Genomic DNA, 56,869 nt, shown 5'->3' on the forward strand with positions numbered 1-56,869 from the left:
CCCCATTCCCCATTCCCCAACCTCACCTGCCCCTACCGCACAGGTCCTAGAATCGCCACAACGTTTCCCCGGAGCAGCCAGATGATTCGCGAGATTATCCGCATGGGCGACAAACGCCTGCTGCGCGTGGCGCCACCGGTGACCAACCTGGGCAGCGCCGAGCTGCGCACGCTGGTGGCCGACATGTTCGAGACCATGGACGATGCGCGCGGCGTCGGCCTGGCCGCACCGCAGATCGCAGTGGATCTGCAGCTGATGGTGTTCGGCTTCGAAGCCAGCGATCGCTATCCCGAGGCGCCGGCGGTACCGCGCACCGCATTGGCCAATGCACAGATCGAACCACTGTCGGAGGAGATGGAAAACGGCTGGGAGGGCTGTCTGTCCATTCCCGGCCTGCGTGCCGTCATTCCGCGCTATCGCGTCATTCGCTACCGTGGCTTCGCGCCGGACGGCAGCCCGATCGAACGCGAGGCCGAAGGCTTCCACGCACGCGTGGTGCAGCACGAATACGACCATCTGGTCGGCCGCCTGTACCCCTCGCGGATCGAGAACTTCGCCACCTTCGGTTTCGAGGACGTGCTGTCCTACGACCTGTGATCGCACCGCGGCATCGCATATGACAAGGGCGCCTTGCGGCGCCCTTGTCGTACTTACTTGAGCGCCTTGAAGCGCAGACGCTTGGGACCGGCGTCATCGCCCATGCGGCGGCGCTTGTCTTCTTCGTACTCGCGGTAGTTGCCCTGGAAGAACTCCACGTGCGACTCGCCTTCGAACGACAGGATGTGCGTGGCGATGCGATCCAGGAACCAGCGATCATGCGAGATCACGAAGGTATTGCCCGGGAACTCCAGCAATGCATCTTCCAGCGCACGCAGCGTTTCGATGTCCAGGTCGTTGGACGGTTCGTCGAGCAGCAGCACGTTGCCGCCCTGCAGCAGTGTCTTGGCCATGTGCAGACGACCGCGCTCACCACCGGAGAGCGAGCCGACCATCTTCTGCTGGTCCTGGCCCTTGAAGTTGAAGCGGCCGATGTAGGCGCGCGACTGGATCTCCACGCCGTTGATGTTGAGGATGTCCAGGCCGCCTGCGATTTCCTGGAACACGTTGTGGTTGCCCTCCAGCGCATCGCGGCTCTGGTCCACGTACGACAGCTGCACGGTCGGGCCCATCACGATCTCGCCGGAATCGGGTTTTTCCTGGCCGGTGATCATCTTGAACAGGGTCGACTTACCGGCACCGTTGGGGCCGATGATGCCGACGATGGCGCCAGGCGGCACGATCATCGACAGGTTGTCGATCAGCAGGCGGTCGCCGAACTTCTTGGACACGTTCTTGAACTCCATCACCGAGTTGCCCAGGCGCTCGCCCGGCGGGATGAAGATTTCATTGGTTTCGTTGCGGCGCTGGTAATCCACCGACTGCAGCTCTTCCAGGCGGGCCAGACGCGCCTTGCCCTTGGTGCGCCCGCCCTTGGCATTCTGGCGCGACCATTCCAGTTCCTTCTGGATCGCCTTCTGGCGTGACTTTTCCTGGTTGTCTTCCTGCTTGAGGCGCTCGTCCTTCTGGGTCAGCCAGTCGGTGTAGTTGCCCTTCCATGGAATGCCGCGGCCGCGGTCCAGCTCCAGGATCCACTCGGCGGCGTTGTCGAGGAAGTAGCGATCATGCGTGACCGCCACCACGGTGCCGGTGTAGCGCGCCAGGAACTGTTCCAGCCACTCCACCGACTCGGCGTCCAGGTGGTTGGTCGGTTCGTCCAGCAGCAGCATGTCCGGCTTCTGCAGCAGCAGGCGGCACAGCGCCACGCGGCGCTTTTCACCACCGGACAGCTTGCCGACGATGGCGTCCCACGGCGGCAGGCGCAGCGCATCGGCGGCCACGTCCAGCTGGTTCTCCAGGGTGTGCGCGTCACCGGCGGCCAGGATCGCCTCCAGGCGTTCCTGTTCCTTGGCCAGCGCGTCGAAATCGGCGCCTTCCTCGGCATAGGCCAGGTACACCGCATCCAGCGCGGCCTGTGCCTGCAGCACGTCGCCCACGCCTTCCTCGACCGCTTCGCGCACGGTGTGCTCGGGGTTGAGCTGCGGCTCCTGCGCCAGGTAGCCGACCTTGATGCCGGCCTGCGGACGGGCTTCGCCCTCGAAATCGGTATCCACGCCGGCCATGATCTTCAGCACCGTGGACTTGCCGGCGCCGTTCAGGCCCAGCAGGCCGATCTTGGCGCCCGGGAAAAAGCTCAGCGAGATGTCCTTGATGATCTGCCGCTTGGGCGGGACCACCTTGCTGACGCGGTTCATGGTGTAGATGTATTGCGACATGGGTGCTCCGTGGACGCAGGCAGCCCACCGGCCGGGGCCGGAGGCAGCGGAAAAGGGATTGCGCCGATTATACGGGCAAGCGGCCTGGCTCGCGGCGGCGATGCGGCAGCTAAACGGCAGCTTACCTGTCACCTGAATGGGCGTTTTCGTAATCGATTCCAGCAAGAATGCGTTAAGGCGATTGGCGTATTAATGAAATTGCGACATCGCAGACAGGAGCAATCCCATGAACCGCAAACGCATCGTGACTGTTGTGCTTTCCTCCATCTTGGCGCTGGGCTTCGCCGCACCGGCCGCATTTGCCGGGGATTGGGACCGCGACGACCGCCGTGGGCATGACCACGGCCACCGCGATCATCGCGGCGACTGGCGCAATGACCGCCGGGATGACCGCCGCGCAGACCGCCGCGAGTGGCGCCAGGACCGCCGTTACTACAGCAATGGCTACCGCGAGGGCTATCGCGACGCGCGCTATCAGGACCGTCGCTACGACCGCAATCGGGTCTATGTCTACGATCGCCCCAACTACTACCGCGCCGGTCCGCCGCCGCGCCCGTACTGGGCCCGCGGTCAGCGCTACCACGGCCCGGTCTACGTGATCAACGACTACGACCGCTACAACCTGCGCCGCCCGCCGTATGGCTACCGTTGGCAGCGCGACAACACCGGCAATCTGCTGCTTGTGGCCATTGCAACCGGTGTGATCGCCGACCTGGTGCTCAACAACTAAGTTCAGCAGTGGCCTGGCCGGCCTGACCCGGCAAGCGGGCAGGGCCTTACACGAGGGCGCACTCCGGTGCGCCCTTGTCGTTCAAGGGCCGGGCGCGCCAAGGCCCGCGTGGCCCGCGCCGGCGCCGCAATTGGTCACCTGTCCACGCGGGGGCTTACAATCGGCGCCCCTACTGGCAACAGCTGCCCCGGAGCTCTGCATGTTCTCGCGCGACGTCCGACTGGAAACCTACGACCCCGAACTGGCCCAGGCCATCGCTGCCGAAGCCGGCCGCCAGGAGGATCACGTCGAGCTGATCGCCAGCGAAAACTACTGCAGCCCGCTGGTGATGGAAGCCCAGGGCAGCCAGTTGACCAACAAGTACGCCGAGGGCTATCCGGGCAAGCGCTACTACGGCGGTTGCGAGTTCGTCGACATTGCCGAGCAGCTGGCGATCGAGCGCATCAAGCAGGTGTTCGGCGCCGACTATGCGAATGTGCAGCCGCATAGCGGCTCGCAGGCCAACCAGGCGGTGTATCTGGCGTTGCTGCAGCCGGGCGACACCATCCTGGGCATGAGCCTGGCCCACGGCGGTCACCTGACCCACGGCGCCAAGGTCAATGTCTCCGGCAAGCTGTTCAACGCGGTGCAGTACGGTGTCAACGAGCAGGGCCTGATCGATTACGACGAGGTCCAGCGCCTGGCCACCGAGCACACGCCGAAGATGGTCGTGGCCGGCTTCTCGGCGTATTCGCAGAAGATCGACTGGGCGCGCTTCCGCGCCATCGCCGACAGCGTCGGTGCGTATCTGTTCGTGGACATGGCGCATGTGGCCGGCCTGGTCGCCGCCGGTGTGTATCCGAGCCCGCTGGAGCATGCGCACGTGGTCACCTCGACCACCCACAAGACCCTGCGCGGCCCGCGTGGCGGCATCATCGTGGCCAAGGGCGCGAGTGAGGAGCTGCAGAAGAAGCTGCAGTCGATCGTGTTCCCCGGCATCCAGGGCGGCCCGCTGATGCACGTGATCGCGGCCAAGGCGGTGGCGTTCAAGGAAGCACTGGAGCCGGACTTCAAGACCTACCAGCAGCAGGTGGTCAAGAACGCGCAGGCGATGGCCAACACGCTGATCGCGCGCGGCTACAAGATCGTGTCCGGCGGCACCGAGAATCACCTGATGCTGGTGGACATGATCGGCCGCGACGTTTCCGGCAAGGACGCCGAAGCCGCGCTCGGCAAGGCGCACATCACCGTCAACAAGAACTCGGTGCCCAACGACCCGCGCTCGCCGTTCGTCACCTCCGGCCTGCGCCTGGGCACCCCGGCGATCACCACCCGCGGTTACCTGGAGCAGGACAGCATCGACCTGGCCAACTGGATCGCCGATGTGCTCGACGCCCCCAGCGACGAAGCGGTGCTGGCCAAGGTCCGCGACGCGGTGACGGCGCAGTGCAAAAAGTATCCGGTGTATGGCTGAGACGGGAATGGGGAATAGGGAGACGAGAATGGTAAAAGCAACGCTGCGATAGCTGTGCCGTTCCGATTCCCTATTCCCCTCTCCCTATTCCCGGACGCCTGATGCACTGCCCCTTTTGCCAGCACAACGACACCCGCGTGATCGATTCGCGCGTGTCCGAAGACGGCACGACAATTCGTCGGCGCCGTGAGTGCGAGGCGTGCGGCGAGCGTTTCAGCACCCTGGAAACGATCGAACTCAAGCTGCCGACCGTGGTCAAGAGTGATGGCGGGCGCGAGGCCTTCGACGCGCGCAAGCTGCGCACCAGTTTCGACCGCGCGCTGCAAAAGCGCCCGGTGTCCGAAGAACAGATCGAAGCGGCGGTGCGCGCGGTGGTGCATCAGTTGCGCATGTCCGGCGAGCGCGAGGTCGGCTCGCTGCGGGTGGGCGAGTACGTGATGGTCGAGCTGCGCAAGCTCGATCATGTGGGCTATGTACGCTTTGCCTCGGTGTACCGCAGCTTCCAGGACGTTGCCGATTTCCGCGAGGAAATCGAAAAGCTCGAGCGCGAACTGCCGGTCGGCATCGAGCAACTGCCGCTGCTGGAAGCGGCGCTGGAACGCGCCGGCAAGCCCGGCAAGCGGTGAGCGCGATGCGCATCGCCTGCGTGGCCGACACGCCGGAGCTGTTGCCCGCCCTCGCGCAGGCGCATCTGCAGGCCTTCGGCAGCCTGTTGCCGGACTGGAATTTCGATGAGGCCTTGCGCGAGTTGCGCAGCCACAGCCGCGACGGCGTGATCCCGACCACCTGGGTTGCGCTCGATCAGGCACAGTGGCTCGGGTCGGTCAGCCTGCTGGAAAACGACGATGCGCGTATTCGCCAGTGGTCGCCCTGGCTGGCGTCGCTGTACGTGCAGCCGCAGGCGCGTGGGCAGGGCATCGGCGAGGCGCTGGTGACGCACTGCGTGCAGGCCGCCGCGCGCATGGGCGTGCCGGCCTTGTATCTGTATTGCCAGCCAGCACTGGCGCCGTACTACCAGCGGCTGGGCTGGCATACGCATGCAGAGTTACTGCTGGGGCCGATGCAGATCGTGGTGATGCAGATCGCGCCGGTGCTGCAGTGCGCGTGACGGCCGACGATCATCGCTGGATGGCCCAGGCATTGCGTCTGGCCGAGCGCGGTGCCTACACCACGCGCCCCAATCCGATGGTTGGCTGCGTGATCGTGCGCGATGGCGTGTGCGTGGGCGAAGGTTTTCATCAACGTGCCGGCGGCCCGCATGCGGAAGTGTTCGCGCTGCGCGCAGCCGGTGCGCTGGCGCGGGGCGCCACCGCCTACGTCACGCTGGAGCCGTGCGCGCACTACGGACGCACGCCGCCCTGTGCCCTGGCCTTGATCGATGCCGGAGTGGCGCGTGTGGTCGCGGCGATGGCCGACCCGTTTCCGCAGGTCAACGGTGGCGGGTTCGCGTTGCTGCGCGAGGCCGGGATCGAGGTGCTCAGCGGGGTCCTGCAGGCACAGGCGCGCGCGCTCAACCGGGGCTTCCTGTCGCGGGTGGAGCGCGGGCGGCCGTGGCTGCGGGTCAAGCTCGGCGCCAGCCTGGATGGGCGGACTGCGCTGGCCAGCGGTGAATCCAAGTGGATCACCGGCGCCGATGCACGCGCGGATGTGCAGCGCTGGCGTGCGCGTGCCGGCGCGATCCTCACTGGCGCCGGTACGGTGCTGGCCGACGACCCATCGATGACGGTGCGGCTGGGCGATGACACGCCGTTCGTGCCGCCGCTGCGCGTGGTGCTCGACGCCGGGTTGCGGACGTTGGCATGCAACACCATTCGCCAGGGCGAGGCGCCCACGTTGTATCTGCATGGCGAGGATGTGGCCGCGCCGTCGCTGGACGATGCGCAGTTCATTGCGATGCCGTTGCATGCCGGCCGTTTCGAGCTGGGTGCCGTGTTGGCCCTGCTTGCCGAGCGCGGCATCAACGAGGTGCATGTGGAAGCCGGTGCAACAGTGAGCGGTGCGCTGCTGCAAGCCGGGCTGGTCGACGAATTGCTGGTCTACGTGGCGCCGGTACTGCTGGGCGATACCGCCAGGCCGCTGCTGGCCGGGCTAGACATCGAGACGATGGCACAGCGCGCTGCGTTGCAGCTGCTGGATGTGCGCCAGCTGGGGCAGGATCTGCGTCTGCGTTATGCGCCGGTTGTTGCCGGATGAGCACTGCACCGCTTGCCCGATGCCGCGCGGGCGTGTGGTTGCGCGCATGAAAAAGGCCCCGCATGCGGGGCCTTCGTGCATCTGCGACGCGCCGATCAGAAGCTTGCGCGCACGCCCACCTTGTACTGGTTGGCGTTGTCGACGAACTGCGCTTCGGCAACCAGGCCCCAGGTGCGGGTGAAGTTGACCTGGCCACCCAGGGTGCCGACGAACTCGCCTTCGTCCACGTCGCTGCCGTCGATGTAGCCGGCCTTGATCCAGGCTTCGGTGCGCGGCGAGGGCTTGCCGCGCAGGCCCAGGTTGGCAAAGCCCAGGCTGGTCGAGTCGGACGCGTTGTCGATCGAGCGACCGCGCAGGCGCAGGTCGGATTCGATCTTGGTGCGCAGCACGCTGATGTCGGCGGTGAACTCGACGCGCTCGGTCATTTCCTGGCGGTAGCCGATACCCAGCGTAGCCTGCTGCAGGGTGCCGTCGATCACGAAGCCGCTGCCGAGGTTGTAATCCTTGGTGGCACGTTCGTAGCTGGCCAGCAGGTAGGCCGGCTGGGCAATCTGCCAGGAACCGCGGATGTAGCCACCGTCGATATCGTCGGACGCGTCGTTGACGTTGATTTCGGTCCGGTTCCAGCCGCCTTCGACGTAGGAATAGCTCAGGCCTTCGGCCGATGCGGCAAACGGTGCGGCGGCCAGCAGGGCAGCCAGGATCAGGGTGTTACGCATTGGATGTCTCTCTCCGAATTGATGTCCGTGTCTCCGTCCCGTTGCGGGAGGGAAAAAGCGACTTCTCCCGTCGCGGCGGGTAAATTAACAGATCCTTCACAATCCTGGCTATGGGGGATTTCCCCACATGACGCAGTGTCCTGCCAGCCGTCGCTGACGCTCAGCCATCGCGCCGATGGGCCCTGTTAGACTTTGCGCACCGGTTCGCCGGTACTCACGAACGTCTTCAGGGCGGGGTGCGATTCCCCACCGGCGGTAGGCATGCGCAAGCATGCGAGCCCGCGAGCGCTTGCACATCGGAGTTGAGCGGATCCACGCGAAACCCGCTGCGCAAGGTCAGCAGATCCGGTGCGATGCCGGGGCCGACGGTATAGTCCGGATGAAAGAAGACGGCCAACGCGCAGCCTCGCGGCTGTGCGCGCGCCTGTTTGCCTTGTGGCGTTTTTCGCTCAACTCCTGCGAGAAACGACTATGTCCCTGCCTCACCCGTCGCGCTGCGTCGCGATCTTCCACCGCACCGCGTGCGCTCCGTTGTCGTCAACGACGGGGGCATGCTGATGTTTACCGGAATCATTGAAGGCGTCGGCCACCTGGCAGCGCGCCAGCCGCAAGGCGGCGATGTGCGTTTCACCTTCGCCACCGGCAACCTGCCATTCGACGCGGTGCAACTGGGCGAGAGCATCGCGGTCAACGGCGTGTGCCTGACCGTGATTGCGTTCGATGCCGGCAGCTTCCAGGCCGATGCGTCCACCGAAACCCTGTCGCTGACCACCTTGGGCAGCTTGCCGGAAGGCGCGCTGCTGAATCTGGAGCGTGCGATGCGCCCGACCGACCGCCTCGGCGGGCATCTGGTCAGCGGCCATGTCGATGGCCTGGGCCAGGTGCAGTCGGTGCATGGCGATGCACGGGCGCAGCGCTGGCGGTTTGCCGCCCCGTCGTCGGTATTGCGCTATGTCGCCAAGAAGGGCTCGATCTGCGTGGACGGAGTCAGCCTGACCGTCAACGAAGTGGACGAGGACGGCTTCGAGGTCGCGTTGATTCCGCACACGGTGGCCAACACCGCGTTTGCGCGGACGGCGGTCGGCGCGGCAGTGAATCTGGAGATCGATCTGGTGGCGCGCTACGTCGAACGCCTGCTCGGCACGCGGGGTGCGGCATGAATTTCGCACCCGTTCCGGAACTGATCGAGGAACTGCGCGCAGGCCGCATGGTGGTGATCGTCGATGACGAAGACCGCGAGAACGAAGGCGACCTGATCATGGCCGCCGAGCTGGTCAAGCCGTCGGACATCAACTTCATGGTGACCCACGCGCGCGGGCTGGTGTGCCTGTCGCTGACCCGCGAGCGCTGCGCGCAGCTGGGCCTGGCGCCGATGGTGCGCAACAACACCGCGCAGTTCCAGACCAACTTCACCGTCAGCATCGAGGCGGCCGAAGGCGTGACCACCGGCATCTCCGCCTACGACCGTGCGCACACGGTACGCACCGCGGTGCGGCCGGATGCCAGGCCGCAAGACCTGAGCCAGCCTGGGCATATCTTCCCGCTGATCTCCCAGCCCGGCGGGGTGCTGACCCGCGCCGGCCACACCGAAGCGGCCAGCGACCTGCCGATGCTGGCCGGGCTGGAACCGGCCGGCGTGCTGGTGGAAGTGCTCAACCCGGACGGCAGCATGGCGCGGCGCCCGCAGCTGGAAGTGTTCGCGCGCGAGCACGGGCTGAAGATGGGTTCGATCGCCGACCTGATCGCCTACCGCCTGGCCAACGAGCACACCGTCGAGCGTGTGGACGCGCGCGAGATCAGCACCGAATTCGGCCCGTTCACGCTGGTGACCTACCGCGACCGCATCGCGCACGACCTGCATTTTGCGCTGGTGCGCGGCACGCCCGATCCGGCCACCCCGACGCTGGTGCGCGTGCAGGTGGAAAACCCGCTGGCCGATCTGCTGCACTGGCAGCGCGACGACTTTGGCGTGGCCGCCACCGATGCCTTGCGTGCGATCGCCGCCGAAGGGCAGGGCGTGATGGTGGTGCTGTCGGCGCCGCGCGACAGCGAATCCCTGCTGGCGCGGCTGCGCCAGCAACCGGAAGCGGCCACCAACGCCAAGGACGTCAGCCAGTGGCGGCGTAATGGCGCCGGCGCGCAGATCCTGGCCGAGCTGGGCCTGGGCAAGCTGCGCGTGCTGGGCACGCCGCGCCGTCAGGTGGGCCTGGCCGGGTTCGGGCTGGAGGTGGTGGAGTACCTGGAATGCCATCCCGGCGAAGGCGTGCGTGCGGTGCCGGTCGCCGCGCTGCCCTGACGCAGGGCCGGCGGCCTGGAGTCGGCGCTCCGGTCGTTGCCACACGCGCCGCTGGAACCGTGTCGGTCGAGCGGTTCCTGCGGTGGTTGCGCAACGACCACGCTGGCCTGCGGTTGCGCCAGCCGGTGCTGCGCGCCCGCACACCGCCTGCTGCAGACATGGCCGGGCCTGCTTCGGCGCCCCGGCCGGCACCCATCGGCCGGGCCGGGCCCCGGCAGCTGTTAAACTTGCCGCCCCCTCGAGTTGCCGACCCGCATGACCCACTACGAAGGCGATCTCCGCCCCACTACCGCGCGCTTTGCGATCATCGCCAGCCGCTGGAATGCCCGCATCACCGACGCGCTGGTCACCGGTGCGCGCCAGAGCCTGGCCGGCAACGGCATCGGCGAGGACGCCATCGACGTGGTCCGCGTGCCGGGCGCCTGGGAAATTCCGATCGCGGCCAACCGCCTGGGACAATCCGGCCAGCATGCGGCGATCATCGCGCTGGGCTGCGTGATCCGCGGCGACACCCGCCACTACGAACACGTGGCCGACCTCTGCGCCGAAGGCCTGATGAGCGTGCAGTTGCAGACCGGCGTGCCGGTGCTCAACGGCGTGCTGGCGGTCGAGCGCGTGGAAGATGCCGAGGCGCGTGCCGGCGGCAGCCATGGCAACAAGGGCGAGGAATGCGCGCTTGCGGCATTGGAACTGGTCAATTTGATGGAGTTGTTGCCATGAGCAAGTCCGGTGGACATGCCCGCCACGTCCGTCGCGACGGCATCGATCCGGTGCTGCGTTCGCGCGCGCGCCGGCGCGCCTTGCAGGCGGTGTATGCCTGGCAGATTTCCGGCGGGTTCGCCAAGCAGGTGATATCCCAGTTTGCGCACGAGCAGGCGCACGAAGTGGCCGATCTGGCCTATTTCGAAAACCTGGTCGAAGGCGTGCTGACCAACCGCGCCGAGCTGGATACCGCGCTGACCCCGTATCTGGATCGCGGCGTGGAAGAGGTCGACGCGATCGAACGTGCGGTGCTGCGCCTGGCGGCCTATGAACTGCTGTATCGCCAGGACGTGCCGTACCGCGTGGTCATCAACGAAGCGATCGAAACCGCCAAGCGCTTCGGCTCCGAGCACGGCCACACCTACGTCAACGGCGTGCTGGATCGCGCCTCGGTGGAGTGGCGCAAGGTGGAGTCGGGCACCGGCGGCGCCTGAGGCGCCGCGGGATTGGGCATTTGGGAATGGGGAATCGTAAGAGCACCGTTTCCGATATCTCCTGACGCGCTTATGCGATTCCCGATTCCCTTCTCCCGATTCCCGTCCCCATGCCCGAATTCGATCTAATTGCCCGCTTGCGCGCGCGCATTGCGGCGCGTGCGGATGTGCCGTTGGGCATTGGCGACGATGCGGCGCTGCTGCAGCCGCCGCCGGGCGAGCAGCTGGCGATCACCGCCGATACGCTCAATGCGGGCGTGCATTTCCCGCACGAGACGCGTGCCGAGGATCTGGGCTGGAAGACGCTGGCGGTCAATCTGTCCGATCTGGCCGCGATGAGTGCGCAGCCGCGCTGGTGCACCTTGTCGCTGTCGTTGCCGCACGACGATGCCGACTGGGTCGATGCGTTCGCCGATGGCTTCCTTGCACTGGCCGACGCGCACGACATCGCACTGGTCGGTGGGGACACCACACGCGGGCCGTTGTCGTGCGCGGTGACCGCGATCGGCAGCCTGCCGCCGGGTGCGGCGTTGCGTCGCGATGGGGCGCGTGTGGGCGACGATGTGTGGGTGACCGGTGCGCCGGGCGAGGCGGCCGCGGCCTTGTCGCTGTGGCAGGCTGGCCAGCTGGACGTGACCTGCGCGGCGGCCGATCCGGTGCACGAGCAGTGGCGCGGCCGCCTGCTGCGCCCGCAGCCGCGCGTGCAGGCCGGGCTGCGCCTGCGTGGGCTTGCGCATGCCTGTGTGGATGTCTCCGATGGGTTGCTGGCCGATCTGGGGCATCTGTGCGAACGCAGCGGCGTGGGCGCGCAGCTGGCGCTGACGGCGTTGCCGGCGATGCCGCGCAGCGCCGGGATCAGCGCGCTGCAATGCATCGGCTGGCAACTCGGCGGCGGCGACGACTACGAGCTGTGCTTCACCGCCGCCGTGCAACACCGCGAGGCGGTGCTGCAGGCGATGGACTTCGCCGCAGTCGCCGTGACACGCATTGGCCGGATCGTCGCCACGCCGGGCGTGGTGGTCCACGACGCCGACGGCAAGCCATGGCAGCCGCCGCAGCGCGGGTATCAGCACTTCGTGGGCTGAGCGGTTCGCGCGGGAGGCGTTGCGCGGGCCTGCTGCATTGCAGCCAACCTCTGCGGGTCGGGATCGGCATACGATGGCGCCGGCCGGCTTGCACTTCAGCACGTGTCACGATTGCGGCGCCTACGCTCCGCCTCCCGATTCCCGAATCCCGAATCCCGATTCCCGATTCCCGATTCCCGATTCCCGAATCCCGAATCCCGAATCCCGATTCCCGATTCCCGATTCCCGATTCCCGATTCCCGATTCCCGATTCCCGATTCCCGATTCCCGATTCCCGATTCCCGGCCCTTGAGCCATACCGTACCGTCTGGTACGTTCGCGACGTTCTCCCCCGAACCACGGATGCATGGCAGCTGCCGCTGGGCCATCCCGGCCCGGCCTTGCGTGGGAGAGAACCATGAACAAGCCTTGGATCGGAGGCATCGCCGCACTGGCGTTGCTGGTGGCATCGGCGTCGGCGATGGCGGGCGCTTTCAGCAAGACCTATGAACGCATTCCCGGCTGGGATGGCGCGCCGATGGGCGCGCTGGTCCTGGTGCCGCAGGGGCAGGGCAGCGGGCCGTTTCCGCTGGTCGTGATGCCGGCCAGCTGGTCGTTGCCGAACCTGGAATACCTCGGCCGTGCGACCCAACTGGCCAGCGATGGCTACGTGGTCGTCAGCTATACCTCGCGCGGGTTCTGGGATTCGGCCGGGCAGATCGACATCGCCGGCGTCGACACGGTGGAAGACGTCAGCGCGGTGATCGACTGGGCGCTGGCGCATACACCGGCCAACCCGAACGCGATCGGTGCATCGGGCATCTCGTACGGAGCGGGCATCAGCCTGTTGGCGGCCGGGCGCGATCCGCGCATCAAGGCCGTGGCCGCGCTCAGCGGCTGGGCGGATCTGGAAGCGTCGCTGTATTCCAATCGCACCGTCAGCCAGCAAGGCGTTGGACTCCTGGTCGGTGCCGGCGCGCTGACCGGACGGCCCGGTCCGGATCTGGCGCAGATCAGCACACGGGTTGCCGTTGGCGATTACGACGGCGCAGTGCAGGGCTTCCTGCCGCAGGCCGCGTCGCGCAGCCCGGCAAGCGAGGTGGCTGCGCTCAATGCGCGGGGCACCGCGGTGCTGCTGGGCAATGCCTTCAACGATGGCCTGTTTCCGCCGAATCAGACCATCGCGTTCTTCAACCAGCTGCGCGGGCCCAAGCAATTGCTGCTCAGCCAGGGCGATCACGCCACGGCGGAACTGCCGGGCGCGCTGGGCCTGCCCAACGAGGTCTACACGGCGACCACGCGCTGGTTCGATCGTCATCTCAAGCAGGTGCGTAACGGGGTGGATGCAGAAGCGCCGGTGCGGCTGTCGCCGCGCGCAGGACAGTGGCTGGAGTACGCGGACTGGGCATCGGTGCAGCAGGGCACCACGCGCCTGGGGCTATCCGCACCGGCCGGGTTGCTCAGCCCCACCGGCGGCTTGATCGGCGGTACCGCCAGCGGATGGCAATCGCGCATCGCCACCGATGTGCCGACCTTGGCCGACTCGGGCGTGGTGCTGGTCAGCGGTCTGTTGCAAGGCATCGGCGTGCCGGTCACCACGTCGATTCCGTTGGTCAATCGCATCGGCGCGGCAGTGTGGGTGGGCGCGCCGTCAAGCACGGTACGCCGGCTGGCCGGCAGTCCATCGCTGCGCGTGACCGTGGTGCCCAGTCAGTCGAAGGTGAGCCTGTTCGCGTATCTGTACCGCATGGATGCAGTGGGCGTGGCGCAATTGGTCACGCATGCGCCGTATTCTCTGCGCGGGGCCACGCCGGGCCGCGCAGTGACGCTGGATTGGCCGCTGCAAGCGGCTGCTGCGGAGATTCCGGCAGGGCAGCGCCTGGTGCTGGTGATCGACACGCACGACGCGCGTTATACCGATGCCAGCGATGGCGGCGGCACAGTGACGTTTACCTCGCCGGTGGCAACGCCTTCGGTATTGAATGTGCCGCTGCGGTAACGCTGCGCCGAGCTAATGGCGCGGTGAGTTGTCGGCCGCATACACCCGATCAGGTGTACGCGTGGATCAATCGCCCTTTATTGAATGCGTAACGGCAACCCACCCGGACACGACCGACCTGATCGGCGGGGTGTCCTTTCCGGCGCCGGCAGTGTTGCAGAGCGTCAGGGCGGTTGCCTGGCTGCTGGGATCAGCGGTAGAGCAGTCGATCTGGCGCTTGGCTGCAGGGCCCTTGCCCGCCCACCATCGCGGGACACGCCGCAAGTACGTCCATGTAGGCTCTTACGCGGCATCCATGCCGCGTAAGGTCCCGCGACGGTGGGCGGGCAAGGGCCAGTCGAGATGGTCGGTACGCAAGGTTAAGAGCAGCGCCGGACGCGCCTTGTTCGATCGTGAAGCATCTGCACACCGCCGCATTACAGGCAGCTTTCAGATGAGCGCCGACCCACTGTCTGGTGCGGTGTCCTCGCCGGTTGCAGGACCGTGTGGCGGCATGGATGCCGCCACCGAGCCCCCATGGACGGGTTTACGGCGTGTCCCGCAAGCGGTGAGGACGCCGCGCCTTCGACGCTGCGAGTTTGCTGCAGGGCCCTTGCCCGCCCACCATCGCAGGACACGCCGCAAGTACGTCCATGTAGGCTCCGGCGCGGCATCCATGCCGCTCAGGGTCCCGCGACAGTGAGCGGGCAAGGACCAGTCGAGATGGTCGATACGCAAAGTAAGAGCAGTGCTGGGTGCGCCTTGTTCAATCGTGAAGCATCGGCTCCACGTCTGATGCACACCGCACGAGAGACAGCTTTCAGATGAGCGCCGACCCACTGTCTGGTGCGGTGTCCTCGCCGGTTGCGGGACCGTGTGGCGGCATGGATGCCGCCACCGAGCCCCCATCGACGGGTTTACGGCGTGTCCCGCAAGCGGTGTGGGCACCGCGCACTCGACGCACCAGGTCTTTTGATTGCATCTAACAAGTGATGCCGCGACTCAAGCTGTCAGTTGCGTTTGTGTCGGTCCACGGCGTATCCCGCGAGCAGTGAGGACGCCACCGTCGACCATGTTTTTCATGGCCAAGAATGCATGCGGTCAAGCCGAGAATGTATGCGCTTCGGCCGCAAATGCCACTGCCAGTGCGCCCTTGCCGACGTTGACCATGCCGGTCAGGCTCATCACGCTTTCGAATAGTTCCACGTTGTGTGTCTGGCAGGCGTTCTGCAAGGCGGCGTAACCGGGAAGCGCGTGCAACTCGGCCAGTTCGCCGCCGTAGCCCACGCACACGGTCGGCGTCATCAAGCCCGCGCGGATCCTGCGCACGGCAAAGCCGAACAGCTTCTCTGCCGACGGCTCGAAGCCCTTCAGCTTGGCCACCGGCTCGGTGATGCCGCGGTAGGCGCGCAGCACCGGCTTGATATCCAGCGCGCTGCCGAGCGCGGCGCCGATCAGGCCAACGCTGCGGTCGCCCTTGCTGCGCGCACGCGCGCGCAGGTAGTAGAGATCGCGCGGAATCATGTAGCCATAGGTGTGCTCGGCCAGTTGTTCGAGCCGGCTGCGGATTGCCGCCACGCCCTGACCCCGTTCGCGCAGGCGCACCGCTTCCACTGCCGTGATGCCCTGGCCGGCGAACAGGTTGAGGGTATCGATCACGCGCAGCGCGAATGGCGAGGTGTGGCCGGCGGCCTGCCGGATCGGCTTGTAATCGTTGAGGATCGCGAAGCTTGCCTGCATCGCGTTGTCGAAGATCTGGCTGCGCAGCTTGGAGATGGTCAGGCAGAACACATGGTCGTAGTCGATGACCAGCCGTTGCAGGAACAGGTCGCGAATCTGATTGACCGAAAATGGCGTGGTTTCCGCCTCGTGTCCGCGCTCGGCCACATGCGCCTGCAGAAAGCTCAGCGTCGCTTCCTCATCGCGGTGGTCGGCCAGCACCGCTTCGCCGATGCGTACGCTGATCGGCAACACGATGACGCTGTTGCGTTGAATAAAGTCTTGCGGCAAATCGCAGGCACTGTCCACCACGATTCCGATGCGCATCGTCGCCCCCTCCGGCTGTTGCGTTATCTGTGCTTGCGAACGCTATCGCAAAACCGGAGAGGCGAGTAGAGCTGACAGCTCGGTGCCGGTACGCCGAGGGCCGCGTGGTGGAAGCCTGACTGCCGACAGGCAAGCTCGGCGCGTACGACGCGCCTGGAGCAAGCAGCCGCAGGGCGGCCAGCAGACGGACCACGCCTCATGTGGCTCTGCACCATTCGCGTGCACTGCGCCGTCATGCAGATGACCGATACATGCAGTGACGCTGCCATTTGCACTGCGAACTGCGGATCGGCGCACGCTTCGGCTGTCAGCTAGCGCCCGCTATCGCAGATGACGAGCGAGGCCTGCCGCAATTGCTATAGCTCCCGTCACAACCCCGCTGCTAGGGTCCAACGCGACCGCTGCAAGGCGGCTTCTCGACGCTGCCGCACCGGCATCGCCGCGCTGAACCCACACGGAGAGAGTCGACATGCAAAACAGCCAATCCAGCATCCTTACACAGACCGTCACACAGGCACCGACCACACGGCGGCGCGCATCGCGCTGGTGGAAGGCTGCGCTCGCCGTAGGTCTGGTGGCCCTGGCGCCAGCGGCGCTGGCCGGTCCCTACAAGATCTTTGGCAACCACTACGCGTGGGTCAACAACTTCAATGATCCCAACAACATCATCCAGGGCACGTTCGGCACCGGCAGTACGCCGGAGCTGACCGTCACCTTCAACTTCGCCGACTACAACCTCTACGGCTACCCGGCGATCGTGCGTGGTTGGCACTACGACTGGAATCCGACCACCGACACGCTGTTTCCGCGGCAGATTTCCTCATTGAGCAAGATCCCGCTCAAGTTCACCTACAGCGCGGGCGGCACCAATCTCGCGGGCGACTTTGCCTACGACATCTTCTTCCGCTGGGATACCGCCAAGGGCAACCCGCAGCTGGAAGTGATGATCTGGGGCGACCACAACTCCTGGCCGATCGGCACACTGACTGCCAGCAAGGTGATCACCGCGGGCGGGCGCACCTTCGACCTGTGGGAGGGCTTCAACTCCGGTGCCGGCTATTACGTCTACACCTTCATCCCGACCGGCACCGCCGGGCAGGCCACGCTCAAGACCAGCGGCAGCCTCAACGTGGACGCCAAGCCCTTCCTCAACTGGTTGCAGACCAACCGGTCCAAGGATGGGCGCTACAACAACAGCATGTACCTGCACGCAGTCGAAGCCGGTTTCGAAGTGGTCCGCGGCAACGGCTGGGCCAAGGTCAGCGCGACGCTGGATGCACAGTAAGCACGGCGCCCGTCGGCCGCATGGCTGAGGGTGCAGCTGGTTTGATCACGGCGTGCAGCACACCACGCGCCGGTTCCCGTATCGTATACGCCGGCCTGGCATTCATCGAAGAGAGCCGGCTGCGTGGGAACCAACCAGCTGGCAAGGTGCGCGGCGCATGCAGTGCATGCGTCGCGCTCCGGGTGAGACCATGGTGACCGGGTCGCATGATTTCGCCTGCGCTCTGTTGTTCTGCAACGACATCGGCAAGGGCAATCCGCAGCTGGACGCGATGCGCCGGGGTGCCGGCAATGCGTCGGCGCCGGGCGCTCAATGGCCGCCACGGGACTGCGCTGTATCTACAGCTGGCCAATGCCACGCCGTCTGATATCTACCGCGTACAACATGTGTCGCTGCAACGCTGTGCCGGTCACCTTCGTCTGCGATGCGGATGCACGCGGGAAGATGCTGGGGCATTGCGATGCGGCAGCCGGGCACTGCACTCCTGTGGTTCAGCGCACTGCCGTTGTCGGCGCAGCGTCAGCGCAGGGCGTCGCGCGCCGAGGCGATGGCCGCCATCCACTGCTCGCGTTTGCCGAGCACGAAACGGTGCTCGCCGCCCTCATGCAACTGCAGCGCCAGCGATGTCGGTGCCACCGGCAGCAGGCCGAACAGGCGCGTCCAGCGTGGTTGCATTGTTGCGATCTGGGTCAGGTGCACGGTCAGCGACCGGGTCTGTATGTTGTAGGGGTGCGGCTGGAAATGCAGCGCATCGGCGGTCAGGATCAGTCGCCCGCCGACCGCTTCCAGGCCGCGTTGCAGATTGGCCGGCGCCTGGCGCAACACGACGCGGTCGATCGAGCGCAAGCCGCCGCCTTGAAACAGCGAGCTCACTGTGACGCAGCGGCGGCGCAGCGACGCCGTTGCTGCCGCTGCACAGACAGGACGCCGGTGCTGTCGATCAGTGCCGATGAGGAGAAGACAAACATGCGCTAGGCCCGAAGGAGTGCATCAATGCGGCATTTGCCGCCGGGAAGACGCGGCGACACGGCATGACGCCACATCGCCGATGTATGCCACGCCGCCGCCGACCAGATACATCAGCAGATCGTGCACGGTGGCGGTGTTGCCTAGTGCGATGTAGGCCGCGCTGCCCGGGCGCAGCCCGAGCCGGTCGGCCAGGTGCATCGCCTGCAGCCCTTCGATCAGGCACCCGATCGCGACCGCCAGCACGCTCGCCCAGCGGGGCGATAACGCAAGCACGCCGCGCAACCCGCAATACACCAGGATCACCGCCAGCACATCGCCCAGGCTGCCGCGCACCCAGGGCCCGCCAAGTGTGCCCGCGCCGATCGCCACTTCGATGACAAACACGGCGAGTGCGATCAGCAGGTACACCCAGCGCACGCCTGGTGCCATGCGTGTCATTGTGCGAACAGCGCATGGCCGGGACCGACATGATCGACTGCCGTGATCTGCGCCACGCGGTCGCCGGGCGGATTGCGGTGTTGCTCCCGGTCCGCATCGGAGGTCACCGCGAGGCTGGCGCCCACGTCCTGCACGGTGCTGCGGCTGGGCGAGGCGGGAACCGACGGGTCCTGCCGGTCCCGGCCCGACTGGGCGAGGGCAGCGAATGGCCGCAGCGTCAGCGATGACATCAGGATGCAGCACACACGCATGGGCAATCCTTATGCGGACGATGCCGCCGGCACGCTGCCGGCGGAGAGGGCATGCAGTGTGCCAGCCCACGCGGCAACGGCGGCTGTCGCAATGTGGCGGTATCGCCCCGGCGGCGCGCGCAAACGCGCGCCGCCTGCGCTCACTTCAGATAGGCGCGCGGCAACGCGCCGGCCGCTTGCATGTAACGGTCGCGCAGCTCGGTCTGGCGTGAACGCATCGGCATGTCGCGACCGCCCAGCCAGACCTGCTCGGCATAGTGGGCGACATCCAGCGGGTCGCCTTCCCACAGCACCAGGTCGGCCTGCTTGCCGACCGCGATGCTGCCGATGCGATCGGCCACGCCGAAGATCTCTGCCGGCACCCGGGTCAGGCCGGCCAGGCCCGCTTCCCACGGCAAGCCGTTGGCCACCGCATTGCCGGCCAGCTGGCGCTGTTTGCGTGCGTTGTGCGAGGCATCGCCGCTCTGGGCAAAGCTGACCTCCACGCCGGCCGCGCGCAGACGTGCGGCGTTTTCCAGCGTCGCGCCGATCTGGTCGAAGGTGGACGGCAGGTCCGCCAGCGCGTCCACCAGCACCGGCACGTTGGCCTGCGCCAGTTGCGGTGCGAGCTTCCAGGCCTCGGTGCCGCCGGCAATGGCGATGCGTACCTTTTCGCGCTGCGCCCAACGCAGCAGCTGGCGGATGTCGGCGGCGCGCTCCACCTGCACCACGATGCGGCCTTGCCCGGCCAGGTATTTGGCCAGCACGCTGCGGCCGACCGGGGTCAGCAGCGCGTGCGGCGAATCGGCCGGCACGCGTCCGCGCGCTTCGGCCACCAGTTGGTCGAGCAGCATCCATTGCGCGGCACGCGAGCTGCCGGTCAGATCGGATGCCGCCGCACCGATGCGGATGAACAAGGCATGCGGGCCGACCGGGTCCGGGCTGCCGTCCAGCCGCACCACGCCGCCTTGCCCGGCGATGAAGGCACCGCTGGTGGTCGCACCCAATGCAGTGAAGCCGATGCCTTCCACGCGCGCCACCGGCACCAGCACCGAGTCGGGGTTGTAGGCCAGGGTGACGTCGAATTCCGGGCGCATCGGCTGGTCGCTGAGCTTGACGCCGCTGTCCACGGTGCTGTCTTCGCCGGAGACTTCCTCGACGCCGATCTCGGTGATGCCGCCGAACAAGGCCGGCGTCAGCGGGCGGCCCCTGGCCTCGACCACGCGGCCATCGGTGGGCACGGCCAGGTTGCGGCCGATCGCGCGGATCACCCCGCCCTGCACCAGCACATCGGTATCGCGCAGCGTGCCTTGTGCGGTGGCGGTATGCACGGTGGCGCCACGGATCAGCACCTGCTGGCCGAATGCGGGCAATGCCAGCACTGCCAGGACCATTGCGGAGATCGCGCGCAGACGCGGGCGAACCAGGCTGGCGCGGCTCATCGTGCCACCTCCTGGCCGAGCATGAAGTCCGAGACCGGCTGCAGTGCGCGGTTACGGCGGTCGTAGACCTGCGCGCCGTCGATGTAGACCTGTTCGGCCAGCGCGTAGGAGCTGAAGGGGTTGCCGTTCCACACCACCACATCGCCCATCTTGCCCGGCTCCAGTGCGCCGGTCTGCTGCTCGATGCCCAGCGCCTTGGCGGCGTTGCTGGTGAGCCAGCGGATCGCACGTTCGGGCGGGATCTCCATGCCGCTGCGGCGCGCATTGGCGAGCACCTTGGCCGCTTCCTGGTTCAGGCGCTGGATGCCTTCTTCCGAATCCGAATGCACGATGGCGCAGCTGTTGGCCGGGCGGTCGACCAGCGCGATGTTTTCCTGGATGCCGTCAAAGGCTTCCATCTTGAAGCCCCACCAGTCGGCCCACAGCGCGCCGCAGACGTTGTCCTGCGCCAGCCGGTCGGCCAGCTTGTAGGCTTCCACGCCGTGGTGGAAGGCGGCGATGTGGAAGCCGAATTCCTTGGACAGGTCCAGCATGGTCGCCATCTCGTCGGCGCGGTAGCAGTGGATATGCACGCGGATGTCGCCGTTGATCGCGCCGGCCAGCGTATCGAGCTTGAGATCGCGCTTGCCGCCGGCATCGCCGCTGCTGTCGTTGTCGCCGCCGCGGCTCCACCAGTGGCGCTTCTTTTCGGCCTTCTTCTTCGGTGCGTTCTTCTGCAGGTACTCGGCCGCATCGATGAAGGCGGCGCGGTAGCCGGCCACGTTGCCCATGCGGGTGGCGGGGCCGCCCTTCTCGCCGTACACGCGCTTGGGGTTCTCGCCGCAGGCCATCTTCAGGCCCCAGGGCGCACCGGGAAACTTCATGCCCTGGTAGGTCGTGGAGGCCACGTTCTTGAGGGTGACGCCGCGCCCGCCGATCAGGTTGGCCGAGCCCGGCAGGACCTGCAGCGAGGTGACGCCGCCGGCCAGGGCGGTGCCGAAGCCGGGGTCCTGCGGCCAGATCGAATGCTCGGCCCACACGTTCGGGGTGACCGGTGCGGTCATCTCGTTGCCATCGCTATGCGCGCTGACGCCGGGGCTGGGATACACGCCCAGATGCGAGTGCACGTCGATGATGCCGGGGGTGACCCACTTGCCGGTGCCGTCGATGCGGCGCACATCGGCCGGCGCCTCCACCCCGCGCCCGACCGCAGCCACCTTGCCGTCGCGCAGCAGTACGTCGGCGTCGTCCAGCCGCTGGCCGGTGCCGGTGAGCACCGTGGCGTGCTGGATCAGCACCGGACCGGACGCGAGCGCGTGGTAGGTGCTGGGATAGGGGTCTTGCACGAAACGCGATGCCGCAGACGCAGGCCCGCACAGCAGCGCCGCGCCAAGGGCGGCGAACAGGATGGAACGCATGGATTTCCCCGGTGTAACGAAAACGTCAGCCGCAAACCTAGCGGCCGGCGGCGTGCTTGCCAAGTGCTGCATTGCCGGTGGCGGCGGCCTCATCACATGCGCATGGGCATGCTATGCCGTATTCGTCAGGGGAAACGTCGATGATCGTCAAATCAGAACGCAACAAACAGGCCGATGTGGTGCTGGCTTTCTGGGAGCTGGCCGGCTCGGCCCGCTGGTTCACCCACAACGATGCGTTCGATGCCAACTTCCGCCAGCATTTCAGCGAACAGCACTTTGCGGCGGCGCGTGGCGAGTATGCGCACTGGATGGAACGCGCGGAGGATGCATTGGCCTTGCTGATCCTGCTCGACCAATTCCCGCGCAACGCGTTCCGCGGCAGCGCGCATGCCTACGCCACCGACGGCCTGGCGCTGTCCTGCGCGCGGCAGGCGCTCGCCAGCGGCTTCGATCAGCAGGTCTCGGCGCAGTTGCGGCTGTTTTTCTATCTGCCGTTCGAGCATGCCGAAGACCTGCAGGCGCAGGCGCGTTCGGTGCAGCTGATCACCGCGCTGGACGATGCAGAAACCACGCGCTGGGCGGTGGAGCACCAGCAGATCATCCAGCGCTTCGGACGCTTCCCGCATCGCAATGCGGTGCTGGGGCGTGAAACCACCGCCGAAGAGCAGCGGTTTCTCGACGACGGTGGATTTGCCGGCTGAGGGACGGCGGCTGTGGCCTGCGCGCTTGCACGCTGCTGCGGCTTTCCCGCACTGCGCACGTGCGTCTGGGCAGGCGGATCGGGTGCAGTGATCGATGCGGATCGATCGATGACTCACCTGCGCGCGATGTCGACCGCCGATCGATATCGTGCAGTCACGCCGTGACATCAATGGCTTGGCGCCGCCCATGCGCGGATGACTTGCACGACGACGAGCAGCGTTTTTTCTGGATCCCGCCGGTCATGCAGCGCGGCGCCGATACCGATACGGGCATTGGCCATCGTGCTGCAGCTGATCAACAGCCGCCCATCAAGCCTTCCGAACGCCAGTTGGTGCCTTCGCCCAGCAGCAGATAGAAGCCATAGCTCTCGTAGCCGCTTTCCGACAGCACGAAGTCGAGCGTGCCGTTGCCGTCGATATCGCCGAACTGCAGCAGATGCGTGCGCAGTGGCAGGTCTTCGCAATCGTCGCAGCCGCTGGCCGCGCTGCCCTTGCGGAACTGCCAGCGGCTGCCGTCGTGTTCGAAGATCGCAAGCACCACGAGGACGCCGGTCGGGTTGTCCGGGTTGCCGGTTTTGGTCGGGTGATTGGAGGTCAGCACGGCCACACGTCGCTGCGGCTGCCGGGTGTCGGTAAAGACCTGCAGCGCCGCCAGATCCTGTGCACGATCGGCAGTGAATGCCGTCAACGCCTGGGCCAGCGCCGCAGGCGTGACGCTCTTGCGCAGCTGCGCGGCCTCCCCGACCTGGCGCAACAGCTCGGTCTGTTCGACAGCGGTGGCGTTGCGGGTCGCAAAGCGTTTGCCAGGATTGAGATCCACCGTCGCCAACAACGGCGAATTGGACAGCGTTGCGGTGCCCTTCAAACGCAGCTTTGCGGTGCCGCCGCACATGCTGTTGTCATCGACGGTCAGCGACGCAAGCTGCACGCTGCCGGTGGACACGCCCGCATCGAAGACCTGCAGCGGCTGGCTCAGCAGCGACCTGGGCATGCTGGACTCCTTCGCGACGCCGCGACCCAGCCACACCGGAACGTATTCCAGCGGGTCTTCGGTCGGCTGGCTGTCGTAGGTCTGTACCAGCATGACCGCGCGCGCCGGTTCGGCGGCCTGTGCGGCCAGCGGCAACAGCGCGGCCAGTACGAGAGCGGGCAGGCGGGTGTGCATTGCAGCAAGTCCTTGTGGGTGGCGATCCATGAAAAAAACGGACGCTCCGTGGAGCGCCCGTTTCGGGGTATGCAACGTAGCAAACGCGGCTTAAGAACCTGGCAGGCGATTTTCAGCCGGCTGCTGCCGTCGGGTGTGGACGCCGTGCGGTGACTATCGTGCCTGCGGACTGCATGCAGCTGAAGGGCACCGGCCGTGCCCTCCTGGCAATCCGCCGTCTGGCCTCAGTACTTGGCCACGCCGTTGTCCACTTCGTCCGACCATGCGTCGATGCCGCCAGTGACGTTGTAGACGTTGCTGAAGCCCAGGCCGCGGAAGTGCTCGGCCGCCTGCAGGCTGCGCCCGCCGCGGTGGCACAGGAACGCCAGCGGGGTGTCCTTGGGCAACTGCTCGATGGCGGCGCGCTCGTGCGCATCCAGCGTGCGGAACGGCGCCGCAACCGTGGCCAGGGCGCGTTCGTCGGCCGGGCGCACGTCCACCAGGGTCAGCGTACCGGCCTTCAGGCGGTCGTCGGCATCGCGCACCGACAGCTCCTGCACCGGCTTGGGTGCATTGGGATTGTCGATGGCCAGGCCACGACCACGGATGTCGTCCACCCAGTCGATGGTGATGCCGTCGGCGCGGCGGGCGCTGGCCAGGTCGAACTGCACGCGCAGGCCGTTGGACTCGGCAGCGATGGCGTTCGGGTTGGTCGGCGCCAGCTGGAAGTTGGGCTGGAAGTTGGCATCGATGGCCAGCGTCAGCGAGGCATCCGGCGCATCGGCCAGCGCGCCCTTGAGCATCTCGACCGCGGCCGGGGTGATGGTGATCCTGGGCGGAGTCCGGTCTGGCGCCTGCAGGCCGAGCATGCTGCTCAACTCACCGCTGTCGGCCATCTGCAGGATGATGTCGCTGCCGCCGATCAACTCGCCGTCCACATACAGCTGCGGAATGGTCGGCCAGTCGCCATAGGCCTTGATGCCTTCGCGGATCTCCTGGTCGGCCAGCACGTTGACGTGGGCATAGTCGATGCCCAGGCCGTCCAGCACGCCGACCGCCTTGGCCGAAAAACCGCACTGCGGCATGCCGGGCTGGCCTTTCATGAAGAGCACCACGCGGCTGGATTGCAGCAGCGTATCGATGCGGGAACGCAGGGCGGGATCGAGGGACATGGCAGCACTTCGGTCAGATCGTGGAGTCCGGGCATTCTACGCCGCATGGCATCATGCGGCATGACCACGCTTCAAACGCTGTATCGCATCCCCTCGCACCCCTACCGCTGGGTCGGCCTGCTGGCCCTCTCGCAGGCAGCGGTGGCGCTGCTGTGGTGGCATCTGGGCTGGGTCTGGGGCGTGCCGGCGTTGCTGCTGTCGCATGCGGCGTTCGTGGTGCCGGTGTTCCTGCCGCGCGCGCGTCTGTACGCGCCGGTGCTGGCGCGCCTGCCGGGCCGAGCCCCGCAGGTATGGCTGACCATCGACGACGGCCCCTCCGACGACACCCCGGCGATCCTGAAGCTGCTGGACGCCTTCGACGCCAAGGCCACCTTCTTCGTGGTCGGCGCACGCGCCGAGCAGCGGCCTGAACTGGTGCGCGAGATCGTGCGTCGCGGGCACGGCATCGGCAACCACAGCCATACCCATCCGCAGGCCTGGTTCTGGGCGCTGGGACCGCATCGCATGGCGCAGGAAATCGGCCAGGCGCAGCGCGTGCTGGCCACCATCACCGGGCAGGCGCCACGGCTGTACCGCTCGGTGGTGGGTATGACCAATCCCTTCGTCGCCTCGCCGCTGCGGGCGCACGGACTGACCCGCGTGGCCTGGAGCGCGCGCGGTTTCGACGGGGTGCGTTGCGAGCCGGATGCCACCGTGGCCCGCATCGTGCGCGACCTGCGCCCCGGCGCCATCGTGCTGCTGCACGAAGGCGCCGCGCACGGACACAACCTCACCATCCTGCGCGGCGTACTGGAGGCGATGCACGCGCGCGGCCTGGCCGGGCGGCGTCCGGACTGAGGTCCTGCGGACCGCGTCGCGATGAGGTGACGCGGGTCCACGCAGGGATGATCCATCGTCCGTGTCTGCCGGACCTGCTCCGGTATGGCGCATCGTCTGTAGTGGCGGAGCCGCCCGGAGCCAGCGGCGTCGAAACCCGGCGCTGATCCACGCATGTATTGACAGCGATTTAACGTGGATCGACCATGCGCCCCCCAGCCAGCAAACGGTGCGCGCCTTTCGAGGGCGCTGCCGACGCCAGCCTCAAGCCGTCATCGACGGCCATATCCGCTCTTGAGGCTGACCCCATGTCCCATCGCATCGTCCCTGCGCGCGCGCTTGCGCGTGCGGATCTCCGTTCGCCGCAGCTCCCGCTGGCGTCCTCCCTGCTGGCGCTGGCCTGCGCATGGCCATTGGCGGCTGCGGCGCAATCGAGCACGCGCGACCCGGTCGATTTGGACCGCCTGCAGATCCAGGCCCATCGCGGTGCCGCGACCGAAGGCACCGATTCCTACACTGCCGATGTCGCGCGTAGTTCGACCCGGCTGGAGCTGTCGCTGCGCGAGACGCCGCAGTCGGTGGTGGTGGTGACCCGCCAGCAGATCGTCGACCGCAACCTGCAATCGCTGCAGGACGTCACCGACACCGTCGCCGGCTTCAACTCGCCAACCTGGGACACCGAGCGCACCTACATCAACGCGCGCGGCTTTGAAGTGGACTACTACCGCATCGACGGCATTCCCACCGACTACACCGGCGATGTGCAGCAGAACATGGCGATCTACGACCGGGTGGAAATCGTCCGCGGCGCCAACGGCCTGACCTCCGGTGCGGGCAACCCGGCGGCATCGATCGACCTGGTGCGCAAGCATGCCGACAGCGATGTGTTCACCGGTCGCGTCGATCTGTCGGCAGGGCGCTGGGACCGCTATCGCGGCACGCTCGACCTGCAATCGCCCTTGAACGCCGCCGGCAACGTGCGTGGGCGGGTGGTGGCCAGCTATGAAGACAAGCAATCGTTCCGCGATTACTACAGCAAGCAATCGTCGCTGTTCTACGGCATCGTCGATGCCGATTTCAGCGACGCCACCCGCGGCTATGCCGGCGTCAACAAGCAGCGCAACGACGGCCGCGCGACCACCTGGGGCGGCGTGCCGGCGTACTTCAGCGACGGCAGCCGCACCGACTTTGCACGCTCGGATTCGTTCACGCCGCGCTGGGCGCGCGGCGTGGCCGACACCACCAATGCCTTCGCCGGCCTGACCCATCGCTTCGACAACGGTGCGCAGCTGCACGTGGAGTACTCGCATCAGCGTTTCGAAGCCGATTGGAAGTCGGTGCTGTTCGGCTACTTCGATTACCCGGACCGCGCTACCGGCCTGGGCCTTGCCACCAACTTTGGCGGGCGCTATCCCACACTCACTGCGCAAAACAGCCTGGATGCCTACCTCAGCGTGCCGCTGACCTGGTGGGGCCGCAACCACGAGCTGATCGCCGGTGCCACCTGGATGAACCGCAACGTGCGCAGCTGGTCCAACGAGCCCGAGCCGTCGCAGTCACTGACGGCCGAAAGCGTCTACGCCTGGACCGGCAGCATGGCGCAGCCGCAATGGACGCCGCTGGTGAAGGGCGAAGAACGCGATGTGCGCCAGGTGGCCGCCTACGCCGCCGGCCGTTTCAGCCTGACCGACGCGCTTACCGCCATCGTCGGCGCGCGCGTCACCGACTGGAAGAACACCGACCAACTGGTGCCGGCCAACACCTACGAGCGCCGTGGCCGCACCACGCCGTACGCCGGCCTGATCCTGGATGTGGACGACCACCATTCCCTCTATGCCAGCTATACCGGCATCTTCAAGCCGCAAAACAACCGCGATCGCGGCGGGCGCTATCTCGCCCCGCTGGAAGGCAACAGCTACGAGGTCGGTGCCAAGGGCGAATACCTCGGCGGCCAGCTCAATGCGGCACTGGCGTTGTTCCGGATCGAGCAGGACAACCTGGCGGTGAACGATCCCGGGCAACTGGTGCCGGGCACCACCACTCAGGCCTTCCTCGCGGCGAAGGGCACGGTCAGCCAGGGCGTGGAGTTCCAGCTCGATGGGCAGCTGTCCGAGCAATGGCGGATTGCATTCGGCTTTGCCCAGTTCGATGCCAATGATGCCAGCGGCGTCGATGTCAATCCGACCAGCCCGCGTCGCGAGGCCACCCTGTTCACCAGCTGGCAGACCGGCCCGTGGCGCGTGGGCGGTGGCCTGAGCTGGCAGTCGGCCATCCACGACTTGATGTCCGCGCCACAGGGCGGCACGCAGCGGCTGAGCCAGGGCAGCGTGGTGCTGGCCAACGCAATGGCGCGCTACGACATCAACCAGGCATGGTCGGCGCAGCTCAACGTGCGCAACCTGTTCGACCGCACCTACTACGCCAACATCGTCTACCAGAGCCAGTTGATCTACGGCGACCCGCGCGATGTGGAGCTGACGCTGTCCTGGAAGTTTTGACCTTGCTCCAGACGACAGGCTTTGACGGTATCCATGCCGCTACCGAGCCTCCACGGACGGGTTCACGGCGTGTCCCGTGAGCGATGAGGGCACCGCGCACTCGGCGAACCAGGCATTTGCCTGCATCCAAACGGCGCGGTAACTCGGTGACTTGGTTGTCCCGAAGTGATTGGTCGGCGCGGATAGATCAGGTGTGGAGCGGCTGCTCTGCGACTTCGCTGCAGGGCCCTTGCCCTCCCACCGTCGCGGGACACGCCGCAAGTACGTCCTTGTAGGCTCTTACGCGGCATCCGTGCCGCGTAAGGTCCCGCGACGGTGGGCGGGCAAGGACCCGTCGAGATGGTCGGTGTGCACAGCTTTCAACAAGGCAACCAGCGGATTCTCTGGGGTGGTGGTGCACCGCCCTCGAACAACGTGGCCCAGGATCATCCGCATGACGTCAACAGCGGCTGTCAACACGGCTGCGCGGCCGGTGCCCGTTGCGGCATGTGCTACGCGTACACCCCGGTTTCCGCGTGCCGTCCACATCCGTCCGGCGAACGCGCGTTACGTTTCATCAGCCGTTCTAAATCGAGCCAGGCACGTTGCGCACGGCCTCAGCGCGGCTCGGCCACGATCAGCCAGTTGTTGAACGGGGTGTTGCCGTACAACGGCGCAAAGGTGGCACGTAGACCGGCGGCATCCAGTTGCGCCTGCAGGCTGTCGCGGGTGGGATAGCTGCGCGGCATGCGCTGCATCCAGCCGCTCAGATGCGCCAGCACGTCGGTCACGCGGCTGGTGCGGCCACGGCTGCTGGCATCGCCCAACGCGCTGCGGATCACCAGCTTCGCACCCGGCGTCAGCATCTGCGCCACGCTGCGCAGCAGGCTGGCCTGCATGTCGGCCTGCAGATACTGCAGCACATCCAGAATGGTCACGCTGCCGCGGTGTTGCGGCCAGGCCACGCTCAGGTCGACCACGGCGAACTGCGTAGTGCCCAGTGCCGAGCGCTGCGCGATGTGTTGCGCGCGGCGGATCTTGGACGCGTCCACATCCACCCCGTGATACGCCAGTGCCTGGCCGTCGGCGCGCAACGCGTGCGCGAGCAGGCCCAGCCCACAGCCCAGATCCAGCACCGGCGCAGTGGTGCTGCGCAACTCGGCCAGCACGCCCGGATACAGCGGATCGGTGCGCAGCTTGGCCTGCGTGTAGTAGTAGTCGTAGCGATTGCCCAGCGGATGCGGCGGCAGAAATGCGCGCGCGATTGCCAGCGCCTGCGTGCGGCTCATGGGTTGGGTGGCGGTGCTGTGCAATGTCGTTCCTTGGCAGTGAGGCGTGTTGCGCGGCTAGCTTAGGGCATCGCGCGCTGCAGGCAGTGCCAATACGGTCCAGCGCGCATACATGGCGCAGGAGGGATGCAGGCCATCGTCGACCAGCATGTCGGCAGCAGCGCCGCCATCGCGGCTGGTGGCGGTGATGTCGACAAAGCGTACCGAGCGTGCGGCGCAACGTTCGGCGGCCACGCTGTTGAAGGCGTCGATCTGGGCACCGATCAGCGCCGCATCGCCGCCGTGTGCATGCGCAAACGGGGTCAGCCCCCAGTCCGGAATCGACAGCACGAACACGCGCGGCGCAATACCGCCGGCCAACTCGATTGCACGCAGCAACAACGCATCGAACTGGCTGCGGTACTCGTCCAGCGAGCGCCCGCGGTACTGGTTGTTGACGCCGATCAGCAGGCTCACCAGATCGAACAGCCCCTGCGGCGCAGCGGCTTCCAGACCGGCCTGCAATTCGTCGGTAGTCCAGCCGGTGGTGGCGATGATCTGCGGCGGCGCCACATTCCAGCCGTAGGCACGCAAACCGTCCACCAGTTGCGCCGGCCAGCGCTGCCCGGGGGCGACCCCTTCGCCGATGGTGTAGGAATCGCCGAGCGCCAGATAGCGCAGCGGCGTGCCGGCCACCGCCATCACGCCACGCTGCGCGACTTGAGCGGCACCACCTTGGTCACCGCCTCGGCGCGGCGCGCGAGGGCACGGTCGATGCGTGCGAACACATCGCGCATCACCGCCGCCTCCGGCATCAAGGTCACGCGGAAGTGGTGGCGATAGGGCACGTTGAAGCTGGACCCCGGCACCACCAGCACGCCTTCCTCGTTCATCAGGTCGAGCGCGAATGCGTGGTCGTCGAAGTTGCGCGCGGCCGGCCCGACCACTGCCGGAAATGCATACAGCGCACCGGCCGGCGCCACCAGCGACAGGTGCTCGCTGGCCGCGCAGGCCTCGATCACCGCGCGGCGGGTTTCGTACAGACGGCCGCCCGGCGCACACAGCGCCGAGATGGTGTCGGGCCCGTTGACGGCCGCATCGATGGCGTACTGGCCCGGCACGTTGGCGCACAGCCGCAGCGCGCCGAGCAGGTCCATCGCGTTGCGCAGGTCATTGATGCGCGACTGCTCGCCCGACAACAGCGCCCAGCCCACGCGCCAGCCGCAGGCGCGGTGCACCTTGCTCAGGCCGCTGAAGGTGATGCACGGGTGCGCACCGGCCAGTGGCGCCACCGGCACGAAGGCGGCATCGTCGTAGAGCACCTGGTCGTAGATCTCATCGACCATCAGCAGCAGGTTGTGCTTGCTGGCGATGGCCACGATGCGCTCCAGCAACTCACGCGAATAACTGGCGCCGCTGGGGTTGTTCGGATTGATCAGCACGATGGCGCGGGTGCGCGAGGACACCAGCGTCTCGATCTCCACCGGGTCCGGCTGGAAGCCGTTTTCCGGCGCGCAGCGGTAGTACACCGGACGGCCATCGTTGAGGATGGTGGCGGCCGACCACAGCGGATAGTCGGGCGAGGGCACCAGCACTTCGTCGCCGGGATTGAGCAGCGCACGCAGCGACAGGTCGATCAGCTCGCTGACGCCGTTGCCGACGAAGATGCGGTCCGGATGCGCATCCGGGTGCTGGCGCCGCGCATACGCGGTGGCAATCGCCTCGCGCGCCTCCGGCAGGCCTTGCTGATGGGTGTACGGATCGGTGCGGCCCATGTCGTCGGCGATCGCGCGCTGCAGATGCTCCGGCGCGCGGAACCCGAAGGCACCCGGGTTACCGATATTGAGCTTGATCAGCTTGCGGCCCTGCGCCTCCAGTTCCCGCGCTCGTCGCGCCAGCTCGCCCCGGATTTCGTAGCGGACTTCGGACAGACGCTCGCGGATGGCGAGCGGCTTTTGCGGGGCAGTGGACATGCGACGGGCCGGTTGTAGGCGTGAGGCTTGGCATGGTAGCGGAAATAGGACAGGCGGACATGCTTGCATCGGCAACGATGTCAAGGGGCGCTTCAGGGCCGGCGCAGGGCCGATTGCACAAGCCGCTGCGGCCAGCCAGCTAGAATCGCCCCATGAGCAACGCACCTCCCGATTACCCCACCCTCCAATCCATCGGCTGGCCCTGGCCTGGCCCTGCTGAAGACCCGGCCTGGCAGGCACTGTTCGCCGCGCATCCGCAGGCGCTGCCGGCGCGGGTGGTGGAACAGCACCGCACCGGCTATGTGGTGGCCGATACGCCGGAGGCCGGTCTCAAGGCCGAATCATTGCCGGAGTGGCAGCGGCCGCGGTTTCCCAGCCATGAGCGGGCGTCGGTGGGCGATTGGGTGCTGATGGAAGGCAAGCGCATCGTGGCCTTGCTGCCGCGGCGCACCTCGATCAAGCGTGGCGCGGCCGGCGAGCATTACCACCAGCAGGTGATCGCGGCCAACATCGATACGGTGTTCATCGTGTGCGGGCTGGATGCGGACTTCAATCCGCGCCGCATCGAACGCTATCTGCTGCTGGTCGGCGGCGGCGGTGCCGAGCCGGTGGTGGTGCTGACCAAGGCCGACCAGACAGAATACGCCGAGGACGCATTGGCGGTGCTGGAGGAGCTGGAAGCGCAGAACATCCCGCTGCGCGCGGTCAACGCCAAGGATCCGGACAGCGTGGCGGCGCTGCGACCATGGCTGGGCGATGGCCGTACCGCGGTGCTGGTGGGCTCGTCGGGCGCGGGCAAGTCTACGCTGACCAATACCCTGCTCGGGTCGCAGAAGATGAAGACCAATGCGGTGCGCGAGAACGATTCGCGCGGCCGGCATACCACCACCCACCGCGCGCTGATTCCGTTGCCGTCCGGTGCCTGCCTGATCGACACGCCCGGCATGCGCGAGCTCAAGCCCACCGGCGAAGAGGATCTGGCCGAGGGTGGCTTCTCCGATGTGGAGGCGCTGGCGGCGCAGTGCCGCTTCAACGATTGCGCGCATATCGCCGAGCCCGGTTGTGCGGTGCGTGCGGCGATCGAGGCCGATACGCTGGATCCGGAACGGGTGGCCAACTACATGAAGCTGCGCGTGGAAGTGGCCGCTGCGGCCGAAAAGCTCGCCACGCGCCTGGCGCAGAACAACCGGGGCAAGGGATCGGGCCGGCGGCCCGCCAGCGTCGATCGCACCGGGCGACGCTGAGCATGCCATCGCGCAAGGGCCCGCCGGACATCGTCCACCACGCGGCGCTGGATGCGCGCCTGGTCAAGGCCGTGCGTGGCGTGCGCCTGCTCGCCCTGGCGAGCTGGCCGCGCTCGCTGCAGGAGCCGTTCCTGCAGAGCGTGGCGCGCGGGCAACCGGAGCTGCCGCAGGTGGAGTACCCGGCGCTGGACTTTGGCGACACCCGGCGCGAACTGTCCGCGATCGCCAGGGCGGCCGACCCGCACCATCCGATCGGCGCCTACCTGATCGATTCGACCCATAGCTGGGATCTGGCCGCCGGCCTGCTGGAGTCGCTGGGCACTTCCGCAGTCAGCGATTACTCGGCGCAGCTGTTCGGGGTGCCCGACGACCCAATGCCGGGCAACGGCCCGAGCACGCGCGAGGCGGCGCGGCATTTCATCCAGATCGCGCAGGAGCTGGACCGCGAGCTGCTGGCGCCCGAAGAGCAGGTGCCGGTGTCGGCCACCGCCTTGCGCATGCAACTGCAGAACGATCTGGACGCGTTCTTCGAAGGGCGCGTCATCACCGTCACGCTGGATCCGGATCTGCTGGCCAAGGCGGCCGCAGGTGCACACCGCATCCGCCTGCGCACGGGCGCCACCTTCAGCGATTACGACCGTGCGCAGCTGTTCCATCACGAGGCCCTGGTGCATTCGCTCACCGCGCTCAACGGGCGCGCGCAGCTGCACCTGCCCAGCCTGGGCATTTCCTCGCCGCGCACCACCGCCACGCAGGAAGGCCTGGCGACCTTTGCCGAGCAGATCACCGGCAGCATCGACATCGAACGCATGAAGCGCATCAGCCTGCGCATCGAGGCGATTGCGATGGCGCGCTCGGGCGCGGATTTCATCGAGGTGTTCCGTTACTTCACTGCCGGCGGGCAGAGCGCGGCGGAGAGCTTTTCCTCGGCGCAGCGGGTATTCCGCGGCGTGCCGACCTCCGGCGGCGGCGCCTTCACCAAGGACACGGTGTACCTGCGCGGGCTGGTCGCGGTGCACACGTTCTTCCGGCATGCCTTGCAGCGCGACCAGCTGCAGCTATGCCGCTACCTGTTCGCCGGCAAGATGGCGCTGGGCGATGTGGCGCGCCTTGCGCCCTTGTTCGACAGCGGCGTGCTGGTCGCACCGCGCTGGTTGCCGCCGTGGGTGAGCCGGGTCAGCGGGCTGGCCGGCATGCTGGCGTTTTCGTTGTTCGCCAACCGCATCCGCATGGATCAGCTGCAGCCGCCGGCAATGAATGTCTGACCATCGTTACGCCAGCTTGCGAACAGGCGCCGGGCAGGTGCAAGCGCGCAGCGCGCTGCCGCTAGTCGCACCTCACTCGTGGATGCTGGGCGATGCCGCCGCCCGCCTTGATTGCATCGCCGCCCCACGTGGCGCTGAACCGCATGCGTCGCGCAGACGCGTTCTACACGATGTTGCAACGGGCTGATCCGGACACTGGTTGCCTCGCCCGAGACGGGCCATGACACGAGGCAATGCGATGAAGATCCTGATGGTGCTCACGTCCCACGACCAGCTCGGCGATACCGGCAAGAAGACCGGCTTCTGGCTGGAAGAGTTCGCCGCGCCGTACTACGTGTTCAAGGATGCCGGCGCCGACATCACCCTGGTCTCGCCCAAGGGCGGGCAACCGCCGCTGGATCCCAAGAGCGACGAGCCCGACGCGCAGACCGAAGCGACCAAGCGCTTCAAGCAGGACGCCGACGCGCAAAAGGCCCTGGCAAGTACGCATCGCCTGGCAGACGTGAAGGCTGAGGACTTCGATGCGGTGTTCTACCCGGGCGGCCATGGTCCGTTGTGGGATCTGGCCGAAGACGCGGATTCGATCGCGCTGATCGAAGCGTTCGCCGTGGCCAACAAGCCGCATGGCCTGGTGTGCCACGCACCGGGCGCGCTGCGCCGCGTCAAGGGCAGCGATGGCAAGCCGCTGGTCAGCGGCCGCCGCGTCACCGGCTTCACCAATGGCGAGGAAGAGGGCGTGGGCCTGACCAAGATCGTGCCGTTCCTGGTCGAAGACGTGCTGACCGAGCTCGGCGGCCGCTACGAGAAGGGCGCCGACTGGGGCGTGCACGTGGTCACCGACGGCATGCTGGTCACCGGCCAGAACCCGGCTTCGTCGGAGAAGGCTGCCGAGGCGTTGCTCGAGTTGTCGAAGCGCTGATTCTTCGGTTGTCCTATGGTGGCGCAAGGACGGCCACCGGAAAGACAGTGCGGCGTTTGATCTGGAGCGGCGAACAAAGCGTAGCGATCATTCGTCGGTGGGTGCGGAAGGTGCGGAGCAACCGGCGTGTACGCGTGGGATACACCGGTGCCGAGCTGCGGCCGCATCCTTCCAACGCTGAGCGCAGGAGTTCTTAGCGATTCTATCGTGCGCCTTCAAAATGCAGCGGCATCCGAATGCAGCGGCATCCGACAGCCCGATGCAATCCGGTGTTTGTAATCAAGCGCACCGACCATCCAGATTGGCTCTTGCCCGCCTACCGTCGCGGGCTCTCACGCGGCATGGATGCCACGTAAGAGCCTACACGGACGTACTTGCGGCGTGTTCCGCGATGGTGGGCGGGCAAGGGCCCGGCAGCTAGGTCACAGATCGTCCGCTCTGGCTGCAGATCGTTCGCCCTGCAGGAGCGCTACGAACCTGCACCATATCGTTCAAGCAATACGCTCCAGCCAGCGCACTGCATAAGCCGGCAGCACCAGCCGCATGGCATCGCCCAGCGATTCGGTAGCCGCCTCGCTGCCATCCGCCAACACAGTCCACCGGCCGGCCCCAAGTGCGGCAAGCTCCACCGTGAGCGGTTGCTCGCCGAAGTTGTGTACGGCCACAAAGTCATCGCCACGGGTCAACGCAAACAGACGTGAATCGCCCAGCGCAATGCTTCCCAGCGCCTGACTGGCAGCCAGTGCGGGCAGCGCGGCACGCTGCCGGATCAATCCACGTAGCCGGCGATACACCGTGCCGCTCACGCTGGCTGCAACATCGCGCTGTGCTGCACGCTGCCAATCCATTGCCGGGCGATGCAACCAGCGACCTTCGTGCTGACGCTGCGGATCGTCGCGGTAGCTGCCGTCGTTGGGCAGGGCGAGCTCGTCGCCCATATAGATCAACGGCACGCCCGGCATCGCCAGTGCGATGGCATAGAGCAACACCAGCCGATCCACCGCCATGCTCAACGCCGCCGCGTCACCGGATTCCTGCGCGGCCTGGATGCCGGCCAGTGCGGCGGCCATGCCGTTGGTGCCGTGCACGCCATCACCGCTGCTCTGGAAGCTCTCGCCGCGGGCATAACTGCCCGGCGCCTGGTTGGCATAGAAGCGCGCGACATCGCGCAGCGCGAATGGCGGCTGCGCGGCGTTGCCGGCGGCTTCGTGTTGCAGCACGTTCCAGCCGATGTCGTCGTGGCAGCGCACATAGCTCAGCCACGCGCAGTTGGCCGGCAAGGGCGGGCTATGCGCGATGACGTTGTGCAGGATGTCGCCGCGTTGCAGCGCCAGCGCCGACCAGCCGGCCGCCATCAGCGTGCTGTGATAGGCCAGGTGGCATTCGTGGCCCTGGTCCGCACCGCTGCCGAAGTAGGGCGGCAATTGCGTCATCGGCACGATGGCTTCGGCCTTCATCACCACCGACGGCGCCACGATATCGGTGACCGCGCGTAGCGCCACCAGCAGGGTATGCGCCTCGGGTTGATTCATGCAGTCGGTGCCGGTGCGCTTCCACAGATACGCGGTGGAATCCAGACGGAAGGCTTCCACACCCAGGTTGGCCAGCTGCAGCATCGCCAGCGCCATCTCGCCGAATACTGCCGGGTTGCTCCAGTTCAGATCCCACTGATAGGGATAGAAGGTGGTCCACATCCACTGGCCGGTGGCATCCACCCAGGTGAAATTGCCGGGTGCGGTATGCGGGAACACCTGCCCCAGCGTGGCTTCGTACTGATCGGGCTGCGTGCGATCGGCGAAGTGATGGTAGTAGTCGAGATAGCGCGCATCGCCGGCCCGCGCCGCCTGCGCCCAGGCGTGATCGTCGGCGGTATGGTTAAGCACGAAATCGGCGCACAGGCTGATGCCGGCCTCGCGCAGGCGTGTGGTCAGCGCGACGAGATCATCGTTGCTGCCCAGGCTCGGCTCCACCTGGCCATAATCGCTGACCGCAAAGCCGCCGTCGTTATCGCCGGCGCGCGCGCGCAGGAACGGCAGCAGGTGCAGATAGCGCACACCCAGTTCCTGCAGGTACGGCACGCGTTCGGCCACGCCCTGCAGCGTGCCGGCGAAGCGGTCCACGTAGGCGCTGTAGCCCAGCATGTGCTGCCCGCCGAACCAGCCGGGCTGGCGCGCGGTGTCCAGCTGTTGCAGCGGTTGCGGGCGCTGCTGTGCGAGGCTGCCCAACGCAGCCATCCACTGCGTCAGCCAGGCCGCTGTGTCGGGGCGTGCGCCGTACAGGGTGTGCAGGGCATCCAGCAGGCGCGGCGCGTGCCGGTCGAAGCGTGGCAAGAGCGTGCTCGCACGCTGCGGGTCCAGCGGCGCGGCAAAGGCCGCGCGCACTGCAGGGAGATCGGTGGGGGAGGTGCTCATTGGCAGGCGCCGGGACGAACCCGGCGAGGGGTCCTTAGAAGTCGTAGCGTAGGCTGATGCTGGTGGTGCGGCCGGCAATCGAACGCGCGCGGATGATGCCGTTGGCCGGGATGCTGGCTTCCTCGGCCTCGGTCAGGCCGAAGGTGTTGAACAGGTTGTTGACGTTGAGCGCGACGGTGAGTGCGTCGGTCACGCGGTAGTCCCCGAACAGGTTCACCTGCGTATAGCCGGGCATCTTCAGCTGATTGGAATCCTGGGTGTAGGCATCGGTGGTGCCGATCAGGTTGATGCCGAACTGGTAGCCGTCGCCGCGGTAGCTGGGGGTGAGCTGCCACACCACATCGGCCTGGCGACGCGGCACGTTGCCGGTGTTTTCCGGGGTGATCTGGTCCCTGGAAATCTCCGCATCGGTCCAGGTCAGGCCGCCGTTGACGGTGAAGCCCTCGTAGCGGTAGCTGGCTTCCAGCTCCACGCCGTGCGCTTCGTAGCTGCGGTTGAAGAAGCGCTGGCTGGTGACTTCGAAGTTCTGCTCCTCGGTGCGCGCCGAGAACGCGGTGGCGAACAGGCTCAGCCCGTCGCGGCGCCACTTCAGGCCGGCTTCGGCCTGGCGGACCACGTTGACGCCTTCGTCGGAGGAGACCGAGCCATCGTCGCGGATCACCCCGAACAGCAGGCGGTCGGCATTGGCGCGGGCGCCGCGGCTGATGCGCGCGAACGCGCCCAGGTCGTCGTTGATCAGGTAATTGCTGCCCAGCGAATACGACAGGTAATTCCAGTCGTAATCCACCGGCCGCGCGTTGGCGGTGTCGACCGTGGCTACGCGCTGTTCCACCGGCTGGATCACGCCGTCGCCGTTGACGTCCAGGTTCTGTGCGATCGCGGTGCCGGCATAGTTGCCGCGTGTATCGCCCATGTCGTAACGCAGGCTGCCGTCGATGCTGAACTTGCCGCTGTCGAAGGTGAGCGCGAGATAGGGTGCGTTGACGTCGTAGCGCACGTCGTAGCTGCGGGTGATGCAGCAATCGCCCCAGAACGGGGTGCCATACGCATACAGGCCATTTTGCGAGCGCGACACGCCGCCGGCATCGACCACGTTGAGCAGGCGCGAATCGCGGCCCAGGCTCTGCACATAGGAGTTCCAGGTCCAGTCCATGTCGATGGTCTGGCGCGAGCTGTAATAGCCCATGCGCAGGTTGAGCGTGCGGCCGTCGCTGCCGAACTCGCGTGAGACGCTGAGGTCGTTGGTGACGTTGCCCAGGTCGTTGATCGCCACGTTGAACAGATGCGTGCGGATCGCGTTGCCGGTGTAGGCCTGGCCGGCGTCCGGGCCGCTGGCCTGCACCAGTTGCGCGCCGGCGCCGCCGATGGATGCAGCGAGCGTGGCGGCATCGGTAACCTCGGCCGGGAACGGGCTGACGAAGCGGCCGCTGTTGTCGGCGATGCGGAACTTCTCGCTCAGGTTCCAGCCGTTGCCCAGGTCGAACCAGGCCTCGGCACCGATGGTGCGCGAGATCGGATGCATGCCGTCGCCCAGGTCGGTGCGGCGCGGCCGATTGTTGCCGTCCAGGCCGACATCGCTGCGGAAATTGCGGCTGTACAAGGTGTCGTTGCCCGGATCGAAACCGGCAAAACCACCCAGGTCCGGCGAACCGTCGCGGCCACGCACGGAGGTCGGCACCGGCAGATAACCGGCGGCGCGATCGTTGAGGTATTTGCCGTAGACACGCACGTAGCCGTTCTCGAACAGCCGGGTCAGGTTGGCCTTGAGCTGGCCGCCCTTGTCGGTGGTGTAGCCGGCATCGCGCACGCCATCGCCCTGGCGGAAGAAGCCGCCGATGTTGAACTGCCAGTTTTCCGCGAACGGCGCACCGTAGTCGAAGTCAACGCGGGTGTTGTCGTAGTCCAGGCCGCGGCTCACGCCGACGCTGCCACCTGCGGTGTCGCCGGTCTTGCTGATGAAGTTGATGATGCCGCCGGGCGCATTGCTGGTGAACGTCGATGCCGAGCCGCCGCGGATGGCTTCGATGCGGTCCAGGGTGAAATCCGAGCGCAGGAAGATGTCCGCGTTGCCGAAGGCGATATCGCCGAATTCCATCACCGGCAGGCCGTCTTCCTGCAGCTGCAGGAACTTGGCGCCGCCGGAGGCAACCGGCAGGCCACGCACGGCGATGTTGGCGTTGCCCTCACCACCGCTGGATTCGGAGCGGATGCCGGGAATGTTGCGGAAGATTTCGGCGGTGCTGCGTGGCGCCGATTGTTCGATCGCCTCGGCGCCGACGGTGCTGACCGACACGCTGGACTTCAGCTTGGTGGTGGCGGTGGAGGTGCCGGTGACGAACACCGAATCCAGGTTGACCGCGGCGCTGTCGGCGGCCGGCGGCGTGACGGGTGCGGCGGTGGCCGCGTCCTGCGCCAGCGCGGCGGGCGCGCACAGGCAGGAGGCGACCGCGCAGGCCAGTGCATGCAGGCGCAGGGTGTGCAAGGTGGGCATTGCGGTTCTCTCTTTCACGGATGGTGGTAGGCCGACGCCTGCATCGTCCCCTCCCAGGGAGTGGCCGTGTGGCCTGCAGTGCGAGCGCAGTAATACGCCGCAATACAATCGATTGCAATCTTGCGCTGCAGCATCTTTCTGGTGCCTGCGAGCTTGTGTATTTGAAAGCGAAAGCGTGTTGCGGCGCAGCGTTACAATCGATTGCAGAGGCGTCAGGGTACAGTGCGCTGCGGCCACTGGGAGCCGCACCGATGCCCAGGGCCTTGCATGTCGTCGACCGCCACTCCGTTCTCCTTCGCGCGCATCCTGGCGCTCAACGCCGGCTTCTTCGGCGTGCAATACAGCTTCGGCCTGCAGCAGAGCAACATGAGCCCGATCTACAACTATCTGGGCGCCGATCACGCCAGCCTGCCGTACCTGTGGCTGGCCGGGCCGATCACCGGGTTGGTCCTGCAACCGTTCGTCGGTGCGTGGAGCGACCGCTCGGTGACCCGCTGGGGCCGGCGCATGCCGTACATGGTGCTGGGCGCGCTGGTGTGCAGCCTGTGCCTGCTGGCGATGCCCTTCAGCACCGCGTTGTGGATGGCGGTATGCCTGCTGTGGATCCTGGATGCGGCCAACAACGTGGCAATGGAGCCCTACCGCGCCCTGGTCAGCGATGTGCTGGCGCCACCGCAGCGGCCGCTGGGGTATCTGACCCAAAGCGCGTTCACCGGGCTTGCGCAGACACTGGCCTATCTCACCCCGCCGTTGCTGGTGTGGATGGGCATGAACCAGGACGCCGCCAATGCGCACCATATTCCCTACGTCACCATCGCCGCCTTCGTGATCGGTGCGGGGTTCTCCGCGGCCTCGATCCTGCTCACCGCGCGCAGCGTGCGCGAGCCGGCGATCGCGCCGGCAGAGATCGCGCGGATGCGCCAGACCGGTGCCGGTCTGGGCGCCACCGTGCGCGAAATCTACGGCGCCCTGCGCGCGATGCCGCCCACCATGCGCCAGCTCGCGCCGGTGATGCTGTTCCAGTGGTATGCGATCTTCTGCTACTGGCAATACATCGTGCTGTCGCTGTCGACCAGTTTGTTCGGCACCACCGACGCCAACTCGCATGGCTTCCGCGAGGCCGGCCTGGTCAATGGGCAGATCGGCGGGTTCTACAACTTCATCGCGTTTCTGGCCGCGTTTGCGATGGTGCCGGTGGTGCGCCGCATCGGCCCCAAGTACACCCATGCGGCCTGCCTGGTCGCGGCCGGGGTCGGCATGTGGGTGTTGCCCGGCATCCAGGACCGCTGGCTGATGTTGCTGCCGATGATCGGCATCGGCCTGGCCTGGGCCAGCATGATGGGCAACCCCTACCTGATGCTGGCCGACAGCATTCCGCCCGAGCGCACCGGTGTGTATATGGGCCTGTTCAACCTGTTCATCGTGCTGCCGATGCTGATCCAGATCGTCACCCTGCCGCTGTACTACGCGTGGCTGTTGCATGGCGACCCGCGCAACGTGATCCGCCTGGCCGGCGCGCTGATGCTGGCAGCGGCGGTGGCGATGCTGTGCGTACGCGTCCGCAAGCCCAGGGCAGCAGTGGTGTAGCCGCGACGCGCTACGTCTGTGTCGCTGCGTACTGAAGCAACCGACAGCGATCACGCCGGCGGCAACGCGCAGTTGCGCACCGCACGCCAGCACGCCCGCTCTTACGATTCCCGATTCCCGATTCCCGATTCCCGATTCCCGGCCTCAAGCCGACTCACGCACCACCAGCTTCACCGGCATCTCCACCGACTCCACCGCTTCGCCGCCGATCAGCGCCAGCAGCCGGTCCACCAGCAGGCGCGCGGCCAGCCCCAGGTCCTGCCGCACCGTGGTCAACGGTGGCTGGCTGTAGGCGGCCAGCGGAATATCGTCGAAGCCCACCAGCGAGATGTCCTGCGGCACCCGGTGCCCGGCTTCGACCAGGGCGCGGATCGCACCGACCGCGATCACGTCGGAGGCGGCGAACAGGCCATCCGGCGGATCGGTCTTCTTGAGCATGGCGCGGGTGAGGCGGTAGGCGTCTTCGCTGAGGAAGTGGCTGCGCGCGTGCAGCCGCGTATCGAAGTCCAGCCCATGCCGCTGCAGCGCATGGCGATAGCCGGCAAAGCGCGGCGCAACCTCGGGCAGTTGGTCATCGCCCAGGAAGGCAATGCGGCGACGGCCGCTGGCGATCAGATGGTCGGTGGCCAGCGCGCCGCCCTGGAAATTGTCGCTGCCCACGCTGATGTACGACTGCCCATCGATGCGGCTGCCCCACACCGCCATCGGCAGGCCATCGCGCGCGGCTTCGTCCAGTGCGGCATGTTCGGAGCTTTGCCCCAGCACGATCACGCCATCGGAGCGGCTGCCGCGTGCGAGTTGTTCCACCCATCCGTCCTGATGCCGGTCCAGCTTGGACAGCAACATGCTGTAGCCGCGCCCGGTCAGTTCCTCGGCCAGCAGTGCCAGCATCGTCATCATGAAGGGATCCGACAGCGGCTGGTCCAGCGCATGCATCATCGGCACGGCCACGCTCACCGTGTTGGAGCGTTTGGCACGCAGGCTGCGCGCGATCGGATCGACCTGGTAGCCGGCATCGGCGGCAATCTGCTTGATGTAGGCACGCGTCCGCTCGGCCACCACCGGGCTGCCGGCCAGGGCGCGCGACACGGTGGATTCGGAAACCCCCGCCATGCGGGCGATGTCGGCCATCTGCGGGCGGGGCCCCGGCGTGGCGCGTTCTGAAGGTTTGGCCATGTCAGCGCAGTGCGGAAAAACCCGAGTGTAATCAGTTCGCACTGGAGGCGGGTTGATCGACGCAGTGGCGGTCGCTTGCGCGTGCGGGTCAGGCGCCATCACGCACCTGCATGCAAGCGCAGGGCGGGCGCGGCGTGCATCACAGCGGCCACGACGAGCGTGAGGCTGCTGGGTGGTGAGGCTGCATCTGGTGATGCTTGGAGCGGCGATGCTTGGAGCGGTGCAGCTTCAGCGCGCCCATGACAATGACGGTGCGCCCCGCCTGGCGGCGGTCAGTGTTCGGAACCGGCATGTACCACTCACCGGCCGGTGCGTGCGCGCTGTCAGCACGCACCTGAAGACCGCTTGCCGTCTTCGTGGCGTCTCTCAGCCCATGTACAGGCCACCGTTGACCGCGTAATCGGCGCCGGTCACGTAAGCGGCTTCATCGGAGGCGAGCCAGGCGCACAGCCCGGCGACTTCGGCCGGCTTGCCGAGCCGGCGGATCGGCACCGAGGTGGCCAGGCGGTCGAGCACGTCGGGCGGGAAACTGCTGATCGAGGCGCTGGCGATATAGCCCGGCGAGATGGTGTTGACGGTGACCCCGCGCGAGGCGACTTCCTGCGCCAGGGCGCGGCTGAAACCATGCATCGCCGCCTTGGCGGTGGCGAAATTGATCTGCCCGATCTGGCCTTTGTGCGCACTGACCGAGCCGATGTTGACGATGCGTCCCCAACCGCGCGCGGTCATGCCGTCGACCACCTGCTTGGTGATGTTGAACAGCGAATGCAGGTTGCTGGCGATCACCACGTTCCAGTCGTCGCGGCTCATCTGCCGGAACAAGGTGTCGCGGCTACCGCCGGCGTTGTTGACCAGCACATCGATTTCGCCGACCTCGGCCTTGACCTTGGCGAAGGCGGCCACGGTGGAATCCCAATCGGCGGCATTGCCCTCGGAGGCGACGAACTCGAAGCCCTGCTCGCGTTGCTCGCGCAACCAGGAGGTCTTGCGCGGCGAATTGGGCCCGCAACCGGCGACCACGGTATGCCCGCTGCGCGCCAGCTTCTGGCAGATCGCGGTACCCACGCTGCCCATGCCGCTGGTGACGTATGCGATGCGAAGTGTCATTGCTTGAACTCCTTCGGAGTTTGGGAATGGGGAATCGGGAGTGGGGAATCGGTAGCGCAGGAGCCGCCTTTGCGGTCTCTGGGTTTCCATGTGGACGTCAGTAATCGACACGACAGCACAGCGCCGCCCTTACGATTCCCCACTCCCGATTCCCCATTCCCGGCGGGCGTCAGCGCGCCAACGGAAACAGGCCAAACACCAGCCCGCCCGCCAGCATCAGCAGGGAAATCAGCACTGCCCATTTCAGCGTGAAGCGTTGATGGTCGGCGAAGTCGACCTTGGCCAGGCCGACCAGCAGGTAGGTCGATGGCACCAGCGGGCTGAGCAGATGCACCGGTTGCCCGGCCAGCGAGGCGCGGGCCATTTCCACCGGGGTGATGCCGTAGTGGCCGGCGGCCTCGGACAGGATCGGCAGCACGCCGAAGTAGAACGCGTCGTTGGACATGAAGAACGTGAACGGCATGCTGACGATCGCGGTGATCACCGCCAGATACGGGCCCCAGCTGTCCGGGATCACCGCCAGGAAGCTGCGCGACATCGCTTCGACCATGCCGGTGTTGGACAGGATGCCGGTGAAGATGCCGGCGGCGAAGATCAGCGACACCACCGACAGCACATTGCCGGCATGATTGACCAGGCGGCGGCGCTGCTCGGCCAGGTTGGGGTAGTTGATCATCAGCGCCAGCGCAAAGCCGATCATGAACAGCACCGGCATCGGCAGCACGCCCACCACCAGCGCGGCCATCAGCGCCAGCGTCAGCAGCAGGTTCACCCACAGCAGCTTGGGCCGCTTCATGTCCTCGGTGTCTTCCACCCGCGGCAGCGCATCGCTTTCTTCCGGGATGCTGGTGTCCAGCCAGTTGCCGTCGGCCGGCAGGCGCACCACGCCCAGGCGGCGCCGTTCGCGCATGCCCAGATACCAGGCCAGCGTGAGGATGCCGGCGATCGCCATCGCCATCGCCGGCACCAGCGGCACGAACACGTCGGCTGGATCCACATGCAGGGCAGTGGCGGCGCGCGCGGTGGGGCCGCCCCACGGGGTCAGGTTCATCACGCCGCTGGCCAGGATGGTCACGCAGGTGAGGTTGAGCGCGTTCATGCCCAGGCGCTGGTACAGCGGCAGCATCGCCGACACGGTGATCATGTAGGTGGTGGAGCCATCGCCGTCGAGCGAGATCAGCATCGCCAGGATCGCCGTACCCATCACGATCTTCAGCGGATCGCCCTTGACCAGGCGCAGGATGCGGCCAACCAGCGGATCGAACAGGCCGGCGTCGATCATCACCCCGAAGTAGAGGATGGCGAACATCAGCATCACGCCGGTGGGCGCGATCTTCTTGATGCCGTCGAGCATCATCTCGTTGATGCCGGTGCCGAAGCCGCCCAGCAGCGCGAACACGATCGGCACCGTGATCAGAGCCACCAGCGGCGACAGCCGCTTGCTCATGATCAGGTACATGAAGGTGATCACCATTCCGAAACCGAGCGCGGTCAGCATGCGGGCACATCCTTTGAGGCATACAACAGGGGGAGAGTGGAGCGCGCCGCTGCGCAGCGCATGCAGCGGCGATGCCGTGGATGCGGAGCATTAGCGGCGGCTGAGCGCATCGTCGTGTGTCGAACCGGCCACGGCTTTCGATGCGCCGGAGCACCAGTGACGGCAACGGTGCGCTTGCGCGGCGCAACGCGCCCGGTGCTGCCAATCGCCGTGAATACCGGTGCGCGCATGCACGTCATCAGAAGTCGTACTGAAACCGGCCGGTCACCGCCAGCGTGTGATCGACCACCGCATCGACCCTGCGGTCGCGGTTGCGGCTGTCGATCACATTGAGCATCACGCGCAGGTTCGGCTTGAAGTACCAGTTGCCGCCCAGCGTCCACGACTGCGTGCTGGCGTTGATGAAATCGGGCTGGCCATCCAGGTGCTGGTCGCCGCGCATGTAGTCGTAACGCAGGGCCAGCTCGAACGCGCCGGAGGGGCGGTTGGGCGTGTTGATGCGGCTGAAACGGCCGGTCTTGCGGTCGTAGCCGCGCGACTCGCCGGTGACGAACCAGCTGACCAGGCCGTAGCTGGCCAACACCTTGGCATGTTGGGAGCCGTCGTCGAGCAGGCCACCGCTGAATTCGCTCTGCCACGACCATGGGCCCAGCACTTCGGCGTACTCCAGCGACCATTTGTCGAAATCGGTATCGCGGCCATCGGCAAAGCGCGCCAGGGTGATGCGGCTGTTGTTGGCCAGATCGTTTTCCGGGCGTGGGCGGATCAGCAGGGGCGCCGCACCGCCGCTGCCCGGATGCGAATAGCGCTCGTGCGCCAGCGACACGCCCAGGTGGCGCAGCCGCGCCTCGCCCATCTCCGGTGCGAAGGTCAGCCGGGTGCCGAGCGCGCCGCCCTTGGTGGAGGAGTTGTCGATGCTTTCCAGGCTGTAGGCCGCCGTGGACCAGGTTGCATCGGGACGATTGGCCTGCCAGGAGATCGCCTTGCGGTAGATCGGCGCCAGCGTGGTGGCCGCATATCCGCGTTCCAGGAACGGGCCGTAGTTGGAGCCGGTGCGATCGTCCAGCGAGAAGTACTGCTTGAACTGGCCCACGGTCAGCGTACCGGCGGAAAATTTCTTGGCGACATACACATCGCGCGCCAGGATGCCGCGGCTGCCGGACTCGTATTGCAGGCCGGCAAATTCCGCTTCGGCCTTGTAGGTGAAACCGTAGAACTTGCCCGCCACATCCAGCCACGCGCGGCGGAACTGGGTGTCGTTGCGCTCGGGGGTGCCGCGTTCGTCGTTGTCGAACATGGTGAAGTCCCAGTGCACGCGCCCACCCACCTCGGCGGTGACCGGACCGTCGCCCTCGGCCGCCCGCGCCGCCGGTGCCAGGCACAGCGCAGCACAGGCGGTGAAGACGCGCAGACGCAAGGTGTCGTTGCTCACAGACCCTCCCAGGTACATGTGTGAATCACGTTCAGCGATGCACCGCACAAGCACGCTGCGGCGCGTTGGCAGCAGCCTAGTCCGGCGAAGCTGTCATGGACCTGTCGTTGGGGGGCGGGGGAATCGGGAATCGAGAATGGGGAATCGCAAAAGCCCAAGAGCTTTTGTCCGCGAGGGCTGTTACCTTCCGGCCGCGGACAACTGCTGTTCCGATTCCCGATTCCCGATTCCCCATTCCCCATTCCCGCCCCATGCGCCTGCTGCTAGTCGAAGACAACACCGATCTCGCCGATGCCATCGTGCGGCGCATGCGCCGTAGCGGGCATGCGGTGGATTGGCAGTCCGATGGCCTGGCGGCGGCGAGCGTGCTGCGCTATCAGAGCTTCGATCTGGTGGTACTGGATATCGGCCTGCCCAAGCTGGATGGATTGCGTGTGCTGGCCGGGATGCGCGAGCGTGGCGATACCACGCCGGTGCTGATGCTGACCGCGCGCGACGGCATCGAGGACCGCGTGCAGGCGCTGGATGTCGGCGCCGACGACTACCTGGGCAAGCCGTTCGATTTCCGCGAGTTCGAGGCGCGTTGCCGGGTGCTGCTGCGGCGCAATCGCGGGCAGGCCAGCGAGGTGGTGCAGATCGGCGGGTTCGTGTTCGACAACGCTGCGCACACGCTAGTGCTGGACGGTGCGCCGATCGAGTTGCCCAACCGCGAGTACCGCCTGTTCGAGATCCTGATAGGGCGCCTGGGCCAGGTGGTGGGCAAGGACGAGATCGGCAACGGCTTGTTCGGTTTCGACGACGATGCCGGGCCCAATGCGATCGAGCTGTATGTCGGCCGCCTGCGTCGCAAGCTGGCGGGCGCGCCGTTGCGCATCGTCACCGTGCGCGGGGCCGGCTACAAGCTCGAGGAAGCCGATCCGCATGATGCGTCGGTGGAGCCCGGCCTCGATGGCTGAGCCGCGGATGGTGGCACCGTCGATCCGGCGCACCCTGCTGCTGTACCTGGGCAGCCTGTCGTTGCTGGGCGCGGTGGTGCTGTTCTTTGCCGCCCGCGATTACGGCGAGCGCGCCGCCAACCGCTCTTACGATCATCTGCTGGTGTCCTCGGCGCTGTCGATCATCGACAGCGTGGCGCTGGTCGGCGGCGACTGGCAGGTGGATCTGCCGTACGCCTCGCTGGACCTGCTCGGCATGGCGCCGGAAGACCGCGTGTTCTACCGCGTATTCGATGCGCAAGGCCGCACCATCACCGGCGAGGACAGGCTGCCGTTGCCGGCGCGCGCGCCCGGCGACGAGCGCCCGGTGCTGTTCGATGCCGACTACAGCGGCGAGCCGGTGCGTTTTGCGGTGGTGATGCATCGGGTGGCATCGGCGTCCGGGCAGGGCGAGGTGCGCGTGCAGGTCGGTCAGACCCGGCGCGCGCGCGATGCGGTGGCACGCGATGTGGTGCTCAATGCGCTGGTGGCGATCGGCGTGCTGTCGCTGCTGGCCCTGGGCCTGGTGTGGCTGGGCGTGTATCGCGCCCTGCGCCCGTTGCAGCGCATCGAGCGCGATCTGTCGCGGCGCGAGCCTTCCGACCTGAAACCGCTGAGCGCGCCGGCACCGCAGGAGATGCAGTTGATGGTGACCGCGCTCAATCGCTTCATGGCGCGGCTGTCGTCCAGCAACGAAACCCTGCGCGCCTTCATGGCCGAAGCCGCGCACCAGATGCGCACGCCGCTGGCCGCCCTGCGCGCGCAGGCGCAGCTGGCGATGGACGACGACGACCCGCGCGAGATGCAACGCAGCCTGGTGGCGATCGAGCGCAATGCCAGCCACATGAGCCGGCTGCTCAATCAATTGCTCAGCGACGCCAGCGTGATCCATCGCGCCAACCTGCAGCGTTTTGCCACCGTGGATCTGGCCGAGGTGCTGCATCAGGCCTTGCACGAGGCCTTGCCGCGTGGCGACGGCGCCCCGCGCGTGCACCTGGCGATCGACCCGCAGCCGGCGCTGCTGCGTGGCGATGCCTTGCTGCTGCGCGAGGCGCTGAAGAACCTGATCGACAACGCCTGCAAGTACGGCGCCGGGGCGCCATTGCAGGTGGCGCTCACCAGCGACGGCAGCCATCACGTGCTGACCATCGCCGATCACGGCCCCGGCATTCCCGCCGCCGAGGCCGAGCGCGTGTTCGAGCGTTTCGTCCGCGGGCCGGAGGCACCGGCCGGCGGCGCGGGGCTGGGGCTGGCCATCGTCAAGCGCGTGGTCGAAGCGCACGGCGGGCGCATCGATCTGAGCAACCGTGTCGGCGGCGGGCTGATCGCCTCGTTGCATTTTCCTGGAGGGACGCGGTGATGCGCGTGCTGTTGCTGATGGTGGCGTTGCTGGCGCCGGTTATGGCGCGCGCCGCGCCCGGCGATGTACGGGTGTTTCCCGCGCATGGCCCGGTGCAGGCGCAATTGCGCGTGCAGGGTTCCACCGATCTGGAAGTGTTCGGCGCGGTCATCCAGGACTACCAGCGCCTGCATCCGGGCACCCAGGTGATCTACGAGGATGTGATCGCCTGGGACATCTATGACCGCTATCTGCATCCCGGCAAGGCCACGGCGGCCGCCGACATGCTAATCAGCGCCAGCATGGATCTGCAGACCAAGCTGGTCAACGATGGGCATGCATTGGCGCATCGCTCCGCGCAGACCGAGGCGTTGCCGGCGTGGGCGCAGTGGCGGCACGAGGTATTCGGCATCAGCTACGAGCCGGTGGCGATCGTCTACAACACGCGCAAGCTGGCGGCCTCACGCGTGCCGCGCACACGCCGGCAGCTGCTGGCCCTGTTGCGCGCACCCGACGCGCCGCTGCGCGGCCGAGTCGGCACCTATGATGTCGAGCGCAGCGGCGTGGGCTATCTGTTCGCCACCCAGGACGGGCAGGTCGGCAGCATCGCCGGTGCGCTGCTGGCCGCGTTGGGGGCCAACCAGGTCAGGCTCGAAGAACGTACCGGCACCTTGCTCGACCGCGTCAGCCGTGGCGAGCTGCTGCTGGCCTACAACGTGCTGGGCTCCTATGCGCAGACGCGGATCGACGCCGGCGCGCCGCTGGGCATCGTGCAGCCGCAGGACTACACGCTGGTGGCCTTGCGCACGGCGGTGATCCCCAGGACCGCACCGCATGCGCCGGAGGCGCGCCGGTTCCTGGACTACCTGCTGTCGCCGCGCGGCCAGCAGGTGCTCTCGCGCGAGGCGCGGCTGATGCCGATCCTGCCGGCCGCCGGCGGGCGTGGCGGCTCGGCGCAGCCGCCGTTCCGCCCGATCCCGCTGGGCCCGGGCCTGCTGGTATATCTGGACAAGCTCAAGCGCCGGCAGTTTCTGGACGCCTGGCGCGCCAGCACGCAGCCGCCGCGCCAGGGCGGGCGCTGACGACCCGCGAGCACGGCTGTGCCCAGCGCGGCGCGCGCTACGTGCCTTGCGTCTGCGGGACGTGGCAGCGGCGCTCACAACGCACACGCTGGCTGCCGAGAAGCCTGACGCCTGCGCAACGCAGTGGCGGTGGACGCCCGGGCGCGGGAAACCGACACGGCCATGTGCCAGACTTGGCGCATGGCCGATCTCACCATCCTCGTCGCCGACGACCACCCGCTGTTCCGTGCCGCCGTGATCCATGTGCTGCAGCAGACCCTGCCGCAAGCCGATGTGGTGGAGGCTTCCAGCGCCGCCACACTGAGCGCGATGCTGCGCTCGCACCCACAGGCCGAGCTGGTGCTGCTGGACCTGGCGATGCCGGGCGCACGCGGCTTTTCGGCGCTATTGCACGTGCGTGGCGAGCATCCGGACATCCCGGTGGTGGTGATCTCCTCCAACGATCACCCACGCGTGATCCGGCGCGCGCAGCAGTTCGGCGCGGCCGGCTTCATTCCCAAATCCACCCCGGCCGAATCGATCGGCACCGCGGTGGCCAGCGTGCTGGAGGGCGGCACCTGGTTCCCGCCGATGACTGCCGAGCGCTCGGAGGCCGACGCGCAACTGGCCTCCAAGCTCGCCCAGCTCACCCCGCAACAGTTCCGGGTGCTGTTGAGCCTGGCCGACGGCCTGCTCAACAAGCAGATCGCGCACGAACTCGGGCTGGCCGAGAACACCGTCAAGGTGCATGTCACCGCCATCCTGAAGAAGCTGGACTGCTACAGCCGCACGCAGGCGGCAGTGCTGGTCAAGGCGCTGGAGCCCGAAGGCGAGGGCTGATCGCTGCCGGCCAGCGGCGCTGCGGATCGCGGTCGGCGCGGGTTTGCAGCGACCAGGCGCATTGCAGCGACGACGGTGGTGACTATGCGCCTGCGCCTGCCGTTTGCTCAGTTGCGCAGCTGTAGCGTGTGCCTGCCGTAGATGAGCTGCTGCGCCATCGGCCGGCCGATGAAGCGCTCCGGGAAGATCGGCGACAGGCCGCTGACCTGATCCAGCCGCGCCAGCTGGTCGTCGCTGAACACGATCTCCAGCGCACCGAAGTTGTCCTCGGCCTGCTGCAGCGTACGCGCGCCCATCACCGGCGAGACCACCGCCGGGTTGCGCAAGGTCCAGGCCAGTGCAACTTGCGCGCGCGAGGCGCCCAGTTCCTCGGCGACCGCACCGACCACATCGGCGATCTCCAGCGAGCGTGCGTTGAGATGCCCGGTCGAGGCGATCACGCCCTTGCGGCTGTTCGAGACCTCTGCCGCGTTGTCGTCGGAGAGATCGGCGCGGCTGTATTTGCCGGTCAGGATGCCGCCGCCCAGCGGCGACCAGGGCAATACGCCCAGGCCCAGTTCGCGGGCCATCGGCAGCAATTCGTGTTCGACGCTGCGTTCGACCAGGCTGTATTCGATCTGCAGCGCCACCAGCGGCGACCAGCCACGCAGATCGGCCAATGTCTGCAACTGCGCCACGCGCCAGGCCGGGGTGTTGCAGATGCCGAGGTAGAGCACCTTGCCCGACTGCACCAGATGCTCCAGCCCGCGCATCACTTCCTCCGGCGAGGTGGTGAAATCCCAGGCGTGCAGATACAGCAGGTCGATGCGGTCGGTGTCGAGCTGGCGCAGGCTGGTCTCGACCGAGCGGATCAGGTTGAGGCGATGATTGCCGCCGGAATTGATGTTGTCCGCATCGCGCGCCATGGTGAACTTGGTCGCCAGCACGAAGCGCTCGCGGCGGTCCTTGATCAGCGTGCCGAGGATGCGCTCGGCGCCGCCGTTGGTGTAGTTGACCGCGGTGTCGATGAAATTGCCGCCGCGGTCTGCATAGGCATCGAAGATGCGCCTGGCTTCGCCCGCATCCGCGCCCCAGCCCCAGGCTTCGCCGAAGGTCATGGTGCCCAGCGACAGCGGCGAGACGCGCAGCCCGGAGCGGCCAAGCAGGCGATAGTGGTCCAGCGACAGTGTCTGACTCATGCGGCGTGTCTCCCGATAGTGGCGTTTGTGCGTCGTGCAATGCACTGTGCCGCGGGCCGCCGGGTCGGCGTGAGCCCGGTGATCCGGCATCCTTGCCCGATCCTCCGGATCGTCAACGCAGCATCGTCACGCAGCCGCAGCCGCATGCATGCATCGCAGCGTTCGATGCGATGTGCGTGGGGCGCTGCCGCGTCGATCGCAGGGCGCCAACGAACACGCACGTAGCGGGCGCAGATGCGCCTTTCCGGGGTGGCGATTGAGCGACCAAGATGCTGATATCCGCGACTGCGCTGCAGGGCCCTTGCCCGCCCACCCTCGCGGGACACGCCGCAAGTACGTCCGTGTAGGCTCTGGCGCGGCATCCATGCCGCTCAAGGTCCCGCGACGGTGAGCGGGCAAGGACCAGTCGAGATGGTCGGTGCGTATGGTTTTTTAAGCAAAGCAACCGACTAACTTTCTGTCGCGATGTCCTCGCCGATTGCGGGACCGTGTGGCGGCATGGACGCCGCCACCGAGCCCCCAGGAATGGGTTTACGGCGTGTCGCGCGAGCGGTGAGGGGCACCGCGCCCTCGACGCTGTCAGTTGGCTGCAGGGCCCTTGCCCGCCCACCATCGCGGGACACGCCGCAAGTACGTCCCTGTAGGCTCCGGCGCGGCATCCATGCCGCTCAGGGTCCCGCGACGATGGGCGGGCAAGGACCCTTCGAGATGGTCGGTGCGCATGGTTTCAGTAAAGCAGCCGACCGACTGTCTGGGGCGGCGAGGGCGTCGCGCATTCGACTAACGTGGCTGCTGACTGCATCTAAACGGCGCTACGGCTCGACATCCAGGCGCAGCAGCACGCTTGCGCGGGCGTATCGGTCGCGCGCTGCCGGCAATCACGCCACGCCATCAGAAATCCAGCGAATACCCCAGCGTAATGGTGCGGCCACGCCCGGCGAAGTAGCGCAGCGGTTCGACCAGGGCTGCTTGCGAGTAGTAGGTGATGTACTGTTTGTCGAACAGGTTGGACACGCCCATGCGCACTGCGCCACGCGGCAACGCGTAATTGAACGTCGCATCCACCAGCGTGTAGCCGCTGAAGCGCTTGTCGGCCTCGTCGAAGGACTGGCTGAAGGCATGCTGGGCCTGCACGAACGAGGAGAGCTTCGGCGTCCACTGCGCCGACCACGATCCAATCACGCGGTTGGGCGCCACGTTGAGCCCGTCCAGGCGTGCGTCCAGCTGCCCGTCGTTGTCGCTGTCGTAGCGGCCACGGGTGTAGGCGTAGGACAGGCGCAGCCGATGCGCCGCATCCAGGCGATAGCCCAGGCTGGCGTCCACGCCCTGCACGCGGGTCTTTTCGCGGCTCATCATGAAGGCGCCGTTGATCGGCACCACGCGCGTGCCCAGGTCCGAGTTGGACTGGAAGTAGCTCAGGTCCGCATCGAAGGCGCCACGCGTGAGGCGGGTGCCCGCTTCCACGCTCTTGGTCAGGATCGGCTCCAGCGTGCTCAGGCTGGCCACGCGTGTGCCCGGCGTGTTGATCGCGCGCAGCACGCGGCCCACGTCCGGCATGCCGAAGCCTTCGGAATAGCTGGTGAAAAAGCTCACACCCTCGACCGGTGTGTAGACCAGGCCGGCGTTGTAGAGGGTCTGGTTGAAGTCGAGCGTGCCGCCTTCGACAGCGACGCGGTTGTAGCGCCACAGCGTCTGGTAGCTGTCGATCTTCAACTCGGCTTCTTCGCGGCGCACGCCGGCATGCAGGGTCAGCTCGGGCAGCAGCTTGTATTCGCCCTGCACGAACAGCGACAGGTTGCGGTAGTCCGATTCGGGCACATAGGTACGCCCGGTGCCGTAGAGATCCTGCTTGCCGGTGTCGGCCAGCAGGTCGACGCCGCCGGTGAGCTTGAGCCGGTTGTCGAGCAGGTCGTCCCTGGTCAGGCTGATCTTGCTGCCCCACTTGGAAGCGACCGAACGCGATTGGTCGTACAGCGTGCCGACCGGTGCAATGCGCGGGTCCTGGAACGTGGACGAGTTGTCGGCGCCGAACAGCCCTTCGAACTCCTGGTTGAACACCATCGCGCTCAGCTGCATGCCGGCCAGATCGTCGTGGGTGTACGACAGGCTGGACGTCAGCACATCGTTCCAGGGCGCGGTGCCTTGCGGGGTGCCGCGCACCGAGGTGGTGGGCAGGCCCTGCGCACGGTTGCCGGCGATGCCGATGTAGTCGTTGTCGTTCTTGATGCGGTAGCGGTTGACGCTGACGCTCAGGCGCTGCGTGTCGGTGAGCGCGTAGCCGAGCTTGGCCAGCACGTCGTAGCTCTTGGACGTCATCAGGTCGCCCTGGGTGTTGTCGGCGCCGATCGGCCGGCCCTGTCCGTCCACATACAGGCCCTGGTCGCTGTAGCTGGCCGAGAACAGGTAATCGAGCTTGTCCGAGCGGCCATCCACACGGTAACGCGTCTCGCCGCTGGTGGTTTCCGCACGCGTCTCGGCTGTGGGCGCGGTCGCCTGCACGTCGATGTGCTGATTCAGCGAGCCGTCCTGCGGGCGCCGGGTGATGATGTTGATGGTGCCGCCGGTGGCACCCAGCCCGTTGATGGCATTGGCGCCCTGGATGACTTCGATGCGCTCGACCATTGCATAGTCGATGGTGTGCGCTTCGCGCCCGGTGGGGCGGATCGGGTTGGATTGCGGCACGCCGTCGATCAGGATCAACGGCGTGCGCCCGCGCAGGGTTTCGCCGCTGCCGTTCATCTTGCCGCGGCTGGGCGTGTACGAGGGAATCAGGTTGGCGAGCACGTCGGACGAATTGCTGGAGATCGTCAACTGCTGCTGGATCTGCGCCTTGTCGATGATCAGCACCGTCTGCGGCGACTCGGCCACGGTCATGTTGGAGCGCGAGGCGGCCACCACCACGGTGTCCAGCGTGTCGGTGACGTCTGATTGGGCCGAAGCGGTGGCGGAGGCGAACAGGCAGAGGGTGGCAACGAACGGCATGCCGGCCGATCCATGGGCGGAAAGCTTCATCGGGTAAGAACTCCAGGGCGCTGACGGAGCACGCGGCATGCTCCGCTAGGCAAATTCAAATGGGAATCGTTCTTGATAGTGTAGCAGGTGCAGTCGCCCGGGTGCCGGGCACGCTACCGGCGGATGCGCGAGTGCCGCGTCGCGCCGACCTCCACGCGATCGCTCAGCGGCGATCGTGCAGATCCGCACGCTGCGTTGGCATCGCACGTTCACCCAGTGCGCGCTGCAGCGGGAGATGGGCGCCCACGCCCACCGACACGGTGTGGCTCCGGCAATGCACCGGCGGAGCGGATCGAGACGATGCCTGCCGCCGGACTGGCGGTTGCCCGCATCGCGACCGGGATCAGGGCCTGGCCCTGTAGACGACGATGCCCTGCGTGCGGGCGACGTACTCCATGAACGGCGAGTCCACGACCTTTCCGTTTTCCGGGCGCGATGAGGCATTGCGCAACACCGGGCCCCGGTCGGTCATGACGAAGATGCCGACATGGCTGACATCCAGCCCGGGCGCCGGTGAGTACCTGCCCACATAGTCGCCGGTGCGCAGCTGCCGGACCACCGTGCTGTCCACATCGGCGGCGGGGATGTAGGTGATGGACCGCTGCACCAGCGGCAATCCGGGCAGATAGTTGCTGCCGTCGGCTTTGAGGTTGAGTGTCTTGTCCACACTCACGGCCCTGGGGCTGAGCGTTGCGGTGATGTCGTCGGCAAGCGGGTAGGAACGTGCGACCCAGTCCGAAAAGAAGTGCTTGCGCGAGGTGAAGCCGATGACGCCATCGACGTAGCGGGTGAGGACCACGCGATCGACGAAATCCTGCTGCGAATGGGCGTGGCGCGCCGCTTCGACATAGTCCAGATAGGTGAAGCAATCCAGGCCCCTGAAGTCGATGATCAGCCGCTCCGGCACGGTGGCCGAGCCCTGCAGCATGTTGGCCTGATACGGCGTGCCGAGAAATTCCGCCGAGAGCAGCTTGATCAGATGCCCCGGACTCACGCCGCGATGCGTGGATGCCTGGTGCAGCACGCGGTCCAGGGTCTGCAAGGTGTACGGGTCCATGTCAGCGCGCACCGGGCCGGAGGGCGGCACGGTCGCCGATGGCGTGGACGCCTGCACGGGCATCTCCGCCGCGCAACCTGCGGCGAGCAACGCGGTCAACATCACGGAGGCAGGCCTGAACATGAGGACTCCACAAGTTTCCGGGGGAGAAACATCGGCAGGTGAGCTGTGCACGATGCAGACGTGGGCAGCAATGGACACACGCACTGTAGCGCCATCGCCAACGCGCGCTTGAGGCAGCACGCACTTCGGTACGCTGAAACGATCCGGCGAAACTCGCCCGACCGCGCAGGGCCAGGAAATCGCCGCATGGGACGCGTGCAGCACGGCGCGCCATCATGCGGCCTCTCGGCGGCAAGCAGGCCGGAAGCGTCGCGACACCCCCAACGCAGCCCGTTGTTGCCTGTCGATGCTGCGCGACGGTGCAGCTCACCCGCGCCGCAACAGCATCTGCGTCATCAGGGCACGCAGCGCCGGCGGCCGCACCGGCTTGGCCAGGAACCCCCAGCCCAGGTCGAGCGCATGTTCACGCAGCGCCGGGTCGGGTTCGGCGGTGACCAGGATGACGCGCGGTTCGCGTTGCCAGCGCGCCACCAATTGCGGCAGCAATATCGGGCCGTAGTGCTCGCCCATGCGCACGTCCAGCAACAGCAGCTCAGGCACCTCGTCGGCGTTGGCGGCGGCCAATGCCTCGTCGGGGCCGCCGGCAAAGTCCACGCGGCATTCCCAGCGTTGCAGCAGGGCGCGGCTGGCCTCGCACACGCGCGGGTCGTCGTCCACGCACCACACGCGGCAGCCGTGCAGGATCGGGTCATTGGCGGTTTCAGCGCTGGCGATGGGCGGTGGCAACTGCCTGGCGATGGAGGCGCGCTCGCCCAGCGGCACGGTCACCGAAAACACACTGCCGCTGCCCAGGGTGGAACGCAGGCTGATGCGGTGGCCGAGCAGGCGGCCGATGCGCTCGACGATCGCCAGGCCC

The 56,869-nt window shown here is 66.9% G+C and carries 47 protein-coding genes, 2 other RNA genes and 1 riboswitch (1 of these 50 cut by a window edge); of the genes, 25 read left to right on the forward strand and 24 right to left on the reverse strand.

Annotated features, from left to right (window positions below; translation table 11 throughout):
- The first annotated feature begins 81 nt into the window (after positions 1–81).
- Positions 82–597: a peptide deformylase gene (gene def / locus EO141_RS16280; RefSeq protein ID WP_016904668.1), complete on the forward strand. Its 516-nt coding sequence runs from the start codon at positions 82–84 to the stop codon at positions 595–597.
- A 53-nt stretch (positions 598–650) separates the two neighbouring features.
- On the opposite strand, the gene ettA is transcribed toward def, so the two are convergent.
- A complete protein-coding gene (gene ettA, locus EO141_RS16285) occupies positions 651–2,312 on the reverse strand; it encodes an energy-dependent translational throttle protein EttA (protein WP_016904669.1) in 1,662 nt (553 codons plus the stop codon).
- Between the two features lie 226 nt (positions 2,313–2,538).
- Between ettA and EO141_RS16290 the strand changes: the two genes are divergently transcribed.
- The 5 genes from EO141_RS16290 to ribD all read left to right on the forward strand — a co-directional run bounded on the left by EO141_RS16290 (position 2,539) and on the right by ribD (position 6,688).
- Positions 2,539–3,042 carry an RcnB family protein gene (locus EO141_RS16290; protein WP_127169696.1) on the forward strand — a complete coding sequence of 168 codons (504 nt, stop codon included), beginning with the start codon at positions 2,539–2,541 and terminating at the stop codon, positions 3,040–3,042.
- 199 nt (positions 3,043–3,241) lie between these two features.
- Positions 3,242–4,495 carry a serine hydroxymethyltransferase gene (glyA, locus tag EO141_RS16295; protein ID WP_104585542.1) on the forward strand — a complete coding sequence of 418 codons (1,254 nt, stop codon included), beginning with the start codon at positions 3,242–3,244 and terminating at the stop codon, positions 4,493–4,495.
- A gap of 101 nt (positions 4,496–4,596) precedes the next feature.
- The gene (nrdR, locus tag EO141_RS16300; RefSeq protein ID WP_006453216.1) at positions 4,597–5,121 is read left to right on the forward strand and encodes a transcriptional regulator NrdR; all 525 of its coding nucleotides are present in this window, start codon (positions 4,597–4,599) and stop codon (positions 5,119–5,121) included.
- Positions 5,118–5,603 (forward strand): GNAT family N-acetyltransferase, encoded by a 486-nt coding sequence (locus EO141_RS16305; RefSeq protein ID WP_164739254.1) that lies wholly within the window; start codon positions 5,118–5,120, stop codon positions 5,601–5,603. The genes nrdR and EO141_RS16305 overlap by 4 nt, the downstream gene beginning before the upstream one ends.
- Positions 5,594–6,688: a bifunctional diaminohydroxyphosphoribosylaminopyrimidine deaminase/5-amino-6-(5-phosphoribosylamino)uracil reductase RibD gene (gene ribD / locus EO141_RS16310; protein ID WP_126969979.1), complete on the forward strand. Its 1,095-nt coding sequence runs from the start codon at positions 5,594–5,596 to the stop codon at positions 6,686–6,688. Before EO141_RS16305 ends, ribD begins: the two co-directional genes overlap by 10 nt.
- A gap of 95 nt (positions 6,689–6,783) precedes the next feature.
- On the opposite strand, the gene EO141_RS16315 is transcribed toward ribD, so the two are convergent.
- Complete coding sequence (locus EO141_RS16315) at positions 6,784–7,407, reverse strand: hypothetical protein (RefSeq protein WP_127169697.1); 624 nt, start codon at positions 7,405–7,407, stop codon at positions 6,784–6,786.
- Positions 7,408–7,625: 218 nt separating this feature from the next.
- A riboswitch (FMN riboswitch) is annotated at positions 7,626–7,802 on the forward strand.
- A gap of 162 nt (positions 7,803–7,964) precedes the next feature.
- Here EO141_RS16315 and EO141_RS16320 point away from each other — a divergent pair.
- The 6 genes from EO141_RS16320 to EO141_RS16350 all read left to right on the forward strand — a co-directional run bounded on the left by EO141_RS16320 (position 7,965) and on the right by EO141_RS16350 (position 13,962).
- Positions 7,965–8,567 carry a riboflavin synthase gene (locus EO141_RS16320; RefSeq protein ID WP_104585583.1) on the forward strand — a complete coding sequence of 201 codons (603 nt, stop codon included), beginning with the start codon at positions 7,965–7,967 and terminating at the stop codon, positions 8,565–8,567.
- Positions 8,564–9,703: a 3,4-dihydroxy-2-butanone-4-phosphate synthase gene (gene ribB, locus EO141_RS16325; RefSeq protein WP_104585536.1), complete on the forward strand. Its 1,140-nt coding sequence runs from the start codon at positions 8,564–8,566 to the stop codon at positions 9,701–9,703. Before EO141_RS16320 ends, ribB begins: the two co-directional genes overlap by 4 nt.
- A 255-nt stretch (positions 9,704–9,958) precedes the next feature.
- Positions 9,959–10,423: a 6,7-dimethyl-8-ribityllumazine synthase gene (gene ribH / locus EO141_RS16330; RefSeq protein WP_039423375.1), complete on the forward strand. Its 465-nt coding sequence runs from the start codon at positions 9,959–9,961 to the stop codon at positions 10,421–10,423.
- Positions 10,420–10,899: a transcription antitermination factor NusB gene (gene nusB, locus EO141_RS16335; RefSeq protein ID WP_104585534.1), complete on the forward strand. Its 480-nt coding sequence runs from the start codon at positions 10,420–10,422 to the stop codon at positions 10,897–10,899. Before ribH ends, nusB begins: the two co-directional genes overlap by 4 nt.
- A gap of 110 nt (positions 10,900–11,009) precedes the next feature.
- Positions 11,010–11,984, forward strand: coding sequence for a thiamine-phosphate kinase (gene thiL / locus EO141_RS16340; protein WP_127169698.1), 975 nt, complete (start codon positions 11,010–11,012; stop codon positions 11,982–11,984).
- Positions 11,985–12,381: 397 nt separating this feature from the next.
- A complete protein-coding gene (locus tag EO141_RS16350; protein ID WP_127169699.1) occupies positions 12,382–13,962 on the forward strand; it encodes a CocE/NonD family hydrolase in 1,581 nt (526 codons plus the stop codon).
- 1,080 nt (positions 13,963–15,042) lie between these two features.
- On the opposite strand, the gene EO141_RS16360 is transcribed toward EO141_RS16350, so the two are convergent.
- Positions 15,043–15,987: a DegV family protein gene (locus EO141_RS16360; RefSeq protein ID WP_119130956.1), complete on the reverse strand. Its 945-nt coding sequence runs from the start codon at positions 15,985–15,987 to the stop codon at positions 15,043–15,045.
- Positions 15,988–16,456: 469 nt separating this feature from the next.
- On the opposite strand from EO141_RS16360, the gene EO141_RS16365 reads away from it, so the two are divergent.
- On the forward strand, positions 16,457–17,272 hold the full coding sequence (locus EO141_RS16365; RefSeq protein WP_127169700.1) for a cellulase: 816 nt from the start codon (positions 16,457–16,459) through the stop codon (positions 17,270–17,272).
- 519 nt (positions 17,273–17,791) lie between these two features.
- Here the strand turns inward: EO141_RS16365 and EO141_RS16370 are convergent.
- The 5 genes from EO141_RS16370 to EO141_RS16390 form a co-directional block, all read right to left on the reverse strand.
- Positions 17,792–18,118, reverse strand: a complete 327-nt coding sequence (locus EO141_RS16370; RefSeq protein WP_180708166.1) for a hypothetical protein — start codon at positions 18,116–18,118, stop codon at positions 17,792–17,794.
- A gap of 144 nt (positions 18,119–18,262) precedes the next feature.
- On the reverse strand, positions 18,263–18,679 hold the full coding sequence (locus tag EO141_RS16375) for a DUF2809 domain-containing protein (protein ID WP_104583985.1): 417 nt from the start codon (positions 18,677–18,679) through the stop codon (positions 18,263–18,265).
- The gene (locus tag EO141_RS16380) at positions 18,676–18,930 is read right to left on the reverse strand and encodes a hypothetical protein (RefSeq protein ID WP_127169701.1); all 255 of its coding nucleotides are present in this window, start codon (positions 18,928–18,930) and stop codon (positions 18,676–18,678) included. Before EO141_RS16380 ends, EO141_RS16375 begins: the two co-directional genes overlap by 4 nt.
- A gap of 140 nt (positions 18,931–19,070) precedes the next feature.
- Entirely contained in the window at positions 19,071–20,351 is a 1,281-nt protein-coding gene (locus tag EO141_RS16385; protein ID WP_127169702.1) for an amidohydrolase family protein, read from the reverse strand.
- Positions 20,348–21,748 carry an amidohydrolase gene (locus EO141_RS16390; protein ID WP_127169703.1) on the reverse strand — a complete coding sequence of 467 codons (1,401 nt, stop codon included), beginning with the start codon at positions 21,746–21,748 and terminating at the stop codon, positions 20,348–20,350. Before EO141_RS16390 ends, EO141_RS16385 begins: the two co-directional genes overlap by 4 nt.
- Positions 21,749–21,888: 140 nt before the next feature.
- Here EO141_RS16390 and EO141_RS16395 point away from each other — a divergent pair, with 140 nt between their 5' ends.
- A complete protein-coding gene (locus tag EO141_RS16395; RefSeq protein WP_126941732.1) occupies positions 21,889–22,449 on the forward strand; it encodes a DUF924 family protein in 561 nt (186 codons plus the stop codon).
- Between the two features lie 295 nt (positions 22,450–22,744).
- Here EO141_RS16395 and EO141_RS16400 read toward each other — a convergent pair whose 3' ends face one another.
- Positions 22,745–23,614 (reverse strand): hypothetical protein, encoded by an 870-nt coding sequence (locus EO141_RS16400; protein ID WP_127169704.1) that lies wholly within the window; start codon positions 23,612–23,614, stop codon positions 22,745–22,747.
- Between the two features lie 224 nt (positions 23,615–23,838).
- Complete coding sequence (grxD, locus tag EO141_RS16405) at positions 23,839–24,765, reverse strand: Grx4 family monothiol glutaredoxin (protein ID WP_115677945.1); 927 nt, start codon at positions 24,763–24,765, stop codon at positions 23,839–23,841.
- Between the two features lie 45 nt (positions 24,766–24,810).
- Here grxD and EO141_RS16410 point away from each other — a divergent pair, with 45 nt between their 5' ends.
- The 3 genes from EO141_RS16410 to EO141_RS16420 all read left to right on the forward strand — a co-directional run bounded on the left by EO141_RS16410 (position 24,811) and on the right by EO141_RS16420 (position 28,641).
- Positions 24,811–25,602 (forward strand): polysaccharide deacetylase family protein, encoded by a 792-nt coding sequence (locus EO141_RS16410; RefSeq protein ID WP_206514814.1) that lies wholly within the window; start codon positions 24,811–24,813, stop codon positions 25,600–25,602.
- A gap of 287 nt (positions 25,603–25,889) precedes the next feature.
- A complete protein-coding gene (locus EO141_RS16415; protein WP_127169706.1) occupies positions 25,890–28,079 on the forward strand; it encodes a TonB-dependent siderophore receptor in 2,190 nt (729 codons plus the stop codon).
- 486 nt (positions 28,080–28,565) lie between these two features.
- Positions 28,566–28,641, forward strand: a non-coding RNA gene (locus tag EO141_RS16420) — sX9 sRNA.
- 34 nt (positions 28,642–28,675) lie between these two features.
- Here the strand turns inward: EO141_RS16420 and EO141_RS16425 are convergent.
- The 3 genes from EO141_RS16425 to EO141_RS16435 are packed head-to-tail and all read right to left on the reverse strand — an operon-like array spanning position 28,676 to position 31,299.
- A complete protein-coding gene (locus tag EO141_RS16425; RefSeq protein WP_104648793.1) occupies positions 28,676–29,347 on the reverse strand; it encodes a methyltransferase in 672 nt (223 codons plus the stop codon).
- Between the two features lie 57 nt (positions 29,348–29,404).
- Positions 29,405–30,028, reverse strand: a complete 624-nt coding sequence (locus tag EO141_RS16430; protein ID WP_127169775.1) for an SGNH/GDSL hydrolase family protein — start codon at positions 30,026–30,028, stop codon at positions 29,405–29,407.
- The gene (locus tag EO141_RS16435) at positions 30,028–31,299 is read right to left on the reverse strand and encodes a pyridoxal phosphate-dependent aminotransferase (protein WP_127169707.1); all 1,272 of its coding nucleotides are present in this window, start codon (positions 31,297–31,299) and stop codon (positions 30,028–30,030) included. Before EO141_RS16435 ends, EO141_RS16430 begins: the two co-directional genes overlap by 1 nt.
- A 152-nt stretch (positions 31,300–31,451) precedes the next feature.
- On the opposite strand from EO141_RS16435, the gene rsgA reads away from it, so the two are divergent.
- From rsgA to EO141_RS16450, 3 genes are all read left to right on the forward strand, one after another.
- Positions 31,452–32,543, forward strand: a complete 1,092-nt coding sequence (gene rsgA, locus EO141_RS16440; protein ID WP_127169708.1) for a ribosome small subunit-dependent GTPase A — start codon at positions 31,452–31,454, stop codon at positions 32,541–32,543.
- Between the two features lie 2 nt (positions 32,544–32,545).
- A complete protein-coding gene (locus tag EO141_RS16445) occupies positions 32,546–33,808 on the forward strand; it encodes a flavohemoglobin expression-modulating QEGLA motif protein (protein ID WP_119130965.1) in 1,263 nt (420 codons plus the stop codon).
- Between the two features lie 238 nt (positions 33,809–34,046).
- Positions 34,047–34,727, forward strand: a complete 681-nt coding sequence (locus EO141_RS16450; protein WP_127169776.1) for a type 1 glutamine amidotransferase domain-containing protein — start codon at positions 34,047–34,049, stop codon at positions 34,725–34,727.
- Positions 34,728–34,795: 68 nt separating this feature from the next.
- On the opposite strand, the gene EO141_RS16455 is transcribed toward EO141_RS16450, so the two are convergent.
- The 3 genes from EO141_RS16455 to EO141_RS16465 form a co-directional block, all read right to left on the reverse strand.
- A non-coding RNA gene (locus tag EO141_RS16455) (sX9 sRNA) lies at positions 34,796–34,870 on the reverse strand.
- 348 nt (positions 34,871–35,218) lie between these two features.
- Positions 35,219–37,138, reverse strand: coding sequence for an alpha-amylase family protein (locus tag EO141_RS16460; protein WP_127169709.1), 1,920 nt, complete (start codon positions 37,136–37,138; stop codon positions 35,219–35,221).
- 34 nt (positions 37,139–37,172) lie between these two features.
- A complete protein-coding gene (locus EO141_RS16465) occupies positions 37,173–39,629 on the reverse strand; it encodes a TonB-dependent receptor (RefSeq protein WP_164739255.1) in 2,457 nt (818 codons plus the stop codon).
- A gap of 267 nt (positions 39,630–39,896) precedes the next feature.
- On the opposite strand from EO141_RS16465, the gene EO141_RS16470 reads away from it, so the two are divergent.
- On the forward strand, positions 39,897–41,216 hold the full coding sequence (locus EO141_RS16470; RefSeq protein ID WP_119127365.1) for an MFS transporter: 1,320 nt from the start codon (positions 39,897–39,899) through the stop codon (positions 41,214–41,216).
- 144 nt (positions 41,217–41,360) lie between these two features.
- Here the strand turns inward: EO141_RS16470 and EO141_RS16475 are convergent, their stop codons facing one another.
- From EO141_RS16475 to EO141_RS16490, 4 genes are all read right to left on the reverse strand, one after another.
- The gene (locus EO141_RS16475) at positions 41,361–42,392 is read right to left on the reverse strand and encodes a LacI family DNA-binding transcriptional regulator (RefSeq protein WP_104584004.1); all 1,032 of its coding nucleotides are present in this window, start codon (positions 42,390–42,392) and stop codon (positions 41,361–41,363) included.
- Between the two features lie 366 nt (positions 42,393–42,758).
- The gene (gene phbB, locus EO141_RS16480) at positions 42,759–43,499 is read right to left on the reverse strand and encodes an acetoacetyl-CoA reductase (RefSeq protein WP_016904744.1); all 741 of its coding nucleotides are present in this window, start codon (positions 43,497–43,499) and stop codon (positions 42,759–42,761) included.
- 169 nt (positions 43,500–43,668) lie between these two features.
- Positions 43,669–44,997 carry a CitMHS family transporter gene (locus EO141_RS16485; protein WP_104584005.1) on the reverse strand — a complete coding sequence of 443 codons (1,329 nt, stop codon included), beginning with the start codon at positions 44,995–44,997 and terminating at the stop codon, positions 43,669–43,671.
- A gap of 238 nt (positions 44,998–45,235) precedes the next feature.
- The gene (locus tag EO141_RS16490; protein ID WP_127169711.1) at positions 45,236–46,429 is read right to left on the reverse strand and encodes an OprO/OprP family phosphate-selective porin; all 1,194 of its coding nucleotides are present in this window, start codon (positions 46,427–46,429) and stop codon (positions 45,236–45,238) included.
- Positions 46,430–46,680: 251 nt separating this feature from the next.
- Between EO141_RS16490 and EO141_RS16495 the strand changes: the two genes are divergently transcribed.
- From EO141_RS16495 to EO141_RS16510, 4 genes are all read left to right on the forward strand, one after another.
- Complete coding sequence (locus tag EO141_RS16495) at positions 46,681–47,385, forward strand: response regulator (RefSeq protein WP_127169712.1); 705 nt, start codon at positions 46,681–46,683, stop codon at positions 47,383–47,385.
- Positions 47,378–48,763, forward strand: a complete 1,386-nt coding sequence (locus EO141_RS16500) for a sensor histidine kinase (protein ID WP_104584008.1) — start codon at positions 47,378–47,380, stop codon at positions 48,761–48,763. The genes EO141_RS16495 and EO141_RS16500 overlap by 8 nt, the downstream gene beginning before the upstream one ends.
- Entirely contained in the window at positions 48,763–49,824 is a 1,062-nt protein-coding gene (locus EO141_RS16505) for an ABC transporter substrate-binding protein (protein WP_127169713.1), read from the forward strand. The genes EO141_RS16500 and EO141_RS16505 overlap by 1 nt, the downstream gene beginning before the upstream one ends.
- A gap of 180 nt (positions 49,825–50,004) precedes the next feature.
- The gene (locus EO141_RS16510; protein WP_024938967.1) at positions 50,005–50,643 is read left to right on the forward strand and encodes a response regulator transcription factor; all 639 of its coding nucleotides are present in this window, start codon (positions 50,005–50,007) and stop codon (positions 50,641–50,643) included.
- Between the two features lie 107 nt (positions 50,644–50,750).
- Here EO141_RS16510 and EO141_RS16515 read toward each other — a convergent pair whose 3' ends face one another.
- The 4 genes from EO141_RS16515 to EO141_RS16530 form a co-directional block, all read right to left on the reverse strand.
- Positions 50,751–51,821, reverse strand: a complete 1,071-nt coding sequence (locus EO141_RS16515) for an aldo/keto reductase (RefSeq protein ID WP_104584009.1) — start codon at positions 51,819–51,821, stop codon at positions 50,751–50,753.
- 891 nt (positions 51,822–52,712) lie between these two features.
- The gene (locus tag EO141_RS16520; RefSeq protein ID WP_241236679.1) at positions 52,713–54,833 is read right to left on the reverse strand and encodes a TonB-dependent receptor; all 2,121 of its coding nucleotides are present in this window, start codon (positions 54,831–54,833) and stop codon (positions 52,713–52,715) included.
- Positions 54,834–55,176: 343 nt separating this feature from the next.
- Positions 55,177–56,013, reverse strand: a complete 837-nt coding sequence (locus EO141_RS16525) for a DUF1460 domain-containing protein (RefSeq protein WP_127169714.1) — start codon at positions 56,011–56,013, stop codon at positions 55,177–55,179.
- Between the two features lie 306 nt (positions 56,014–56,319).
- On the reverse strand, positions 56,320–56,869 hold the end of the coding sequence (locus EO141_RS16530) for a PAS-domain containing protein (RefSeq protein WP_127169778.1). 2,096 nt of this gene lie beyond the right edge of the window; only the last 550 of its 2,646 coding nucleotides appear in the window; its start codon lies off the right edge, out of view; its stop codon occupies positions 56,320–56,322.

Origin of the sequence: Xanthomonas sp. BRIP62415 (assembly GCF_003993515.1) — a bacterium.
GTDB lineage: Bacteria > Pseudomonadota > Gammaproteobacteria > Xanthomonadales > Xanthomonadaceae > Xanthomonas > Xanthomonas euroxanthea.

Excerpts from the sequence above, each read along its gene's own strand:
- def (WP_016904668.1), top strand. The coding sequence starts at position 82 with ATGATTCGCGAGATTATCCGCATGGGCGACAAACGCCTGCTGCGCGTG.
- ettA (WP_016904669.1), bottom strand. The coding sequence starts at position 2,312 with ATGTCGCAATACATCTACACCATGAACCGCGTCAGCAAGGTGGTCCCG.
- EO141_RS16290 (WP_127169696.1), top strand. The coding sequence starts at position 2,539 with ATGAACCGCAAACGCATCGTGACTGTTGTGCTTTCCTCCATCTTGGCG.
- glyA (WP_104585542.1), top strand. The coding sequence starts at position 3,242 with ATGTTCTCGCGCGACGTCCGACTGGAAACCTACGACCCCGAACTGGCC.
- nrdR (WP_006453216.1), top strand. The coding sequence starts at position 4,597 with ATGCACTGCCCCTTTTGCCAGCACAACGACACCCGCGTGATCGATTCG.
- EO141_RS16315 (WP_127169697.1), bottom strand. The coding sequence starts at position 7,407 with ATGCGTAACACCCTGATCCTGGCTGCCCTGCTGGCCGCCGCACCGTTT.
- EO141_RS16320 (WP_104585583.1), top strand. The coding sequence starts at position 7,965 with ATGTTTACCGGAATCATTGAAGGCGTCGGCCACCTGGCAGCGCGCCAG.
- ribB (WP_104585536.1), top strand. The coding sequence starts at position 8,564 with ATGAATTTCGCACCCGTTCCGGAACTGATCGAGGAACTGCGCGCAGGC.
- ribH (WP_039423375.1), top strand. The coding sequence starts at position 9,959 with ATGACCCACTACGAAGGCGATCTCCGCCCCACTACCGCGCGCTTTGCG.
- nusB (WP_104585534.1), top strand. The coding sequence starts at position 10,420 with ATGAGCAAGTCCGGTGGACATGCCCGCCACGTCCGTCGCGACGGCATC.
- thiL (WP_127169698.1), top strand. The coding sequence starts at position 11,010 with ATGCCCGAATTCGATCTAATTGCCCGCTTGCGCGCGCGCATTGCGGCG.
- EO141_RS16350 (WP_127169699.1), top strand. The coding sequence starts at position 12,382 with ATGAACAAGCCTTGGATCGGAGGCATCGCCGCACTGGCGTTGCTGGTG.
- EO141_RS16360 (WP_119130956.1), bottom strand. The coding sequence starts at position 15,987 with ATGCGCATCGGAATCGTGGTGGACAGTGCCTGCGATTTGCCGCAAGAC.
- EO141_RS16365 (WP_127169700.1), top strand. The coding sequence starts at position 16,457 with ATGCAAAACAGCCAATCCAGCATCCTTACACAGACCGTCACACAGGCA.
- EO141_RS16375 (WP_104583985.1), bottom strand. The coding sequence starts at position 18,679 with ATGACACGCATGGCACCAGGCGTGCGCTGGGTGTACCTGCTGATCGCA.
- EO141_RS16380 (WP_127169701.1), bottom strand. The coding sequence starts at position 18,930 with ATGCGTGTGTGCTGCATCCTGATGTCATCGCTGACGCTGCGGCCATTC.
- EO141_RS16385 (WP_127169702.1), bottom strand. The coding sequence starts at position 20,351 with ATGAGCCGCGCCAGCCTGGTTCGCCCGCGTCTGCGCGCGATCTCCGCA.
- EO141_RS16390 (WP_127169703.1), bottom strand. The coding sequence starts at position 21,748 with ATGCGTTCCATCCTGTTCGCCGCCCTTGGCGCGGCGCTGCTGTGCGGG.
- EO141_RS16395 (WP_126941732.1), top strand. The coding sequence starts at position 21,889 with ATGATCGTCAAATCAGAACGCAACAAACAGGCCGATGTGGTGCTGGCT.
- EO141_RS16400 (WP_127169704.1), bottom strand. The coding sequence starts at position 23,614 with ATGCACACCCGCCTGCCCGCTCTCGTACTGGCCGCGCTGTTGCCGCTG.
- grxD (WP_115677945.1), bottom strand. The coding sequence starts at position 24,765 with ATGTCCCTCGATCCCGCCCTGCGTTCCCGCATCGATACGCTGCTGCAA.
- EO141_RS16410 (WP_206514814.1), top strand. The coding sequence starts at position 24,811 with ATGGCATCATGCGGCATGACCACGCTTCAAACGCTGTATCGCATCCCC.
- EO141_RS16415 (WP_127169706.1), top strand. The coding sequence starts at position 25,890 with ATGTCCCATCGCATCGTCCCTGCGCGCGCGCTTGCGCGTGCGGATCTC.
- EO141_RS16425 (WP_104648793.1), bottom strand. The coding sequence starts at position 29,347 with ATGAGCCGCACGCAGGCGCTGGCAATCGCGCGCGCATTTCTGCCGCCG.
- EO141_RS16430 (WP_127169775.1), bottom strand. The coding sequence starts at position 30,028 with ATGGCGGTGGCCGGCACGCCGCTGCGCTATCTGGCGCTCGGCGATTCC.
- EO141_RS16435 (WP_127169707.1), bottom strand. The coding sequence starts at position 31,299 with ATGTCCACTGCCCCGCAAAAGCCGCTCGCCATCCGCGAGCGTCTGTCC.
- rsgA (WP_127169708.1), top strand. The coding sequence starts at position 31,452 with ATGAGCAACGCACCTCCCGATTACCCCACCCTCCAATCCATCGGCTGG.
- EO141_RS16445 (WP_119130965.1), top strand. The coding sequence starts at position 32,546 with ATGCCATCGCGCAAGGGCCCGCCGGACATCGTCCACCACGCGGCGCTG.
- EO141_RS16450 (WP_127169776.1), top strand. The coding sequence starts at position 34,047 with ATGAAGATCCTGATGGTGCTCACGTCCCACGACCAGCTCGGCGATACC.
- EO141_RS16460 (WP_127169709.1), bottom strand. The coding sequence starts at position 37,138 with ATGAGCACCTCCCCCACCGATCTCCCTGCAGTGCGCGCGGCCTTTGCC.
- EO141_RS16465 (WP_164739255.1), bottom strand. The coding sequence starts at position 39,629 with ATGCCCACCTTGCACACCCTGCGCCTGCATGCACTGGCCTGCGCGGTC.
- EO141_RS16470 (WP_119127365.1), top strand. The coding sequence starts at position 39,897 with ATGTCGTCGACCGCCACTCCGTTCTCCTTCGCGCGCATCCTGGCGCTC.
- EO141_RS16475 (WP_104584004.1), bottom strand. The coding sequence starts at position 42,392 with ATGGCCAAACCTTCAGAACGCGCCACGCCGGGGCCCCGCCCGCAGATG.
- phbB (WP_016904744.1), bottom strand. The coding sequence starts at position 43,499 with ATGACACTTCGCATCGCATACGTCACCAGCGGCATGGGCAGCGTGGGT.
- EO141_RS16485 (WP_104584005.1), bottom strand. The coding sequence starts at position 44,997 with ATGCTGACCGCGCTCGGTTTCGGAATGGTGATCACCTTCATGTACCTG.
- EO141_RS16495 (WP_127169712.1), top strand. The coding sequence starts at position 46,681 with ATGCGCCTGCTGCTAGTCGAAGACAACACCGATCTCGCCGATGCCATC.
- EO141_RS16500 (WP_104584008.1), top strand. The coding sequence starts at position 47,378 with ATGGCTGAGCCGCGGATGGTGGCACCGTCGATCCGGCGCACCCTGCTG.
- EO141_RS16505 (WP_127169713.1), top strand. The coding sequence starts at position 48,763 with ATGCGCGTGCTGTTGCTGATGGTGGCGTTGCTGGCGCCGGTTATGGCG.
- EO141_RS16510 (WP_024938967.1), top strand. The coding sequence starts at position 50,005 with ATGGCCGATCTCACCATCCTCGTCGCCGACGACCACCCGCTGTTCCGT.
- EO141_RS16515 (WP_104584009.1), bottom strand. The coding sequence starts at position 51,821 with ATGAGTCAGACACTGTCGCTGGACCACTATCGCCTGCTTGGCCGCTCC.
- EO141_RS16520 (WP_241236679.1), bottom strand. The coding sequence starts at position 54,833 with ATGAAGCTTTCCGCCCATGGATCGGCCGGCATGCCGTTCGTTGCCACC.
- EO141_RS16525 (WP_127169714.1), bottom strand. The coding sequence starts at position 56,013 with ATGTTCAGGCCTGCCTCCGTGATGTTGACCGCGTTGCTCGCCGCAGGT.